56 protein-coding genes and 1 tRNA gene (1 of these 57 cut by a window edge) are annotated in these 55,024 nt (G+C 67.6%); 29 read left to right on the forward strand and 28 right to left on the reverse strand.

Annotated elements, in window-relative coordinates:
* Positions 1 to 136: 136 nt before the first annotated feature.
* Complete coding sequence (bfr, locus tag ATE62_RS14275; RefSeq protein WP_058807879.1) at positions 137 to 619, reverse strand: bacterioferritin; 483 nt, start codon at positions 617 to 619, stop codon at positions 137 to 139.
* 101 nt (positions 620 to 720) lie between these two features.
* Complete coding sequence (locus ATE62_RS14280; protein WP_058807878.1) at positions 721 to 894, reverse strand: (2Fe-2S)-binding protein; 174 nt, start codon at positions 892 to 894, stop codon at positions 721 to 723.
* Positions 895 to 1,090: 196 nt separating this feature from the next.
* Between ATE62_RS14280 and ATE62_RS14285 the strand changes: the two genes are divergently transcribed.
* From ATE62_RS14285 to purQ, 3 genes are all read left to right on the forward strand, one after another.
* Complete coding sequence (locus ATE62_RS14285; RefSeq protein ID WP_058807877.1) at positions 1,091 to 1,408, forward strand: hypothetical protein; 318 nt, start codon at positions 1,091 to 1,093, stop codon at positions 1,406 to 1,408.
* Positions 1,409 to 1,540: 132 nt separating this feature from the next.
* On the forward strand, positions 1,541 to 1,771 hold the full coding sequence (gene purS, locus ATE62_RS14290; RefSeq protein ID WP_058807876.1) for a phosphoribosylformylglycinamidine synthase subunit PurS: 231 nt from the start codon (positions 1,541 to 1,543) through the stop codon (positions 1,769 to 1,771).
* 14 nt (positions 1,772 to 1,785) lie between these two features.
* Entirely contained in the window at positions 1,786 to 2,451 is a 666-nt protein-coding gene (gene purQ / locus ATE62_RS14295) for a phosphoribosylformylglycinamidine synthase subunit PurQ (protein ID WP_058807875.1), read from the forward strand.
* Here the strand turns inward: purQ and ATE62_RS14300 are convergent.
* Together ATE62_RS14300 and ATE62_RS14305 are read right to left on the reverse strand one after the other, a co-directional pair.
* On the reverse strand, positions 2,413 to 2,787 hold the full coding sequence (locus ATE62_RS14300; protein WP_058807874.1) for a hypothetical protein: 375 nt from the start codon (positions 2,785 to 2,787) through the stop codon (positions 2,413 to 2,415). The two genes, purQ and ATE62_RS14300, sit on opposite strands and share 39 nt — an antisense overlap.
* A gap of 4 nt (positions 2,788 to 2,791) precedes the next feature.
* On the reverse strand, positions 2,792 to 3,532 hold the full coding sequence (locus ATE62_RS14305) for a queuosine precursor transporter (protein ID WP_058807873.1): 741 nt from the start codon (positions 3,530 to 3,532) through the stop codon (positions 2,792 to 2,794).
* Between the two features lie 71 nt (positions 3,533 to 3,603).
* Here ATE62_RS14305 and ATE62_RS14310 point away from each other — a divergent pair.
* Positions 3,604 to 3,680: transfer RNA gene (locus ATE62_RS14310), tRNA-Arg, on the forward strand.
* 219 nt (positions 3,681 to 3,899) lie between these two features.
* Positions 3,900 to 4,508: an OmpA family protein gene (locus tag ATE62_RS14315; RefSeq protein ID WP_058807872.1), complete on the forward strand. Its 609-nt coding sequence runs from the start codon at positions 3,900 to 3,902 to the stop codon at positions 4,506 to 4,508.
* 6 nt (positions 4,509 to 4,514) lie between these two features.
* Here ATE62_RS14315 and ATE62_RS14320 read toward each other — a convergent pair whose 3' ends face one another.
* The 8 genes from ATE62_RS14320 to ATE62_RS14355 form a co-directional block, all read right to left on the reverse strand.
* A complete protein-coding gene (locus tag ATE62_RS14320; RefSeq protein WP_058807871.1) occupies positions 4,515 to 5,957 on the reverse strand; it encodes a DUF4384 domain-containing protein in 1,443 nt (480 codons plus the stop codon).
* A 4-nt stretch (positions 5,958 to 5,961) separates the two neighbouring features.
* The gene (locus ATE62_RS14325; protein ID WP_058807870.1) at positions 5,962 to 6,420 is read right to left on the reverse strand and encodes a hypothetical protein; all 459 of its coding nucleotides are present in this window, start codon (positions 6,418 to 6,420) and stop codon (positions 5,962 to 5,964) included.
* 11 nt (positions 6,421 to 6,431) lie between these two features.
* Positions 6,432 to 6,914: a hypothetical protein gene (locus ATE62_RS14330; RefSeq protein ID WP_058807869.1), complete on the reverse strand. Its 483-nt coding sequence runs from the start codon at positions 6,912 to 6,914 to the stop codon at positions 6,432 to 6,434.
* A 127-nt stretch (positions 6,915 to 7,041) separates the two neighbouring features.
* The gene (locus tag ATE62_RS14335; protein WP_058807868.1) at positions 7,042 to 7,485 is read right to left on the reverse strand and encodes a DUF4384 domain-containing protein; all 444 of its coding nucleotides are present in this window, start codon (positions 7,483 to 7,485) and stop codon (positions 7,042 to 7,044) included.
* Entirely contained in the window at positions 7,482 to 8,603 is a 1,122-nt protein-coding gene (locus tag ATE62_RS14340) for a sel1 repeat family protein (RefSeq protein ID WP_058807867.1), read from the reverse strand. Before ATE62_RS14340 ends, ATE62_RS14335 begins: the two co-directional genes overlap by 4 nt.
* Positions 8,604 to 8,606: 3 nt before the next feature.
* A complete protein-coding gene (locus ATE62_RS14345) occupies positions 8,607 to 9,152 on the reverse strand; it encodes a hypothetical protein (protein WP_058807866.1) in 546 nt (181 codons plus the stop codon).
* On the reverse strand, positions 9,149 to 10,069 hold the full coding sequence (locus tag ATE62_RS14350) for a hypothetical protein (RefSeq protein WP_058807865.1): 921 nt from the start codon (positions 10,067 to 10,069) through the stop codon (positions 9,149 to 9,151). The genes ATE62_RS14345 and ATE62_RS14350 overlap by 4 nt, the downstream gene beginning before the upstream one ends.
* Positions 10,070 to 10,404: 335 nt before the next feature.
* Positions 10,405 to 10,752, reverse strand: coding sequence for a hypothetical protein (locus tag ATE62_RS14355; RefSeq protein ID WP_058807864.1), 348 nt, complete (start codon positions 10,750 to 10,752; stop codon positions 10,405 to 10,407).
* A 282-nt stretch (positions 10,753 to 11,034) separates the two neighbouring features.
* Between ATE62_RS14355 and ATE62_RS14360 the strand changes: the two genes are divergently transcribed.
* A complete protein-coding gene (locus ATE62_RS14360; protein ID WP_058807863.1) occupies positions 11,035 to 12,276 on the forward strand; it encodes a caspase family protein in 1,242 nt (413 codons plus the stop codon).
* 23 nt (positions 12,277 to 12,299) lie between these two features.
* On the forward strand, positions 12,300 to 13,379 hold the full coding sequence (locus ATE62_RS14365) for a hypothetical protein (RefSeq protein WP_156420521.1): 1,080 nt from the start codon (positions 12,300 to 12,302) through the stop codon (positions 13,377 to 13,379).
* A 154-nt stretch (positions 13,380 to 13,533) separates the two neighbouring features.
* Here ATE62_RS14365 and ATE62_RS14370 read toward each other — a convergent pair whose 3' ends face one another.
* Together ATE62_RS14370 and ATE62_RS14375 are read right to left on the reverse strand one after the other, a co-directional pair.
* On the reverse strand, positions 13,534 to 14,211 hold the full coding sequence (locus tag ATE62_RS14370; protein ID WP_058807861.1) for a DUF6445 family protein: 678 nt from the start codon (positions 14,209 to 14,211) through the stop codon (positions 13,534 to 13,536).
* Complete coding sequence (locus ATE62_RS14375; RefSeq protein ID WP_058807860.1) at positions 14,211 to 15,110, reverse strand: LysR family transcriptional regulator; 900 nt, start codon at positions 15,108 to 15,110, stop codon at positions 14,211 to 14,213. Before ATE62_RS14375 ends, ATE62_RS14370 begins: the two co-directional genes overlap by 1 nt.
* A 105-nt stretch (positions 15,111 to 15,215) precedes the next feature.
* On the opposite strand from ATE62_RS14375, the gene ATE62_RS14380 reads away from it, so the two are divergent.
* The 3 genes from ATE62_RS14380 to ahpF all read left to right on the forward strand — a co-directional run bounded on the left by ATE62_RS14380 (position 15,216) and on the right by ahpF (position 18,707).
* A complete protein-coding gene (locus tag ATE62_RS14380) occupies positions 15,216 to 16,385 on the forward strand; it encodes an MFS transporter (protein WP_058807859.1) in 1,170 nt (389 codons plus the stop codon).
* 94 nt (positions 16,386 to 16,479) lie between these two features.
* A complete protein-coding gene (gene ahpC, locus ATE62_RS14385) occupies positions 16,480 to 17,043 on the forward strand; it encodes an alkyl hydroperoxide reductase subunit C (protein WP_058807858.1) in 564 nt (187 codons plus the stop codon).
* A gap of 80 nt (positions 17,044 to 17,123) precedes the next feature.
* Entirely contained in the window at positions 17,124 to 18,707 is a 1,584-nt protein-coding gene (ahpF, locus tag ATE62_RS14390) for an alkyl hydroperoxide reductase subunit F (RefSeq protein ID WP_058807857.1), read from the forward strand.
* 141 nt (positions 18,708 to 18,848) lie between these two features.
* On the opposite strand, the gene ATE62_RS14395 is transcribed toward ahpF, so the two are convergent.
* A complete protein-coding gene (locus tag ATE62_RS14395; RefSeq protein ID WP_058807856.1) occupies positions 18,849 to 19,751 on the reverse strand; it encodes an AraC family transcriptional regulator in 903 nt (300 codons plus the stop codon).
* Positions 19,752 to 19,849: 98 nt separating this feature from the next.
* Between ATE62_RS14395 and ATE62_RS14400 the strand changes: the two genes are divergently transcribed.
* Positions 19,850 to 20,587, forward strand: a complete 738-nt coding sequence (locus ATE62_RS14400) for an SDR family oxidoreductase (RefSeq protein ID WP_058807855.1) — start codon at positions 19,850 to 19,852, stop codon at positions 20,585 to 20,587.
* Positions 20,588 to 20,591: 4 nt separating this feature from the next.
* Here ATE62_RS14400 and ATE62_RS14405 read toward each other — a convergent pair whose 3' ends face one another.
* Genes ATE62_RS14405 through ATE62_RS14415 form a run of 3 tightly spaced genes read right to left on the reverse strand, consistent with a single transcriptional unit; the run spans position 20,592 to position 23,721 of the window.
* A complete protein-coding gene (locus ATE62_RS14405; RefSeq protein WP_197411652.1) occupies positions 20,592 to 21,149 on the reverse strand; it encodes a DUF1579 domain-containing protein in 558 nt (185 codons plus the stop codon).
* Positions 21,150 to 21,206: 57 nt separating this feature from the next.
* The gene (gene glpD, locus ATE62_RS14410) at positions 21,207 to 22,757 is read right to left on the reverse strand and encodes a glycerol-3-phosphate dehydrogenase (RefSeq protein ID WP_058807854.1); all 1,551 of its coding nucleotides are present in this window, start codon (positions 22,755 to 22,757) and stop codon (positions 21,207 to 21,209) included.
* A gap of 52 nt (positions 22,758 to 22,809) precedes the next feature.
* Positions 22,810 to 23,721: an alpha/beta fold hydrolase gene (locus ATE62_RS14415; RefSeq protein ID WP_231736273.1), complete on the reverse strand. Its 912-nt coding sequence runs from the start codon at positions 23,719 to 23,721 to the stop codon at positions 22,810 to 22,812.
* A 236-nt stretch (positions 23,722 to 23,957) separates the two neighbouring features.
* Here ATE62_RS14415 and zwf point away from each other — a divergent pair, with 236 nt between their 5' ends.
* From zwf to ATE62_RS14465, 10 genes are all read left to right on the forward strand, one after another.
* On the forward strand, positions 23,958 to 25,361 hold the full coding sequence (zwf, locus tag ATE62_RS14420) for a glucose-6-phosphate dehydrogenase (protein ID WP_058807888.1): 1,404 nt from the start codon (positions 23,958 to 23,960) through the stop codon (positions 25,359 to 25,361).
* Positions 25,354 to 27,195 (forward strand): phosphogluconate dehydratase, encoded by a 1,842-nt coding sequence (gene edd, locus ATE62_RS14425; RefSeq protein ID WP_058807853.1) that lies wholly within the window; start codon positions 25,354 to 25,356, stop codon positions 27,193 to 27,195. Before zwf ends, edd begins: the two co-directional genes overlap by 8 nt.
* A 124-nt stretch (positions 27,196 to 27,319) precedes the next feature.
* A complete protein-coding gene (gene eda / locus ATE62_RS14430; protein WP_058807852.1) occupies positions 27,320 to 27,943 on the forward strand; it encodes a bifunctional 4-hydroxy-2-oxoglutarate aldolase/2-dehydro-3-deoxy-phosphogluconate aldolase in 624 nt (207 codons plus the stop codon).
* A gap of 67 nt (positions 27,944 to 28,010) precedes the next feature.
* Entirely contained in the window at positions 28,011 to 29,600 is a 1,590-nt protein-coding gene (locus ATE62_RS14435; protein ID WP_231736274.1) for an HAD-IB family hydrolase, read from the forward strand.
* Positions 29,601 to 29,777: 177 nt separating this feature from the next.
* Complete coding sequence (locus tag ATE62_RS14440) at positions 29,778 to 32,120, forward strand: glycerol-3-phosphate 1-O-acyltransferase (RefSeq protein WP_058807850.1); 2,343 nt, start codon at positions 29,778 to 29,780, stop codon at positions 32,118 to 32,120.
* A gap of 116 nt (positions 32,121 to 32,236) precedes the next feature.
* On the forward strand, positions 32,237 to 33,826 hold the full coding sequence (locus ATE62_RS14445) for a wax ester/triacylglycerol synthase family O-acyltransferase (RefSeq protein WP_058807849.1): 1,590 nt from the start codon (positions 32,237 to 32,239) through the stop codon (positions 33,824 to 33,826).
* A gap of 23 nt (positions 33,827 to 33,849) precedes the next feature.
* Positions 33,850 to 35,298 (forward strand): DUF3336 domain-containing protein, encoded by a 1,449-nt coding sequence (locus ATE62_RS14450; protein ID WP_058807887.1) that lies wholly within the window; start codon positions 33,850 to 33,852, stop codon positions 35,296 to 35,298.
* Position 35,299: 1 nt separating this feature from the next.
* Complete coding sequence (locus tag ATE62_RS14455) at positions 35,300 to 36,160, forward strand: alpha/beta hydrolase (RefSeq protein WP_058807848.1); 861 nt, start codon at positions 35,300 to 35,302, stop codon at positions 36,158 to 36,160.
* Positions 36,157 to 37,089, forward strand: a complete 933-nt coding sequence (locus tag ATE62_RS14460; RefSeq protein WP_058807847.1) for an alpha/beta fold hydrolase — start codon at positions 36,157 to 36,159, stop codon at positions 37,087 to 37,089. The genes ATE62_RS14455 and ATE62_RS14460 overlap by 4 nt, the downstream gene beginning before the upstream one ends.
* Positions 37,090 to 37,295: 206 nt before the next feature.
* On the forward strand, positions 37,296 to 38,297 hold the full coding sequence (locus tag ATE62_RS14465) for an NAD(P)H-dependent glycerol-3-phosphate dehydrogenase (protein WP_058807846.1): 1,002 nt from the start codon (positions 37,296 to 37,298) through the stop codon (positions 38,295 to 38,297).
* Between the two features lies 1 nt (position 38,298).
* Here ATE62_RS14465 and ATE62_RS23315 read toward each other — a convergent pair whose 3' ends face one another.
* Positions 38,299 to 38,979 carry a hypothetical protein gene (locus ATE62_RS23315; protein ID WP_156420520.1) on the reverse strand — a complete coding sequence of 227 codons (681 nt, stop codon included), beginning with the start codon at positions 38,977 to 38,979 and terminating at the stop codon, positions 38,299 to 38,301.
* A gap of 190 nt (positions 38,980 to 39,169) precedes the next feature.
* Between ATE62_RS23315 and ATE62_RS14470 the strand changes: the two genes are divergently transcribed.
* Positions 39,170 to 39,505: a hypothetical protein gene (locus ATE62_RS14470; protein ID WP_058807845.1), complete on the forward strand. Its 336-nt coding sequence runs from the start codon at positions 39,170 to 39,172 to the stop codon at positions 39,503 to 39,505.
* A gap of 100 nt (positions 39,506 to 39,605) precedes the next feature.
* Here ATE62_RS14470 and ATE62_RS14475 read toward each other — a convergent pair whose 3' ends face one another.
* The gene (locus ATE62_RS14475; RefSeq protein WP_058807844.1) at positions 39,606 to 40,319 is read right to left on the reverse strand and encodes an anti-sigma factor family protein; all 714 of its coding nucleotides are present in this window, start codon (positions 40,317 to 40,319) and stop codon (positions 39,606 to 39,608) included.
* Positions 40,316 to 40,804, reverse strand: coding sequence for an RNA polymerase sigma factor (locus ATE62_RS14480; protein ID WP_058807843.1), 489 nt, complete (start codon positions 40,802 to 40,804; stop codon positions 40,316 to 40,318). The genes ATE62_RS14475 and ATE62_RS14480 overlap by 4 nt, the downstream gene beginning before the upstream one ends.
* Before the next feature lie 106 nt (positions 40,805 to 40,910).
* Here ATE62_RS14480 and ATE62_RS14485 point away from each other — a divergent pair, with 106 nt between their 5' ends.
* Both ATE62_RS14485 and ATE62_RS14490 read left to right on the forward strand, forming a co-directional pair.
* Positions 40,911 to 42,170, forward strand: a complete 1,260-nt coding sequence (locus tag ATE62_RS14485; protein ID WP_058807842.1) for a S8 family serine peptidase — start codon at positions 40,911 to 40,913, stop codon at positions 42,168 to 42,170.
* Positions 42,171 to 42,264: 94 nt separating this feature from the next.
* A complete protein-coding gene (locus ATE62_RS14490) occupies positions 42,265 to 43,149 on the forward strand; it encodes a hypothetical protein (RefSeq protein WP_058807841.1) in 885 nt (294 codons plus the stop codon).
* 83 nt (positions 43,150 to 43,232) lie between these two features.
* Here the strand turns inward: ATE62_RS14490 and ATE62_RS14495 are convergent, their stop codons facing one another.
* The 6 genes from ATE62_RS14495 to ATE62_RS14520 form a co-directional block, all read right to left on the reverse strand.
* A complete protein-coding gene (locus tag ATE62_RS14495; protein WP_058807840.1) occupies positions 43,233 to 44,387 on the reverse strand; it encodes an acyl-CoA dehydrogenase family protein in 1,155 nt (384 codons plus the stop codon).
* Entirely contained in the window at positions 44,384 to 45,580 is a 1,197-nt protein-coding gene (locus ATE62_RS14500; RefSeq protein ID WP_058807839.1) for a CoA transferase, read from the reverse strand. The genes ATE62_RS14495 and ATE62_RS14500 overlap by 4 nt, the downstream gene beginning before the upstream one ends.
* Positions 45,581 to 45,685: 105 nt before the next feature.
* Positions 45,686 to 46,891 (reverse strand): acetyl-CoA acetyltransferase, encoded by a 1,206-nt coding sequence (locus tag ATE62_RS14505; protein WP_058807838.1) that lies wholly within the window; start codon positions 46,889 to 46,891, stop codon positions 45,686 to 45,688.
* A 13-nt stretch (positions 46,892 to 46,904) separates the two neighbouring features.
* On the reverse strand, positions 46,905 to 48,344 hold the full coding sequence (locus ATE62_RS14510) for a 3-oxoacyl-[acyl-carrier-protein] synthase III C-terminal domain-containing protein (RefSeq protein ID WP_058807837.1): 1,440 nt from the start codon (positions 48,342 to 48,344) through the stop codon (positions 46,905 to 46,907).
* The gene (locus ATE62_RS14515; RefSeq protein ID WP_058818542.1) at positions 48,341 to 49,177 is read right to left on the reverse strand and encodes a MaoC family dehydratase; all 837 of its coding nucleotides are present in this window, start codon (positions 49,175 to 49,177) and stop codon (positions 48,341 to 48,343) included. Before ATE62_RS14515 ends, ATE62_RS14510 begins: the two co-directional genes overlap by 4 nt.
* Positions 49,177 to 50,091, reverse strand: coding sequence for an SDR family NAD(P)-dependent oxidoreductase (locus ATE62_RS14520; RefSeq protein WP_443028865.1), 915 nt, complete (start codon positions 50,089 to 50,091; stop codon positions 49,177 to 49,179). The genes ATE62_RS14515 and ATE62_RS14520 overlap by 1 nt, the downstream gene beginning before the upstream one ends.
* Positions 50,092 to 50,198: 107 nt before the next feature.
* On the opposite strand from ATE62_RS14520, the gene ATE62_RS14525 reads away from it, so the two are divergent.
* The gene (locus tag ATE62_RS14525) at positions 50,199 to 50,918 is read left to right on the forward strand and encodes an IclR family transcriptional regulator (RefSeq protein WP_058807835.1); all 720 of its coding nucleotides are present in this window, start codon (positions 50,199 to 50,201) and stop codon (positions 50,916 to 50,918) included.
* On the opposite strand, the gene ATE62_RS14530 is transcribed toward ATE62_RS14525, so the two are convergent.
* Positions 50,915 to 51,541, reverse strand: coding sequence for a TlpA family protein disulfide reductase (locus tag ATE62_RS14530; protein WP_082662823.1), 627 nt, complete (start codon positions 51,539 to 51,541; stop codon positions 50,915 to 50,917). The genes ATE62_RS14525 and ATE62_RS14530 overlap by 4 nt on opposite strands.
* On the opposite strand from ATE62_RS14530, the gene argH reads away from it, so the two are divergent.
* The 4 genes in view from argH to ATE62_RS14550 are tightly spaced (at most 17 nt apart) and all read left to right on the forward strand, a layout consistent with a single transcriptional unit that may run on beyond the window.
* Entirely contained in the window at positions 51,540 to 52,910 is a 1,371-nt protein-coding gene (argH, locus tag ATE62_RS14535; RefSeq protein ID WP_058807834.1) for an argininosuccinate lyase, read from the forward strand. The genes ATE62_RS14530 and argH overlap by 2 nt on opposite strands.
* Positions 52,907 to 53,173 (forward strand): hypothetical protein, encoded by a 267-nt coding sequence (locus ATE62_RS14540; protein ID WP_058807833.1) that lies wholly within the window; start codon positions 52,907 to 52,909, stop codon positions 53,171 to 53,173. Before argH ends, ATE62_RS14540 begins: the two co-directional genes overlap by 4 nt.
* Positions 53,174 to 53,190: 17 nt before the next feature.
* The gene (gene lysA / locus ATE62_RS14545) at positions 53,191 to 54,456 is read left to right on the forward strand and encodes a diaminopimelate decarboxylase (protein ID WP_058807832.1); all 1,266 of its coding nucleotides are present in this window, start codon (positions 53,191 to 53,193) and stop codon (positions 54,454 to 54,456) included.
* Positions 54,457 to 54,458: 2 nt separating this feature from the next.
* Positions 54,459 to 55,024, forward strand: the 5' portion of a protein-coding gene (locus tag ATE62_RS14550) for a precorrin-2 dehydrogenase/sirohydrochlorin ferrochelatase family protein (RefSeq protein WP_058807831.1). The gene runs 205 nt beyond the window's last position; 566 of the gene's 771 nt are visible here — the first part of the coding sequence; the start codon lies at positions 54,459 to 54,461; its stop codon lies off the right edge, out of view.

A 55,024-nucleotide genomic window follows, 5' to 3' on the forward strand; every position in this document is an offset into this window, starting at 1 on the left:
ATTAAGTTGTCCCCCCCCACCCCAAAACCGCCGGCGCGCCCCAGCCTGCAATCAACGCAATCGCAAAAAAAGAGGCGCCCGAAGGCGCCTCCCGATATTCGTCCGTTTGGGCGGCCTTGCATGGCCCGCGCAATTCTCAGTCGTCGCTGACCGGCTTCGACTGGAGCTGGATATAATTCTGCAGCCCCATGCGCTCGATCATCTCGAACTGCTTCTCGAGCTCGTCGACATGATGTTCCTCGCTCTCGAGGATGTCGGCGAACAGGTCGCGGCTGACATAGTCGCGCACGCTTTCCGAATGCGCGATCGCATCCTTCAGCAGCGGGATCGCCTCTTCCTCGAGCGCGAGGTCGGCCTTCAGGATCTCCTCGACCGTTTCGCCGACGCGCAGGCGGCCGAGCATCTGGAAATTGGGCAGGCCGCCGAGGAAGAGAATGCGGTCGGCCAGCTTGTCGGCGTGCTTCATCTCGTCGATCGATTCCTCACGCTCGAAATGCGCGAGCTTCGCGACGCCCCAATTGTCGAGCATGCGATAGTGCAGCCAGTACTGGTTGATCGCGGTCAGCTCGTTCTTGAGCGCCTCGTTGAGGAAATCGATGACCTTTTCGTCGCCCTTCATGATGTCAGTCCTGTCATTTTGTCTCGGGAGTGGGATGGGCGCATCATACCGCCCCAGACCCCTTCAGGCCAAGGTCAAAAATGGCGGAAAACCGAGAAAAATCAGGCGGTCGCGGCGACGTCGCTGATGATATTGCGAGCGAATGGCAGGCACTGGCCGCACTTGGGTTTGCGACCCAGTTGCGCATAGGCCGCCTTCGCGCACCGCACTTCGCCATTCCGCGCGACGTCGCGCAGCTGGCTCTCCCTTATTGCGTTGCAGACACAGACGACCATGTGCGAATCCTTCTCAACAACGCCGATGTAGGGATAGTGCGACGGACTCGCAACAGGAAAGTTGCGACTGGTTCGCATTCCGAACAGGTGCTCGCGAGGGACCGGGTGCTTCCGGATGCCATGGTCGATCCGCGCCGATTCGCGCGCCGCGACGTCCGATCGAAACTCGGCTATGTCCCGAGCGAAGGAGCAACGGATGAGCACCGACCGCGACACCGTGCGCGCCGATGACCGGGCCGCGGTGGACTATGCCGCCGAAGCCGCCGCGATGCCCTTATGGGTAGCAGCGGAGATCGACATGTTCGTGGCGGCGCTCGGCGGCGCGGGCCGGGTGCGCGCGGGCGACGGCGAGCATGTGTCGGTCGACGGGGCGCTGCGTTACACCGAAACCTATTGGTGCGAGCCCGCGCTGCGCGCCGTGCTGGCCGATGCCGGCTGGATCGTCGAAGACATGCTTCGCTGCACCGGCCGCCCCGGGGATCCCTGGCTGAGCGTCCGCGCGCGTCGCGGGTGACGTCTCGGGCGACCCGCGCGCCCGACATGCAAATTGCGCATCGCGGTGGGAGCTTTCGCTTGCCCCTCGCGGCGTTCGCGGGCATAGGCGCGCGCATCATTTCCGCCCCCCAAGCAACCAAAGGCGCACCCCATGAAAGTCCAGGTCTATGTGACGCTCAAGCCCGGGGTGCTCGACCCGCAGGGCAAGGCGATCCATCATGCGTTGGAAGGCCTCGGCTTCGGCGGCGTCAGCGACGTGCGCGCGGGCCGCTTCATCGAGCTCGAGGTCGCCGACGACACGAGCGACGCCGATCTCGACGCGATGTGCGCCAAGCTGCTCGCGAACACGGTGATCGAAAACTACCGCATCCAGCGCGCCTGAAGGGAAACAGAGCCATGAAGACCGCCGTCATCGTCTTTCCCGGCTCCAACTGCGACCGCGACATGGCGGTCGCGCTCGAAACGGTCACCGGCCAGGCGCCCGCGATGGTGTGGCACCGCGAGAGCGAACTTCCCGCGGGCATCGACTTCATCGCGCTTCCCGGCGGCTTCTCCTATGGCGATTACCTCCGCTCGGGTGCGATGGCGGCGCGGTCGCCGATCCTGACCGCGGTGACCGAGGCGGCGGCGCGCGGCGTGCCCGTGCTCGGCGTCTGCAACGGCTTCCAGGTGCTGACCGAGGCGCAGCTGCTCCCAGGCGCGCTGATGCGCAACGCGGGGCTCAACTTCGTCTGCCGCACCGTGCCGCTGACGGTCGAGAACAGCCAGTCGCTGTTCACCGCGGGCTATCAGGCGGGCGAGGCGATCGACATTCCGGTCGCGCACCACGACGGCAATTATTTCGCCGACGCCGCGACGCTCGACCGGCTCGAGGGCGAGGGGCGCGTCGCCTTCCGCTACGCCGACAGCGTCAACGGCTCGGCGCGGGGCATCGCGGGCGTGCTCAACGATGCCGGCAATGTGCTCGGCATGATGCCGCACCCCGAACGCGCGATCGACCGCGCGCACGGCGGCACCGACGGGCTACGCCTGTTCGAGGCCGCGCTCGGCGTCCTCGCCTGACGGCAGCGGCTCGGCCGCCGTCCGCTGCGGCCACCAGCGCTCGACGATAACGAGCACGCTCGGCCACAGGCAGGTGTTCCAGATGTCGTGCCAGTGCGCGGTGTCGGGCGCGAGCCGCCCGCGCAGATATTCGCCCTCGATATCGAGCCATTCGCCGGCCAGCGCCGCGGCGACGACCGCGATCCATGCCAGCCAGGCCGGGCGCCGGAGCCCCAGCCGCATTAGCAGATAGACCGCCATGCCGGCGTAGATGTGCAGCGCATCCTTGCTGAGCCCGCTGCCGTCGATCAGCACCAGCTTGAGCTGCTGATAGAGGAGCGTCGCCTCGTCGGTCACGCGGTCACACCTTCGCCTTGAAGGGCGTGAAGTCGGTGCCCTCGTCGAAGACGTCGACGCCCTCGCGGCGTTTCAGCGCACCGACGACCACATAGGTGACCGGGGTCAGTGCAATTTCCCACGCGGTCTTGAAGAGCCATTGGAACAACACAACCTCGTACAACTGCTCCGGTGGCCATCCGGCAAGCCCGTAAAAGGCTAGCGGGTAGAAAATTAAGCTGTCGAGTCCTTGGCCAATGACCGTGGAGCCAATCGTCCGCATCCACAGGTGGCGCCCCGCCGTCCAGATCTTCATCCGTGCGAGGACATAGCTGTTGGCGAATTCGCCGACCCAGAACGCGAGCATCGACGCGATCACGATGCGCCAGCTGTTGCCGAAGACGAACTCGTAGCTTTCTTGCCCGGGCCAGCCCTTGGCGGGGGGCAGCGATACGACGACCCACGCCATGAACGCCATGAACGCGAGCGCCGCGAACCCCGTCCAGATCACGCGCCGCGCGCGCGCATAGCCATAGACCTCGGTCAGGACATCGCCGATGATGTAGCTGATCGGGAAGAAGAGCACGCCGGCGCCGAACGCCCATTCGGCGCCGTTCGGCAGCACGATATAGCTGGGTTTCGACGCGCCGATGATGTTGCTGAGGAGCAGGATCGCGACGAAGGCCGCCATCAGCAGGTCGTAATAGCGGAAATGCCGCACGGCGGCGGCACTGGTGCGGATTGGGGTCGCTGCGGGCTCGGTCATCGAACCGCTGCTTAACGCGCTTTGATCCTCACGCAAACCACGCTATTCGCGCGATCCACAGCCTCGTGCACGCGCCCGTAGCTCAGCTGGATAGAGCACCCGCCTTCTAAGCGGGTGGTCGCAGGTTCGAATCCTGCCGGGCGCGCCAGACTTTCGCGTTTTGCCATTTCGGCAGGTGCGAAAATTTCGAAACGCGATCATTGATGTCAAGCGGCGATCCGCGCTTCGCAAATTTGTCCGACGCGGGAGCTCGAGAGCAGAATCCGGCTGGCTGTTCATACGGCGTCCGCCAACTTCTTTTTTGTGGCGGTCGATGGGGGTATCCGAATAACATGGTCGTGCGAGCGGCGGACAATATGGGGGTGTCATGAAAAGGCGGGCTATTATTTGTGCTCTTTTACTTGCGCTGCCTTCGGCCGGGGCCGCGCAGGAATATAGCGCCGAAGAACTGGCCGAAAGGATTCGCGCGACGGTCGGGAGCGAGGCAGCCGCACCACGGCAGGCGCCGGGTGCCACCCGCACTTTTTCCTTCGAGAATGGCGTCGATAGCGGGCGCAAGCCCGAACATATCGCGCCGCCGCCCAAGGCCGTGCCCGCTCCGCCGCCGCGACCCGCGCCGAGCGCGGAAACCTGCACCGCCGCCGCCAATTTTCACGGAATCCTGTTCGAACTGGGATCGGCCCGAATCGCCGACGATCGCGAGACCTCGGCCACGCTGAGCGAATTGGCGCGCGCGCTGACCACCCCCGACCTGGCCCATCTGTCGCTGATCATACGCGGCCACACCGACACAAGCGGGGGTGACCGAGTCAATCTGCCGCTGTCGCAGCGGCGCGCCGAAGCCGTCGCCCGCCGCCTGATCGCCGCCGGGGTTGGTCCCGGCCGCGTCCGGGCCCGGGGCATGGGATCCAGCGTCCTGGCGGACCCCGGCGACCCGACGGGATTTCAGAACCGCCGCGTCGACATCTGTTTCTGATCGGCCTTATTCGACAATATAGGTCAGCGTATCGACCGATAAGTCGGGGGCTGCCTTGGTCGCGGCCTCGATCAGCGCATCCGGCCCGTCGAAGCGTTCGAGCGGGGTGAAGGCCGCGTCGGGTACGGCATGTGCGATGCGCGGCAGGAAATCGTCGCTGGCGGCAAGGCAGGTCACCCATTCGGTCACACCGCGCGTTTGGCCACGGATCACATAGGGATCCTGGTCGCCCGGCATGCGCAGCACTTCCCCCGGTGCGAGACGGTACGCCGGCCGCCCGGGATTGGGAAAGAGCCGGGTGACCTTGCCGTCGGCGTCGGCATAATAGCAGGCGACATAAGCGGGTTCGGCGACCGTAACCTGGAAGGCCAGCTTGTCGGTCGCGGCCACGCGCGGCAGGTCGCCCGTGTTGTAGCGGAACGGACCGGGAGCGCCCGCGACATGCACCGCGGGCCGGCCCGTCGCGGGCCGGTTCATCGGCGCCGGGGTGGCCTCTATCTGATGGAGCTTTTCGAACAGTTCGAAGCGAATTTCGCCCGAAGGGGGTAGCCCCTGGCTGCGTTCGAACGCCGCGATCGCTTGCCGCAACTGCACCGGGGTGGGATTGGCCGGGGCCAGGCCGCGACGCACCATCGCCGCGACGATCGCCTCGCGCTGCGCCGGGGGCTTCATCTTCCGATATTCGTCCCAGAGCGCGGCGCGCGTGTCGGCCGAACCGACCGCCGCGAGGCACTGGGCATAGGGCACCTGGATGAAGGAACCGACCGCCTGGATCATCGCGAGGTCGATCAGCGCCTTGACCCCCGCATGCAAACCATCGGTCTCGCTGCTGCTCATCGACAGCGAGCCGCCGAGAAAGCTGAGCGCGCCGCTCACCAGCCGCGCCTTGCTCTTCGATTCGAGCGTCAGGGTCGCGGAACTGAACGTGCCGTCGATGAGCTTCTGGTTGGCATCGAGCAGATAGAAGGACACCGTCAGGTTCGAGATACCGGTCCGGTTCGTCGCATTGGCGCCGATGACCGATGCGATCGACAGGCCGCCGCCGCCGTCCTTCGTGCTGACCTGCTGGTCGAGCCCGGTCAGCGATCCCGCGGTTCGCAGAAACCCCCCCTTCCTGTTTTCCGGCAAGTTGTCGGGATCGAAGGCGATCGTAAAAAAATGGCTGCGCTGCGACATCTTGGTCGCCGCGCCGATGATCATGTCGCGCGTAAAGCCGCCCTTGCCGTCGGGATCGTCGATTCCCGCCGGAATCAGGTAGAAGCCCGAACCCGCGCTGCTGCTGCGCGACAAGAGTTCGTCCATGCACGAGAGCGCGGGATCGAACGCGCTCTGGGCATTGACCGGAACATTGGACGGCCGGCCCGGACTCGGACGCTTTTGCGCCGCGGCCGACGGAATGAGCATCGCCGCGGCGACAAGCGTTCCGAGCGTGCGGTGTACGATCGTCATCGGGTCAGCGCACCATGTCGAGCAGATGCGGGGGAAGCTTGCTCGTCTTTCCTATCGCGGGGCATTGCTCGCCATTGCTGGTGCCGACGAAATAGATCGTGTCGGCGAGGACGATCTGGCCCTCCTGGCCCAGTGCGAGCGTATCGGGTCGCGGCTGGGACCGCGGGTCATTATCCTCGTCGCCGCGCGGCAGCGTGCGCGGGTCGCAGCGGACGAATTGCGGGACGAACGACACGTCGGGCCCCGCCATCGTGTGGAGCATCTGCGTCGTGTTCGCGATTTCGATCGGCGCGCCCGAGGCCTCGGTGCCGAGGTCGACCTCCTTCGCGCGCGGGGGCTGCACGTCGGGAACGCGAACCCGCACGGGATTGCGCGGCGCCGCCAGCGCCGCCGCCTGCGCCTGGGCCACATGGGGCGTGACCAGCCCGATCGCGAGGATGAAGCCGATGACCGAATGCCGCATGATGCTTCTCCTCAACAGCCGCGCCGCGTCGAACCGAGAACGATGTTCGACGATGCCCAGGGAATGAAATCGACCGCCACGACGGTGCCGACCGACACCAGCGAGCGTGCGCTGCCCTGGCGTCCCGGCCCCGCCGTCGCGGCGCTGATCCGGGCGCTGCTGCCGGGCAGCAGCGAAATGGCGGCCGCGGTTCCGATGCGGCTGTGAAGCCGCACATCGCCATGCACGTCGCCGCACACCGTCGCCTCGCTGATCGAGGCGCGCGACCCCGCGCCGGCCGCGAGCGCAACGCGGACATTGCCGCTGGCGCTTTCGGTCGCCGACCCGTCGACCGTCGCGCCCTCGCGCACATTGGCCGATTCGATGCGCGCCTGCGATCCCGGCCCGGCGGCGATCGCGACGCTTTGCGACACGTTCGACGAAAGCCTGACATCGCCGCTGACCCGCGCCGCCTGGGCATGGGCGGCCGCGGCGAGGGCGGTCGTCGCGAGCAAGCTCCCCGCAAGCCAAAAAGCCCGATTTTTCATCGATCGTCTCCTGCACAGGCGACCGGTGCGGTGCCCTCTACCGTTCTTCGGGTGGGCATTTCACGCCCTGTGCGGATTTTCCCCCGGGTCATCGTCATATTTTTTCGACCGTGAAGCGGATCGTACGCTGTTCGCGGACGGCCTGGCCGGCAAGGCGCGAGCCCGCGTCGAGCAGCGAGCGGTCGCCGCCCGCATCGCCCGTCGCGACCACGAGAAATTCGTAGCGGCCGGCCGGCGGCGTGATGCGAAAGCCCGCGCCGCCGCGCGGCAACCGGACGCGCTCGCCCGCGCGCAGCCGAAGCGGCTCGCCCGTTTCGGTTGCCGGGATGACCGGACTGGTGTCGCCCGCGGGATCGCGCAGCCACACGCGGACGGCCGCCGCGCGCGCGACCGATATGTCGAGGTGGACCCGGTCTTTGAGGGCATAGACGCCCGCGGGTCGGTCGAGCGCCACCGACAGGCCGATCGCGTCGGGTGCCGCGGCGCTGCCCGATGCAGCGAGCAGCGCACAAACAGGCAAGGCCGACCAGCGCATCATTCTTCATCCCCCCGCATATCCGCCGCGCGCCGCAGCAGGTCGTCGGCCCGGCGCGGGTCGGCGGCGACGCCGATCCCCTCGCGATGGATTTGAGCCATGTCCTCCACCGCCGCCACCGATCCCTTTTCGCCTGCCCGCTCCAAAAAACCCAGTGCGATTTTCATCGAGGCGGGATCGCCGGGTCCCGACAGCCACAGGTCGCGGCCGTGCGCCGCCAGCCCGTCGGGATCGCCGGCGAGCGCCGCGCGGCGCCAATAGGCGGAGGCGAGGCGCGCGCCCCCGTTGAGTGCATGCGCCTGGCCGGTCAGAAACAGGATTCGCCCCGAATCGGGCCGCGCGCGCGCCGCGGCCCCGCAGCGCTCGACCGCCGCCGCGATTCCCGCGGGTTCGTCCGCCGCGCCGGGTGCGTCGAGCGCCCGAAGGGCGGCTTCGCAATCGCGCAGCGGCGCGGCGCGCAGCATCGACCAGCCATAGCCGGCCGCGACGACGAGCAGCAACGCCCCGGCGGCGGCGAGCGCCATTCTGCGCGCCGACCATTTTTGTGGCGCCCGATCGGCGGCGGCCGTCCACAAATCGGCAAGATCGTCGATCCGCTCGGCCGGGCGCAGCACGATGCGTCCCGCCTGCGCCGCCGCGGTCAGGGCCGCGCGCGTCGCCTCGTCCGCCGCGTCCAGGTTGCGCTTCGCAAAGGCGAAGACCGGCGGGGTTGCGGGCGGCGCCTGTTCGAGCGCGCGAAGGATGTGCCGGACCTTGGCCTCGAATGCGTCGATCGGCTCGATCGTGCCGCGCCCGCCCGGCGCGATGCTGCCGGTGGCGATGACCGGGGCCGCGGGCGGCGCATGGCGCGCGCCTTTGTCGGCGAGTGCGAGTGCGAGCCCGAAGGAGCGGCCCGAAAAATCGCGGCGCAGAAAACGGATCATCACGCCGTCGAGGCGGCGGGCATCGGGCTCCCCTGCGCGCGCGTCGGCCAGCATGTCGAGCGCGTCGGGATGCTGGTGGCCGACCGCGAAGCGCTCCTGCCCGTCGAGCGTCGGCATCGGCTCGGCGCGCACGGCGGTCAGGATCGCCTCACCCAGGATCACGACGGGAAACCGGATTTCGACGACGCCGCCCGCCATGACCTAGACGAACCCCAGCGTGAGGCTGTGTGTCCTGAGCCGCGTCATCGGCGATTCGTCGCGGTCCCAGAAGGCGTCGACGCCGCCGTCGCGGTCGGGAAGCCCCGACAACCAGGTGACGCCGCCCGAATCCGCAATGCGGACGCCCGTCCCGGCGGGGATCAGCGCCAGCGCGTCGGGCGACAGCGCGACGCTGACCAGCCAGTCGCCCGATCCCGGCGCGCGCACGATGCGGACCGTCACCCCGGCTTCGCCGAGCACCAGTTCGTCGGGATCGCCGTCGTCGGCCGCCATGCGTACGAAGCTGCGATCGAAGCGGCGATCGGCCCAACGCATTTCCAGTTCGGCGAGCACCGCGCGCCGCGCGCCCAGATAGGCGCGCCGCGCCGAGGGCGAGGCCCAGACGCGCGCCGCATCGTCGTCGCGCCATGGGGCGCCGCGCGCATAGTCCGCAAGCCGCGGCTCCAGCTCGGCGATTTCGGCCTCTTCGAGCGTCTCATGCTGGCGGTTCAATATCTCGGCGAGCGCCTGCGCTTCGGAAATCTTCATCGCGCCGCCTCCAGCATCCGCGCACGCAGCTTGCCGAGCACGCAATCGCTGAGCAGCGCCTCGGCCTTTTCGCGGATATGGTGGAATTTGCGGCGGCTCATCCCGATCTTCAGGCAAAAGGCCGAGACGGTGGTGTCGCCGCGATGCAGCGACACGGCATAGATTTCGCCATGCGGTTCGGGCAGTTCGCCGCGGCATTCGTTGAGATAGGCGAGCCCGCGCTGGAAATCGGGCAGCATCTCGACATCGGCTGCGCCGACATCGAACACATCTTCGGGTTCGTAATAATCGTCGCAGAATTGCACGAAATAGGCCCTCACCGTGTCGGGCTCGCGCGGCAGATTCTTGTCGGCCGGGAAATGATCGCGGACATGGTCGGCGACGGCTTCGCAAACCGCTTTCGAATAGCGTTCGCGGGGATCGTCGCGATGATCGTCCCAGCCGTGCTCGTTACGCAGCAGAGCGAGGATCGGCTGCAGGCGCCGCCAGGTCTTGGCGCGATTCTCGACGTCGGACGAGGCGCGCAGCCGCATGCGATAGAGGCCGCTGCGCAGGCAGCCCCAGACGACCGCCGGGCCGTCGGGGCCCGTCAGCCGTTCGCCGGCTCTGACCAGTTCGTCGCGCATCGGTTCGGCATCTCCAAAAAGGCTGATCGCGGCGGCATACATCGTGCTGCGCGGGGGCGCGGCGCCGGCGCGGCGCCCTTCGTTGGCGGCAAGCGCCGCGCGGGTCCTGTCGAGCGCGCGCGCGGCCCGGTCGACGAAGCGCGTCCAAAGCGCCTCGTCCGGCTTCCCGTCGCGCCCGATCGAATCGACGACCTCGTCGACGAGTGGCGTCACTATGCCGAGGATCGATCGGCTCGAAATGGTCCAGTTGGACTCGAGCCAATAGCGATCGTCCGGTCCGAGCTGCCCCATGCTATTCCCCCGATTGCGTCGAATAGCTATCGAGGCACCCTTTCGATCTCAACGAAAAATTTCTCATATTATCCGGCGTGTGCAGGTTCCGCTATTTACAGCGCGGAGCGCCCACACTGGTGTCGACCGTCAAAACCTGTTTCCTGTGGGCTGAATTGGTCGCCGGCATACCGATATCGGTGCTTCCGGTGGGAGGCGGTCCATTGGCGGCCCCGACATCCGTCGCGCCATCTTCATACGGCGTCTTTAGGATGTCTTTTGCGAATGTTGAGCCGGATGGGCCACCGAAACAAAGACAGCCCCCGGCCGCGAGGCCGGAGGCTGTCCCGAACCGGTCAATATTTGGGAGCGCCGATCGAGGCCTGCGTCGCCGAGGCGATGGCACCCTTGCCGGTGGCGACCGCGACCTGAACGTTGCTCTTGGCGTCAATGTCGACATTGCCGCCGATGCGGGTATCCTCGAAGATCGTCGCCTGATCGGCGCGCGCCCGAGCCCCGTCGCCGGTGGCGACCGCGACCTGAACATTGCTCTTGGCCTTGATGTTGACGTTGCCGGCGATGTCGGTCGACGCCTGGCGCGACTGACCCGAGGCGGCGGCCGCCTGAGCGTGGGCGGGAGCCGCGAAGGCGACCGAAGCGGCGACGAGGGCGAGGGCGGCGGTTGCGTTGCGAATGATGGTCATGATGTCTCTCCGGTGGGAGGCGGGATGCCTCTGTCCTGTCATCGGGTGGGCGGCGCAGGGGGTGTGCGCAAAGTGCGAAAATTTTTTCGCGCGCACCGCCCGGCGGGTATCCGGAGCGCGGCTGGATACGGCGCCCGTGCGCCGTGCGAGCTCCGCTATGCCATTCGAAACGGTGTATAATCGGAACGATCGCGATTGCGGAGAAGCGCCGCGCGCCATATAGGATTCGCGGGGTCACGAAAACTTGTCGACGGGTATCCGGTTCAAGGGGGATTCCGGCAGATGCTCAGCCGCCTGCGCGTCATTATTTTGTTTTTTCTTGCGGTGCCCGCCGCGATTCTCGCCCTGTCCGCGACGCCCGCGGCCGCGCAGCCGAAGAATGTCGCCCTGATCATCGCCAATTCGCGCTACGAGCAGGCGACCGCGCTCAGCAATCCGCCCGCCGATGCCAATCTGATCAAAAATGCCCTCACCGCGGTCGGCTTCAGCAACGTCGCGGTGGTGCAGGATGCGACGCGCGCGCAGATGGAAGGCGCGCTGCGCAACTTCAGCCTGCTCGCCGACCAGGCCGATGTCGCGCTGATCTACTACGCCGGTCACGGCATGGAACTGAACAACACCAACTATCTGATCCCGGTCGATGCCCGGCTCGCGCGCGACCGCGATGCCGAGATGGAAGCGGTCAAGCTCGACACGCTGATGCAGATGGTCGAGAATACGCGGCGGCTGCGCATCGTGATTCTCGACGCGTGCCGCAACAATCCCTTCGATGCCAAGATGGTCCGATCGCTGGGCGGCACCCGCGCCGTGTCGCGCGGACTGGCGGCGGTCGAGCCGGTCGGCGAAAGCCTGGTCGTCTATGCCGCAAAGGCGGGAAAGACCGCGGCCGACGGCACGTCGGGCAACAGCCCCTTCGCCCGCGCGCTGGCGCGCCGCCTGATCGAGCCGGGGCTCGAGATCAGCTTCGTCTTCCGCAAGGTGCGCGACGATGTGCTGCAGGAAACCTCGGGCGAGCAGGAGCCTTTCCAATATGGCTCGCTGTCGGGTCAGGAATTTTATTTCGTCCCGCCGAAACCGGGCTCGGCGCCCGCGGCGCGGGTCGTGGATATGGAGACCGAAGCCTGGGACCTGTGCAAGACCGGCGCGACGCGCGGACCCTGCGACTCCTATATCAGCCGCTATGCCGGCGGGCGGTTCGAGGAACTGGCGCGCGCGCGCCTGTCCGATTTCGGCGCCCCCGCAGCCGCGCCGGGCCTTTTTGCCCAGGCCGAGGCCGTCGCCGAGCTGGGCATCCATGTTCGTGGCGCGGGAGGCGACGGGATTGCGGTCGACGCCGTCGATCCGCGCGGGATCGCATCGGGGCAATTGTTCCCGGGCGACATCATCATGAGCATCAACAGCGCGAGCCCGGATCGTTCCGTGGCGCCCGCCTCGCAGCTTTCGGGCGCGATGGGCGCGCAGGGTCGCATCAAGCTTTTGGTCAAGCGGGGGCCGTCGACGTCGATCGTCATCTTGCGCAAATAGGGGGAGAAGTTCGAGTGGCGGTGATGCGAGGAGTCGCGATGGGGCTGGGGCTGGTCGCGGCATGCGGTGCGGCGGTGCCCGCGCTTGCCCAGAAGACGGCGACCTATGAAGCGCGCTTCGAGCCCAAGTTCGGAGGCATTTCCGACCAGGAATCGATCGCCGTGCTGAATTTCAACGGCAAGGACGGCGATATCTTCGCCTCGACGCTGGCGGGCGTGCTGCAGTCGGCGCAGCTCGACGGCCGCAGCCTCTTCGTCGTCAAGACGCTCGACAGCATGAACTACCGGTCGGGGACCGACATTTCGCGCGCCGAAGTGGCGCAGGCGATCCGCCAGGGCGAAAAACTGGGGGTGAAGATCGTGTTCACCGGCACGGTCAGCGCGGCATCGATCACCACCACCAACTTCAACCGCGAGGAGACCGTCTGCGCCGAAAGCAGCGGTTTCCTGAAATGCAAACGGCAGACGACGCGCAAGATCCCCTGCTCCAAGGTGGTCGGCCAATATACGGTGACCCCGCGCGCGATGCGGGTCAGCAACGGCCAGGTCGTCTATTCGCAGACCGCATCGGCGCAGGGCGAATATACGATTTGCGAAGGCCAGCTACAGAGCAACGCCAGCCTGGGCGACGTGTTCGGCGGCCTTTTCGGCGGCAAGAAGAAGGATGGCGAGATGAAGCCCGAAATCTCGTCGCCCGACGGATTGCTGGGCGCGCTGCGCGCCGAGGCGGCGGAGAAGATCCGCCTCGATATCGCCCCTTACAACCGGTCGGTGACGGTGACCTTCATGGACAAGGTCGGGAAATTCTCGAAGGCCGAGAACGAACAATTCGCCGGCGCGCTCGCCTTTGCCGGCGCCGGCCGGCTCGATCGAACCTGCGCCCTGTTCGAGACGCTCTACGCCCAGCCGCACAACCAGAACAATATCTCGGTGCTCTACAATATGGGGGCGTGCCAGGAAGTGTTGCTGCCCGAAGAGCCGGGCGCGGCGCTCGCCTATTACGCCAAGGCGGACCAGCTGCTGACCAAGCCCAACAAGCTGATCTCCGACGCCTTTTTGAGGACCAAGGCCGCGGTCGGCCGCGATCGCTCGCTCGCACCCTGATCTGGCGCCATATGGTGCGCCCATGGCGTCCGGCTCACTTCGTCTTTTTGAGGGCCGAGCTGACCAGCGGGAGAGGGGCGGGCGTGCGCAAGGTGCCGAGCGGGGATCGGCACCCTTTCTTTCGGCATTCGGACCGTGCTGAATCGCCTCCGGCCTAGGCCCCGACCGACAAGAATGCCGTTACCGTCAGCCGCCCGTCGCGCGGGTTCGCGGGCAATGCCGCACCGGGCGAAATGGCGCCGCTGTGGAGGTTGCTGCTGCGATAGAGCAGGGCGCGGTTGAAGCGCGCCTCGGCCACATGAATGCACTCGAACTGCACGGTATCGCCCGCGACATAGCCCGGCGCGGGCGGCCCGGCGTAGCGCAGCTCGGTGTCGAGCTGGCGGAAATAGAGGTCGCGGCGCGCCTCGTCGACGGTCTCGAACCCCGTCGACCGGTGACGGAAGAAGGCGGTGCCGTCATGGTCTGCCGACAGATAATGGACCAGCGCGATGCGGTCGGGGGTGAAGGCGTCGACATGCGGCAGCCGCTGCGGCATCGATAGCGCCTCCGCGGGGGTGCAGACGATCGAAAAGCTCGCGTCGATCACCTCGACCGGTCCGCTGCGCCCGAAAGCCTGCGCCACGGCCGCGGCGATCGCCGGCAGCCGCGCCGCGAAATAGCCCTCGGGCAGCGCGGCGCGGACGCCCGGATAATGGTGGAGCGCGGCCTCGAACGCCGCCGCCGCGGCGAAATCGCGCAGCGCGCCGGGGTCGGGCGCAAAATCGTCGAGCATGCAAAGCGGCTGCGCCTCGTCGCCGATCGCCGCGATGCGGGGAGGCGCCGTCGCCATCAGTGCGTCAGCCGTTCGGCGAGGAAGTCGACGAAGACGCGCACGCGCGCCGGCGTGTTCGCTCCGCCCGCAAAGACCGCATGCACCGCCTCGACATCGCCGGGATTATAGTCCTCGAGGATCGGCACCAGCGCGCCGCGCGCCATTTCCTCGGCGACGCTGAAGGTGCCGACGCGCGCGATGCCGACGCCCATGGCGGCGAGCTGCCCCAGCGTCTCGCCATTATTCGCCTCGATATTGCCCTGCACCGCCAGCGCATAGTCGCGCGCGCCGTCGCGGAACGGCCACACCGGTTCGGCGCGGCGAAAGTTGAAGTTCAGGCAATTATGCGCGTGCAGATCCTCGGGCACGCGCGGCGTGCCATGGCGTTCGAGATAGGCGGGGGCGGCGACGATGATGCGGCGGTTCTCGCCCAGCTTGCGCGCGGTGAGCGGACTGTCGGCGAGCGGGCCGAAGCGGATCGCGACATCGGCCTGTCCGCCCGCGACATCGACGATCCGGTCGGCAAGGCTGATGTCGACCAGGATATGCGGATAGAGCGCGACGAAGTCGCCGATCAGCGGCACGACGGCCAGCCGTCCGTGCGCTTGAGAGGCGCTGACGCGCAGGCGTCCGCGCGGCGCGCCTTGGTCGGCGATCGCCTGTTCGGCATCGCGGAGGTCGGACAGGATGCGCCGCGCCGCGCGCAGATAGGCTTCGCCCTCGGCGGTCAGCGTTAGCGCGCGCGTCGACCGCAGCAGCAGCCGCACCCCGAGCCGCGCCTCGATCGCCGACACCGCGCGGCTGATCGCCGAGGGCGAAAGGCCGAGCAGGCGCGCGGCAGCCGAAAAGCTGCCCTGTTCGATGGCGGTGGCAAAGATTTCCATCTCGCCGGTGCGGTTGGCGCGGCTTCGGTCCATCTTTGCGTTAGACGCACAAATCTTTGGCGCGATCAAGCTCTAAACAGCGAGCGCCAGCGGCTCCATTTGTGCGCCTTGCGTCAAACAAGGGCAGGACACAGGGTCATGAAGGTCAATTTTCCGCTTCTCGCGCTCGCCACCGGGGCGTTCGGCATCGGCATCACCGAATTTGCGCCAATGGGACTGCTCCCCGACATGGCCGCGGGGCTCGGCGTGTCGATCCCCGCCGCGGGGCTGCTCGTCTCGGCCTATGCGCTCGGCGTGCTGCTCGGCGCGCCGCTGATGACGCTCACCACCGCGCGGATGAACCGGCGCACTTTGCTCATCCTGCTGATGGGCATCTTCACGCTGGGCAATTTCCTGTCGGCGATCGCCCCCGATTATACGACGCTGATGGTCGCGCGCGTCATCACTTCGCTCAACCATGGCGCCTTTTTCTTTTTCGGGGTCGGGTCGGTCGTCGCGGCGAGCATCGTGCCGCCCGAAAAGCGCGCGAGTGCGGTCGCGGCGATGTTCATGGGGCTGACTCTCGCCAATGTCGTCGGGGTGCCGCTAGCGCCGTGGATCGGCGAAAGTTTCGGCTGGCGCACCGCCTTCGGCGCGATCGCCATCTGGGGGCTCGTCACCATGGCGGCGCTGCGCTTCGCGCTCCCCGACCTCAGCGACATGGCGGGCGGCGACATGCTCGCCGAACTCGGCGTGCTGCGCCGCGGCACCGTGCTGGTCGCGCTCGCGCTGACCGCGATCGGCTCGGCGGCGATGTTCACCGTCTTCACCTATATCGCGCCGATCCTGCGCGACGCGACAGGGGCGGGCACGCTCTATGTGACCGCGATGCTCGTCATCTACGGGCTCGGCCTGACGCTCGGCAACTGGCTCGGCGGGGTCTTCGCCGACCGCTCGATCGACCGCACGCTGATCGTCTCGCTCACAGCGCTCGCTGCGACGCTCCTGGTCTTCGCGCTCACCATGGCCTCGCCGCTCGCCGCGCCGCTCACCATCTTCGTCTGGGGCGTCGCGACCTTCGCGATCGTGCCGCCGCTCCAGATGCGCGTGATGGAGGCGGCGTCCGACGCCCCCAACCTCGCCTCGGCGGTCAATATCGGTGCCTTCAACTTCGGCAATGCGATCGGCGCGGCGGCGGGCGGTGCGGTGATCGGGCTCGGCTTCGACTATCCCGTCGTGTCGGTGACGGGAGCGGCGATGGCCCTCGCCGGACTCTCCATCGTGCTGGCAACGCGAAATAAAGCGCCGGCGGCGACGCTTTGCGCCTGATCGGAATTTTCGATCAAAGCGCCGGAGTTTTTCACTTTCCGCACTGCAACATATATGGCTAGGGGGAGCCTCCAACAACAAAGGAAGGCTCTCCATGTCCGTGCTCAACACCACCCTCAAGCCCTTCAACGCGACCGCCTACAAGGACGGCAAGTTCGTCGACATCAGCGACGCCGACGTGAAGGGCAAATGGGCGGTCTTCTTCTTCTACCCGGCCGACTTCACCTTCGTCTGCCCCACCGAGCTCGAAGACCTCGCCGACATCTATCCGACGCTCCAGAAGATGGATGTCGAGGTCTATGCCGTGTCGACCGACACGCATTTCTGCCACAAGGCCTGGCACGACACCTCGCCCGCGATCGGCAAGATCAACTATTATATGGTCGGCGACCAGAACCACGCGATCTCGAACAATTTCGAAGTCCTGCGCCCGGGCGTCGGCCTCGCCGACCGCGGCACCTTCGTGCTCGACCCCAATGGCGAGATCCAGCTGCTCGAAATCACCCCCGAGGGTGTGGGCCGCAACGCCGCCGAATTGCTCCGCAAGATCAAGGCGCTGCAATATTGGGTCAGCCACCCCGGCGAAGTCTGCCCCGCGAAGTGGGAAGAGGGCGCCGAGACGCTCGCCCCCTCGCTCGACCTCGTCGGCAAGATCTAAGCTGACCGCACAAGGCCGGAGGGGCGGCGGCACGATCGCCGCCCCACGGTTTCTCTCCCCCTCTCGCAGGAGCTCTCCCCATGCTCGACGCCAATCTGAAGCAGCAGCTTCAAGGCCTCCTCACGAATCTTCGTGAACCGATCCAACTCGTCTCGTCGCTCGGCGACGATGCCAAATCGGCCGAGCTGGCGACCCTGCTGGGCGACATCGCCGCGCTCTCCGACATGGTCAGCGTGACGCAGGCCGACGACGACGCGCGCCGCCCCAGCTTCCTCATCCGCCGCGCCAGCGACGCGCAGGTCGCCGTGCGTTTCGCCGGCATCCCGATGGGGCATGAATTCACCTCGCTCGTCCTCGCTTTGCTGCAGGTCGGCGGCCATCCGCCCAGGGTCGCGCCCGAGGTGCTGGAGCAAGTGGCGGCGCTCGACGGCGACTTCCACTTCGAAACCTATTTCTCGCTGTCGTGCCAGAATTGCCCCGACATCGTGCAGGCGCTCAACCTGATGTCGGTCGTCAACCCGCGCATCACCCACACCGCGATCGACGGCGGGTTGTTCCAGGCCGAGGTCGAGGCGCGCAAGATCATGGCGGTGCCGACGATCTTTTTGAATGGCGAGAATTTCGGCCAGGGCCGCATGGAGCTCGAACAGATCCTCGCCAAGCTCGACAGCGGCGCCGAGGCGAAGGCCGCCGAAAAGATCGCGGCGAAGGACGCGTTCGACGTGCTCGTCGTCGGCGGCGGCCCTGCGGGCGCCGCGGCCGCCATTTACGCGGCGCGCAAGGGTATCCGCACCGGCATCGCCGCCGAACGTTTCGGCGGGCAGGTGCTCGACACGATGGGAATCGAGAATTTCATCTCGGTCCAGCACACCGAAGGGCCGAAGCTCGTCGCGCAGCTCGAGCAGCATGTGAAGGATTATGACGTCGACATCATGAACCTGCAGCGCGCCGAGAAACTGATCCCCGCGAAGGTCGAGGGCGGCTTGCATGAAGTCGTGCTTGCGAGCGGCGCGTCGCTCAAGGCACGCACTATCATCCTCTCGACCGGCGCGCGCTGGCGCCAGCTCGGCGTGCCGGGCGAGGACAAGTATCGCAACAAGGGCGTGGCCTATTGCCCGCACTGCGACGGCCCGCTCTACAAGGGCAAGCGCGTCGCGGTGATCGGCGGCGGCAACAGCGGCGTCGAGGCGGCGATCGACCTCGCGGGCCTCGTCGCGCATGTCACGCTGATCGAATATGACAGCGAACTGCGCGCCGACGCCGTGCTCCAGCGGAAATTGGCGAGCCTGCCCAACGTCAAGATCATCACCTCGGCGCTGACCACCGAAGTCCTCGGCGACGGCGAGAAGGTGACGGGCCTGTCGTACAAGGATCGGGGCAAGGACGCGCCGCACCAGATCGAACTCGAAGGCGTGTTCGTGCAGATCGGTCTCGTTCCCAACACCGAGTGGCTGAAAGACAGCGTCACGCTGTCGGGCCACGGCGAGATCGAGGTCGATCATCGCGGCGAGACGAGCCAGAAGGGCATCTTCGCCGCCGGCGACTGCACCACCGTGCCCTACAAGCAGATCGTCATCGCGATGGGCGAGGGGTCGAAGGCGGCGCTGTCGGCGTTCGACTATATGATCCGCCTGCCCGCCGAGGTGGAAGCCGAGGCGGCGTAGCTAAAGATCCTCCCCATCGCGAAGCGTTGGGGAGGGGGGCCGCCGCCGCAGGCGGTGGTGGAGGGGTTTGGACGGTGGTGATATTACCCCTCCGTCAGCGCTTCGCGCTGCAACCTCCCCATGGCTTCGCCAAGGGGAGGATCAACTGCCCGCCATCCCCGCAAACCGTTTAGGCGGCATCCCCACCTGCCGCGCGAACGCCGTGCTGAACGCGCTGGCCGACCCGTAACCCACGGTGAGCGCGATCTCCTCGATCCGCCCCGCGCCGCGGCGGAGCAGGTCCTTCGCGAGGTTCATCCGCCAGCCGAGCAGATATTCCATCGGCGGCACCCCGACGGTGCGTGCGAAGCGCTCGAAAAAGGCCGAGCGCGACAGCGCCGCCTCCTTCGCCAGCTCGGCGGTGGTCCACGCCCGCGCGGGTTCGGCGTGCATCTGGCGGATCGCCGCCGCGAGCCTCGGATCGGCGAGGCCGCGCAGCAGCCCCGGCGGCGCTGCGTCGCCGCCGACCGCGCGCAGCGCCTCGACGAGCAAGATCTCGACGAGCCGCGCGAGCAGCAGGTCGCGCCCCGGCCGCCCGGCGCCGGTCTCCTCGCGCAGCATCGCGACCAGCGCGCCCAGCCGTTCGGCGCCGCGCAGGTGGATCATCGCGGGCAATTGCTCGACGAGCAGGCCGGCGTCGGGCGAGGCGAAGGCGAAATAGCCGCCCATCATCCGCACGTCGGGTGGGCCGTCTTGTGTCCCGTGCCGCACCTCGCCGGTAGTCCCCGCCGTCGCATGCGGGTCGAGCAGCGCCGGCTCGGCAGCTTCGAAGCCCGACATGGTGAAGCCCGGCGTCGCGGGCAGCAGCACGAAATCGCCCGCCGCCAGCGTCACGACCTCCTCCCCGTCGACCGCCAGCCGGCACGATCCCTCGAGCACCGTGCAGAAACCCGGATGCCCGAAATCCGAATAGCGCACCGCCCACGCCCCCGCGCCGCTGATCCCCTTCGAAAAGATGGTGCTCGGGCGCAGCAGCGCGATGAGATCGGAAAGGGGGTCGAGCATGTCAGGACGATCGCAAAAGAAATATGGATGATGGATTATAGATAGTCCCAATGCGGCGGTCTAGAGGTTTGTCCTCCCAACGACAAGGAACCACCCTCATGAAGACGATCCTGATCACCGGCTGCTCCTCGGGCTATGGCCTCGAAACCGCCCGCCATTTCCACGCCCGCGGCTGGAAAGTGGTCGCCACCATGCGCAATCCCGCCGCGGCACCCTTGGCAGCTTCCGAAAATCTCCGCCTGCTCCCCCTCGACGTCACCGACGACGCGAGCATTGCCGCCGCGATCGACGCCGCGGGTCCGATCGACGTGCTCGTCAACAACGCTGGCATCGGCCTGTTCGGTTCGCTCGAACATTCGCCGATGGCCAAGATCCGCTCGGTCTATGCGACCAACACGCTCGGCACGATCGCGATGACGCAGGCGGTGATCCCCGGGATGCGCGAACGCGGCGCAGGGGTGATCGTCAATGTCACCTCGTCGGCGACGCTCGCGCCTTTCCCCTTCGCCGCGGCCTATACGGGCAGCAAGAGCGCGATCCAGGGCTTCACCACCAGCCTCGCGCACGAACTCGCGCCGCTCGGCATCGCGGTCAAGCTCGTCGAGCCGGGTTACGGCCCCACCACCGCCTTCGCCGCGAACACCGAAATCCGGCTCGAGGATGTCCTGCCCGAACCCTATTGGACCTACGCCGAGCCGATCCTCGCCGGCATGGCCCAGCCCGCGCTGTTCACCACCGAGGCCGATGTCGCCGAAGCCGTGTGGGCGGCGGTGCACGACGAGACCGGCGCGCCGCACTTCCCCGCCGGCGCGGACGCGCACGCGCTGGTCGCCTGAGGGCTCAGGCGCGGGTGAAGTGCATCACCCAATTGACCTCCCACGTCGCACCGCCGTCGGTCGAGAAGGCCTGTTCCCACTTGGCCGACTGCGGCGCGATGTCCGACCAGCGGAAGCGCACGATCACCGGCGCCCCCTTCCAATGATCCTCGGCGACGAAGGTGCCGACGCCGTCCTCGAAGCGCCCGCGCACCGGCACGTCGAGCCGGTCGGTCGCGCGCGAATCGAGCCACCAGATCGCCCAGGTCTGCGTCGCCGGATCGAAGGCGCGCAGCGCGACCCCGCGATAGGTCTCGCCCGGCGTGTAAAAGACATTGTCCTCGACATTGGCCGCGCCGCCGAGGATCGGCCAATTTTCGCTGCTGCCGTCGAACTCCATCCAGTCGCTGCTGCCGACCAGCCGCTCGCGCAGCTTGCGGTGGCGGACGTTCCAGCGTCCGACGAGGAAATCCCAGTCACCGCCGCCCTGCGCTGGCCCTGCCGCCGATCCCGCCATCGCCGCACCCCCGCCGACGAGCGCGATTTCGAGCAGCCCGCGGCGCGTCATATCCATGTCGATCATCCTGCATCTCCCTTTGATTGGGAGTGCCGGCTACGCGCACCTACCTGACAATCTTTGTCAGTTATTGATGCGCCCGTCGAAATATTCGGGATCGGCGAGCCGGGCTTCGGCAACGAGGCGCTCGACATGTTCGGCGAGGGCAGCGGTCTCCCCCGGTGTGAAATGCAGCCCCAGCTTGCTCCGCCGCCACAGGACATCGTCGGTCGACCGAGCCCATTCGCGCGTCACCATCCAGCGCAGTTCGGCGACACTCAGCCCGTGCGCGATCTCGCCGCCGAGGTCGTCCCAGCCCTGCGCTTCGCCGAGCCAGATGCGCGCGTCGGTGCCATAGGCCTTGACGATACGATCGACGCTGGGTGCGGGCAGGAAGGGGTGCGCGAGCTTGATCTCAGCCTTGAGTGCCGCAGCGCCATCGGTCGGGAAATCGCCGCCGGGCAGGGGCTTGCTGCCGGTCCAGGGCTTGCCCGTCAGCGCGTCGATCTCGCCCGCCAGCACATCGACCGCGGCTTCGGCGACGTGGCGATAGCTGGTGATCTTGCCGCCATAGATGGTGAGCAAGGGCGCCCCCTCGTCGCGGTCGAGGTCGATGCGGTACCCGCGCGTCGCCGCCTCGGGCCGCCCCGATCCGTCCTCGATCAGCGGTCGCACCCCCGAATAGGTCCACACGACGTCGGCGGGGACGACCGGCTCGCGGAAATAGAGGCTCGCGCCTTCGCAGAGATATGCGATCTCTTCGTCGCTCGCCTTCACCTCGCCCAGCGATCCTTCATGGTCGAGGTCGGTGGTGCCGATCAGCGTGAAGTCGCGCTCATAGGGGATAGCGAAGAAGATGCGCCCGTCGGGCAACTGGAAGAAATAGGCATAGTCGTGATCGAATTTCCTGCGCACGACGATGTGCGAGCCGCGCACCAGCCGCATCCTGTGGTCGGGCTCGGCATCGGCGCGGCGCAGCAGATCGAGCACCGCCGGCCCCGCGGCGTTGACGACGCTGCGCCCCGTGAAGCGATAACGATGGCCATTGTCGCAGCTCGCCTCGACCACCCACAGCCCGTCCTCGCAGCGAAGTTGCTCGGCGCGCGTGCCCGTGCGCACCTTCGCGCCATGCTCGGCGGCGTCGCGCGCGTTGAGCATCACCAGCCGCGCATCGTCGACCCAGCCGTCCGAATATTCGAAGCCGCGGACATATTGCGGCTGCAGCGGCGCGCCCGCGGCGTGCCGCCGCAAATCGATCGAGCGCGTCGCGGGCAGCTTCTTGCGCCCGCCGATATGGTCGTAGAGGAACAGCCCCAGCCGCAGCAGCCAGCGCGGTCGCAGCCCCGGCCGGTGCGGCAGCACGAAGCGCAGCGGGTGGATGATGTGCGGCGCGATGCCCCACAGTATTTCGCGCTCCTTCAGCGCCTCGCGCACCAGCGCGAATTCATAATGTTCGAGGTAGCGCAGCCCGCCGTGGATCAGCTTGGTCGAGGCCGAGGACGTGCCCTGCGCGAGGTCGCCCGCCTCCATCAGCAACACCCGCGCGCCGCGCCCCGCGGCATCGCGCGCGACTCCGGCGCCGTTCACGCCGCCGCCGATCACGATGATATCATAGGGAGGCGGCGCGTCGCTCATCGCGCCGTTTCCTAAGCGAGCGCGGGCGGCATTTCCAGCCGCTACTCGCCGCTCAGCTACCGGCGGCGAAGTCCAGCAGCGTGCGGCCCAGCCGCGCGACATGCGTCAGCGGCAGGCCGTGCGGCGCGCCCTCGAAAATCTCGAGCCGGGCCTGCGGGATCAGCGCGGCGGTGGCCTGTGCGGTCAGCGGCAGCGGCGCGGAAGCATCCTTGTCGCCGTGCACGAGCAGCGTCGGCACGCCGATCCGGCGGACATCGGCGCGAAAGTCGGTCTCGGCATTGGCGCGCGCCATCGCCAACGCGGCGAGCAGCGAGGTCTGCAGCATCAACCCCTTGCCCCATTCGATCATCGCGGCCGATGTCTCGGGGACGAAAAAGGGCTTGGCATTGGCGGCGATCCAGCCGGGGAAGTCGGTCGCCAGCGGCGCACGCAGCGCGGCGAGCATCGCGGGATCGATGCCGTGCGGGTTGTCGGCCGCCTTCATCAGATACGGCGTGATCGTGCCGACGAGCACGACCTTCGCGACGCCGCGCCCGCCGTGTCGCGCGAAATAGCGCGCGACCTCGGTCCCGCCCATCGAATGCGCGACGAGCGTCACATCCTCGAGCCCCAGAGCCGCGATGACGCGCGCGAGATCGTCGGCGAGCGTGTCGTGATCGTAGCCACGCCCCGGGTCGGACGAGCGCCCATGCCCGCGCCGGTCATAGGCGACCGCGCGCATGCCGGCCTCCGCGACCGCGGCCATCTGATAACCCCAGAAGTCCGACGGCAGCGTCCAGCCCGCGAGGAACAGCACCGGCTTGCCGCGGCCCCAGTCGCGCACGAACAGCCTTGTGCCGTCGGCGGCGGTCACATGGTCGGCCTTGTCCTTGGGCGCGGCGGCAGCAGCGCCACCCGAGCTGCCCATCGTCAGCCCGAGCGCCCCGGCGCCGGCGACCAGTTTGAAGGCTTCGCGTCTGTGCATGGGATCCTCCTCGGCTTCGTCTCGCCAGGCGGACTACGCGCTTGGCTGCATCATTGCGATTACCCGGCAGGTAATGATCTTGCCTCGCTCATGGACCGCCCCCGCGTTTACGTATGCGCGTTGCAATCGGACCGCCCGTCCGCCATTTCCGGTCGTGGATATCCAAGGGGACGATCGTGAGCGTCAAAGTCGAGACATTGATCCTGTTCGGGGCGACGGGCGACCTCGCCCAGCGCATGCTCTTTCCCTCGCTCTATAACCTCCACCTCGACGGGCTGCTCGCGCCCGAACTGACGATCGTCGCCTCGGGCCGCTCGAAGATGGACCGCGGTGCCGCGCACACGCTGGTCCGCGCGGCGCTGACCGACCATCTGCCCGCCGAGCGGCTCGACGATGCCGCCGTCGCGGCGTTCCTGGGCCGCATCGACTATTGCTCCGTCGATGCCGGCGCGGGGACGGGTTACGACGACCTCGCCGCGATGCTCGGCGACCGGCTCGGCCGCCCGATCGGAGCCTATCTGTCGACCCCGCCCTCGATGTTCGGGCCGATCGCGCAGGGACTGAAGGCCGCGGGCATCGCCTGCACCGAATGCCGCATCGCGATGGAAAAGCCGATCGGCCACGACCTCGCCTCGTCGCACGCGGTCAATGCCGAGGTCGGCGACGCCTTTGCCGAAGACCATGTGTTCCGCATCGACCATTATCTCGGCAAGGAAACCGTCCAGAACCTGCTCGCGCTGCGCTTTGCCAACATGCTGTTCGAGCCCCTGTGGAACGCGCAGGCGATCGACCATGTCCAGATCACCGTTGCCGAGACCGTCGGCCTCGAAGGCCGCGTCTCCTATTATGACGGCGTCGGCGCGCTTAAGGACATGGTGCAGAACCATATGCTCCAGCTGCTCGCGATCATCGCGATGGAGCCGCCCGCCAGCGTCACCTCGACCGCGGTGCGCGACGAAAAGGTCAAATTGCTGCGCAGCCTCCGCCGCATGAAGGCCGAGGATGTGAAGACGCACAGCGTCAAGGGCCAGTATACCAGCGGCGCCGTCGGCGGTGCGGCGGTGACGGGCTATGCCGACGAGCTCGGCCGGCCGTCGAACACCGAGACCTTCGTCGCGATCAAGGCCTTTATCGACAATTGGCGCTGGAAGGGCGTGCCCTTTTACCTCCGCACCGGCAAGCGCATGCCCGAGCGCAAGTCCGAGGTGCTGATCCAGTTCAAGCCGGTGCCGCACAATATCTTCGCGCGCGTCGGTGCCGCGAAGCTCGACGCCAACAGCATGATCATCAACCTGCAGCCCGAGGAGAATATCCGGGTCAAGGTGATGGCGAAGCAGCCCGGGCTCGACCGCGACGGGGTGAAGCTGAAGGAAGTGACGATGGACGTCTCGCTCTCGCACAGCTTCGCGGGCGAGCGGCGGCGCATCGCTTACGAGCGCTTGCTGCTCGACTTCATCGAAGGCGACCAGACCCTGTTCGTGCGCCGCGACGAGGTCGAGGCGCAATGGCAGTGGATCGATTCGATCCGCGACGCCTGGGCCGCGGTCGACCTGACGCCGCAAAGCTACACCGCGGGCAGCTGGGGCCCGAGCGCATCGATCGCGCTGATCGAACGCGACGGGGCGAGCTGGCATGATTGACCTTCACCCCGCGATTGCAAGGGTCACCGAACGGATCGTCGAGCGCAGCAAGAAGGGCCGTGCCGCCTATCTCGACCTGATGGACCGCCAGCGCGAGGCCGGCACCAACCGCGGCAGTCTGTCGTGCGGCAATCTCGCGCACGGGTTTGCGGCGGCGGGCGACGACAAGAGCGTCATTCGTACCGGCGCGGCGATGAACATCGGGATCGTCACCAGCTACAACGACATGCTCTCGGCGCATCAGCCTTACGGACGCTACCCCGAGCAGATCAAGCTCTTCGCGCGCGAGGTCGGCGTCACCGCGCAGGTCGCGGGCGGCGTCCCGGCGATGTGCGATGGCGTGACGCAGGGCCAGGCGGGCATGGACCTGTCGCTCTTCAGCCGCGACAATATCGCGCAGGGCACGGTGATCGCGCTGAGCCATGCGATGTTCGAGGGCGCGCTGCTGCTCGGCATCTGCGACAAGATCGTCCCCGGCCTCCTGATCGGCGCGCTGCGCTTCGGCCACCTGCCGCAAATCCTGATCCCCGCCGGCCCGATGCCCTCGGGCCTCGCGAACAAGGAAAAGCAGCGCGTCCGCCAGCTCTATGCCGAGGGCAAGGCGAGCCGCGACGAACTGCTCGAGGCCGAGGCGGCAAGCTATCATGGCGCGGGCACCTGCACCTTCTACGGCACCGCCAACTCGAACCAGATGATGATGGAGCTGATGGGGCTGCATATCCCCGGCAGCGCCTTCACCAACCCCGGCACCAAGCTGCGCCAGGAACTGACCCGCGCCGCGACGCACCGCATCGCCGAAATCGGGTGGGACGGCGACGACTATCGCCCGCTCGCGCGCTGCATCGACGAAAAGGCGATCGTCAACGCCGCGATCGGCCTGCTCGCGACGGGCGGCTCGACCAACCATGCGATCCACCTGCCCGCGATCGCGCGCGCGGCGGGGATCGTCATCGATTGGCAGGATTTCGACGAACTCAGCCACGCGGTGCCGCTGCTCGCGCGCGTCTATCCGAACGGCGCGGGCGACGTGAACAATTTCCATGCCGCGGGCGGGATCGGCTTCGTCGTGCGCGAGCTGCTGGACGCGGGATTGCTCCACGGCGATGTGCTCACGGTCGGTGGGACGATGGCCGATTATGCGGCCGAGCCCGTGCTCGCCGACGATAAGCTCGTCTGGCAAGCCGCTCCCGAGGAAAGCCGCGACGACACGATGCTGCGCCCCGTCACCGCGCCTTTCTCGCCCGACGGCGGGATGCGCCTGCTCGCGGGCAACCTCGGCCGCGCGATCATCAAGACGAGCGCGGTCGCCGAGGATCGCTGGACGATCGAGGCGCCGTGCCGGATCTTCGACGACCAGAACCAGGTGCTCACCGCGTTCAAGGCGGGCGAACTCGACCGCGACGTCGTCGTCGTCGTGCGCTTCCAGGGCCCGCGCGCCAACGGCATGCCCGAACTCCACAAGCTGACGCCTGCCTTGGGCGTGCTGCAGGACAAGGGCTTTCGCGTCGCCTTGCTCACCGACGGCCGCATGTCGGGCGCCAGCGGCAAGGTCCCCGCGGTGATCCACCTCTCGCCCGAGGCGCTGCCCGGCCCCGACGGCGTCAGCGGCCCGCTCGCCTATCTGCAGGATGGCGACGTCGTCCGCGTCTGCGCGCGCAACGGCGAGGCGACCGCGCTCGTCGACGAAGCCATATGGGCGTCGCGCACGCCCGCCGTCGCACCGCCCCCCGCGCTGGGCGTCGGCCGCGAATTGTTCGCGCTGTTCCGCCACCACGCCGACGAAGCCGAAAAGGGCGGGTCGGCTGTGCTCGCGGCGATGGAGGCGGTGCTTTAATTTTTTCCGTTCGTGCTGAGCTTGTCGAAGCACCGTTCTTTTTCTTGCAACGCCCGAAAGAAAGAGCGGCCCTTCGACAAGCTCAGGGCGAACGGAGTTTTGAGATTTCGAACGGAGTGAAAGAATGACCGACAAGTCCATCGACCAGATCATGGCGCTCGCGCCCGTCATCCCGGTGATCGTGATCGACCGCGTCGAGGATGCGGTGCCGATGGCCGAAGCGCTCGTCGCCGGCGGCCTGCCGGTGCTCGAAGTCACGCTGCGCACCCCCGCCGCGCTCGATGCGCTGACCGCGATGAAAAGCGTCAAGGGCGCCGTCGTCGGCGCGGGCACCGTGCTCAACCCCGCGATGCTGAGCGCCGCGATCCACGCCGGCGCCGAATTCATCGTCTCGCCCGGCCTCACCGACAATCTCGGCCAGGCGGCGGTCGCGAGCGGCATTCCCTTCCTGCCCGGCACCGCCAACGCCGGCGACATCATGCGCGGCATGGACCTGGGGCTCGACCGCTTCAAATTCTTCCCCGCGATGACCAGCGGCGGCATCCCGGCCTTGAAGGCGCTCGCGGGGCCCTTCGGCCAGGCGCGCTTCTGCCCCACCGGCGGCATCACGCTGGCGACCGCGCCCGAATGGCTCGCGCTCGAAGCCGTGCTGTGCGTCGGCGGCAGCTGGGTCGTCCCGTCGGGCCCGCTCGACCCGGCCCGGATCGAGACATTGGCGCGCGAGGCGGCCGCCCTTTCGCGCCATTGATTAACCCCATTTTACCTGCCATCGTGCAGGGATAAGCGGCAATATAGCCGTCGGTGGGGAGATCGCTGTGCCACGACCGCAGCCGCATCTGGAAGAAGTTCTCGCGTCCGAACCCGGATCGCATATCGCCGCGCTCTTCGATTTCGACGGCACGATCATCTCGGGCTATTCGGCGACCGCGATGCTGCGCGAGAAATTCCAGCGCCGCGAAATGTCGGTGGAGGAAATCGCCGAGACCGCGCAGGTCGTCGCGCAGCACAGCCTCGGCCAGCTCGGCTTCTCGGGCCTGATGTCCGCCGCCGCCAAGTTCATGAAGGGCGTCGAGGAAGAGAGCTTCACCCAGTTCGGCGAGGAACTCTACAAGAAGCATATCGCGCGCAAAATCTATCCCGAGACGCGCGCGATCATCGAGGCGCACCAGGCGAAGGGCCACCGCGTCGCGATCATCTCGTCGGCGACGATCTACCAGATCGAACCCACCGCGCGCGACCTCGGCATCAGCGACATCAAATGCTCGGCATACGAGATCGAGGATGGCGTCTTCACCGGCGACATCATCCGGCCCCTGTGCTTCGGCGAGGGCAAGGTGATCGCCGCCGAGGAACTCGCTGCCGAATATGGCCTCGATCTCGACCAGAGCTTTTTCTACTCGGACAGCGACGACGATATCGAACTGCTCGAACGCGTCGGCAAGCCGCGCCCGCTCAACCCGAACATGAAGCTCAAAGGCATTGCCGACGAACGCAACTGGCCGGTGCAGCGCTTCGCGAGCCGCGGCACGCCGTCGTGGGTCGACTATACGCGCACCATCTATGCCACCGGCTCGCTCGTCGGCGCCTTCGCCGCGGGCCTGCCGATCTGGGCCCTGACCCGCTCGCAGCGCGAGGCGGCGAATTTCTCGATCGGACTGTTCGGCGATTTCGCGACCGCGATCACCGGGGTCGAGCTCGAGGTCGAGGACGAGAAGCATCTCTGGTCCTCGCGCCCCTGCGTCTTCATCTTCAACCACCAGAGCAAGGCCGATGTGATGATCCTCGCCAAGCTCATCCGCCGCGACATGGGCGGGGTGGGCAAGAAGGAGATCAAGGACATCCCCATCCTCGGCAAGCTGATGGAATGGGGCGGCACCGTCTTCGTCGACCGCGCCGACGGCAAGAGCGCGATCAAGGCGATGGAGCCTTTGGTCGACGCGATCAGGCAAGAGGGCAAGTCGATCTGCATCTCGCCCGAGGGCACGCGCAGCCTGACTCCCAAGCTCGAGCCGTTCAAGAAGGGCGCGTTCCATTTGGCGATGCAGGCCGGCGTGCCGATCGTCCCGATCGTGATCCACAATGCGACCGACGTCGCGCCCAAGAACGAGTTCGTGATGCGCCCCGCCACGGTGCGCGTCACCGTGCTGCCGCCGGTCGACACGTCGGGGTGGACGCCGCGGACGATCAACAATCATGTCCGCGACGTAAGGAACATGTTCCTGCGCACATTGGGCCAGCCCGAGGAGACGGTGGCGGAATCGGTCGCGACCGAGCCTGTGCCCGAGGCGAAGCCCGAAAAGGCGCCGAAGAAGGCGACCGCCAAAAAGCCCCCGGCCAAGAAGACCCCGGCCAAGAAGAAGCCGCCCGCGAAGAAACCCGCGGCCCGCAAGGGAAAGACCGGATAGGTGATGATCCCTTCCTCCGTTCGCCCTGAGCTTGTCGAAGGGCCGTCCTTTCTTTCGGCCGACGGAAACGAGAAGAGCGGTCCTTCGACAAGCTCAGGACAAACGGGATTGGTTGGACGAGATTGGTGTTCGAGCCGATGCGACGTTCGACTTGCCTTGAAACGGCAAGGCTAGAGCGTGGCCGACGGAACGCCCCGCACCACCATCGTGGCGGAGGACGCGGCCGAGCGGCTTTACATCATCGACGCGCGCCACGGCGTCGAGCGGCAGCTGCTCCTCGACTGGATCCACGCGACCGCGGGCGACGATGCACCGCAGTGGGCGAGCCTCGCCATCGAGGATGACGATCATGCGCTGCCCGTCGACATGCTGCGCGCGCGGCTCGGCGGGGCGCCGTCGCGGCAGGTCGTGCCGCTGCGCGTCGCCTGGCGCATCCCGGGCTTCGAGCGCGACCGCGCGCTCAAATTCCGCCACCTGATCTTCGGCGATCCGCGCCATCCCGGTCCGCTCCGCTCGCGGCTGATCCTGCTCCGCGACCGGCGCCGCGCGCAGATATTGGTCGGCGAGGCCGCCTCGCTCGACAGCTTGCGCGAGCGCTATTGCGCGCAAACCGGCGGCGGCGACGGCGAGGGGAGCGACAGCCCCGAATTCGCGGGTTTCGTCGCGCGGCAGGCGGCGCTCGCGCTCGACGTCGCGGAGCGAGGCGTGCGCGGCACGCGCTACAAGGTGCCGCGCTTCGTCGCCGACTCCTTACGCACCAATCCCAAGTTCCGCGCCGCGCTCGCCGACCTCGCCGAAACGCTCGGCCGCCCGGTCGCCGACCTCTACCGCGAGGCGCGGCCGCTGATGAAGGAGGTCATCGCGCGGCCCTCCGCCTTGTTCCTCGACCTCCGCGCGCGCGTCGACCGCATGATGTTCGGCGGTTACGCGCCCGAGATGGAGATCGACGCCGCCGAACTCGCGCGGCTGCGATCGATCCTGCGCGAGCATCCGACCGCGATCCTCTTCACCCACAAGACCTATATCGACGGCGCGACCCCCAGCCGGCTCGCCTATGAAAACGACCTGCCGATGCTCCACCTCTTCGGCGGCGCGAACCTCGACATCGCGGTGATGGGCGAATTCTATCGCCGTTCGGGCATGATCTTCGTGCGCCGCAGCTTCCAGGACCAGCCGGTCTACAAGCTGGTGCTGCGGCACTATATCGCCTGGCTGCTCGCCAAGCGCTTCCCCCTGAGCTGGGCGTTCGAGGGCACGCGCTCGCGGCTCGGCAAGCTGATGCCGCCCAAATACGGCCTGATGAAATATGTGCTCGACGCCGCGCATGCGACAGGCACCAAGGGCGTGCATTTCGTGCCCTTCGTCACCAGCTTCGACCTGATCCTCGACGTCGAGGAATATGCCGCGGAGCAGACCGGGCGCGTCAAGAAGGCCGAAAGCCTTGGCTGGTTCGTCGGCTATATGCGCAACCTCAAGAAGCCCTCGGGGCGCATCCGGCTCGACATCGGCAAGCCGGTGGTGATCGAGGATGCCCCGGGCCCCGACGACAAGCGCGCGCTCGAGAAGATCGCCTTCTCGGTCGCGGTCGAGGCCAATCGGGTGACCCCGCTGACCGTCTCGTCGGTGATGTGCCTGATCCTGCTCGGCACCGCGCCGCGCGGTGCCACCGCCGCCGAACTGCTGATGACGATCGGCGCGCTCAAGGACTGGGCGCGCGCGCGCGGCATCAGGCTCAGCAAGGAGCTCGAAAGCGGCGACGATGCCGCGCTGTCCGCCACCGTCGATACATTGGTCGAGAGCGGCCTGCTCACCCGCTACGAGGCGGGCAGCGAGAATGTCTATTCGATCGAGCCCGCACATCATCCGATGGCGAGCTATTATCGCAACATCGTCGTCCATCATTTCCTCGACCGCGCGATGATCGAGATCGCGCTGTTCCAGCTCCGCGATGCCGACAGCGGCGATGCGACGGCGGCCTTCTGGGCGCATGTCGATCGCCTCCGCGACCTGTTCAAATTCGAATTCTTCTATCCGCCGCGCGACGAACATCATGCCGCGATCAAGGCCGAACTCGCGCGCATCGACCCGGCCTGGGAAAAGCGGCTCGCGAGCGGCGACCGCGGGGTCGCGCAGCTCATCCGCCGCTGCCAGCCGCTCGTCGGCCATGCGGTGTTGCTCTCCTTTGCCGAGGCCTATTCGGTCGTCGCCGACATATTGTCCCGCGCGCGGCCGGGCGAGGCGGTCGACGAAAAGGCGCTCGAAGCCGCCGCGCTGGTCGAGGGCAGGCAGGCCTATCTCTTGCGCCGGATCAGCAGCGAGGCGGCGATCGGGAAGCTGCTCTTCGCCAACGGCCTGTCTTTGATGCGCCATATGGGGCTCGCCGAGCCCGCGAGCCCCGACATCCTCGCCGCGCGCCGCGCGCTGCTGATGGAACTGCGCGGCCTCGCCAACGTCATGGAATCGATGCGCCTGTCGACATTGGCGCTCGCGGACCGATTGCCGGGAACCAATGATGCCTGACAAGCCCATCCACCTCTTCCGTCATCCCGGCGAAGGCCGGGATCTCGCCGGTGCGTCGGGGTGCGAGGGTGAGATCCCGGCCTTCGCCGGGATGACGATCAAAGTGGGAGGATAGGATGCTCAAACAGCTCAGCGCGCAGGACGCCCAGTTCCTCTACACCCAGACCGCGAACAATCTGACGCACATCATGGGCGTGTACATCTACGACCCCTCGACCGCGCCGGGCGGCTTCGTGCGCTTCAAGGACATCATCCGCCACGTCGAAAGCCGCGTCGACACCTCGCCCCTGTTCAAGCGCCGCCTGCACCGCCTGCCCTTCGACATGGACCATCCCTATTGGGTCGAGGACGAGCATTTCGACATCGAGGCGCATATGAGCCACGCGCGCCTGCCCGAGCCCGGCGACTGGCGGCAATTCTGCATCGCGGTCGCGCGCTATTTCTCGAAGCCGATGGATATGAACCGCCCGCTGTGGGACATTTATATCATCGAGGGGCTCGACCGCATTCCCGGCATTCCGAAGGGCAGCTTCGCGATGCTCCACCGCGTCCATCATGCCGCGGTCGACGGCGCCTCGGGCGCGCACGCCTTTATCGCGATGAGCGACATCGACGCGCAGGGCACGCCCGCGATTGCCGAGCCGCCACCGTCCGAAGACCTCGGCCGCGCGCCGTCGAGCGCCGAGACGCTGACCCGCGCCTGGTCGGCGTCGATGCAGTCGCCGGTCAAGTTCGTCAACGCGCTGCTCAAGGTCTCGCCCGCGATCGTCGCCTCGGCGCGCAAGTCGATGGCCGAGGGCGGGATGACCGCCGGGGTCCCCGAAACGCGCTTCAACGCGCCCGTCGGGCCGCACAAGATGTTCGACGCGACCACGGTGGCGCTGTCCGACGTCGCTGCGATCCGCAAGAAGGTGGCGGGGGCGACGGTCAACGACGTCGTGCTCGCCACCGTCGGCGGGGCGCTGCGCAAATATCTCGCGAAGCATAAGGAACTGCCGAAGGAGAGCCTCGTCGCGGTCGCGCCGATCAACCTCCGCGGCAAGGAAAAGGGCGCGGGCAAGGCGAGTACGCCGGGCAACCAGGTATCGGCGATGAGCGTGCCGGTGCGCACCGACATCGCCGATCCGCTCGACCGCCTCGCGGCGATCCGCGACTATACGGTCGAGGCGAAGGAAGCCAAGGCAGGCGTCAGCGCGCGGATCATGACCGACCTGTCGCAGCATATCCCCGGCGCGACGATGGCCGCGGTCGCGCGCATCCTGACCAGCGAGCGTTTCGCGGTGCGCGGCACCAACCTCTTCATCTCGAACGTGCCGGGTGCGCAGGTGCCGCTCTATCTCGCGGGCGCGCAGCTCGTGCAGCAGCACGGCATGGCGCCGCTCGCGAACAATATGGGGCTGTTCGTCGCGACCCCCAGCTACAACGGCCGCATCGCCTTCTCGATCATCGGCGAGCGCGCGATCATGCCCGACATCGCCTTTTTCCGCACCTGCATCGACGAAAGTTTCGCCGACCTGATGGCCGCCGAACCCAAGCCCGAAAAGCCTGCACCGAAGCCCAAAGCCGCTACGGCAAAGCCGAAAACTGCCGCCAAACCCAAGCCTGCGGCGAAGGCGCCGGCCAAAAGCGGGACGAAATCACCCGCCAAGCCCGCGCGGAAACCGGTTGCCAAAGGCAACGCAACCCGCAAGACTCAGAAAAAATAAACCATGTCTTGCAGGACGACCGCATGCTCTTCACCCCGACGCTCAGCGCCGACCGCGATCTCGTGACCGCGTCCGATTACGCCGCCTGGTCGAAGGCCGCGCGCGAGCATGACCGGAAATCGGGGATGCAGGCGTGGCGCGACGCCGACGAGAGCAAGCATTTCGACTATAAGGCGATCCGCGGCCGGCTCGAAAAGCTGCGCAGCCTGTCGAAGGCGGGCGACGTCAAGGGGCTGCTCTTCGTGCTCAACGAAGGCATCCACGGCAATATCGACGGCATGGGGCACGAGCGGCTCTATGCGAAAGCGCGCTTCGGCACCAAGAAGCTGATCGAGGATTATGTCGCCGAGGTGGTGTCGGCGCTGGGCTCGATCGCGACATCGCGCAGCATCGGGCGCGAGGAGAAGCGCGACTTCTTCCGCCGCGCCCAGCATTGCTACGGCCGCTCGGCGCTTCTGCTCTCGGGCTCGGGCAGCTTCCTCTTCTTCCACATCGGCGTCGTGAAGGCGCTCTGGGAAGAGGGCGTCTTGCCCGCGATCATGTCGGGCGCCAGCGGCGGGTCGATCGTGGCCGCGGTTGTGTGCACGCGCAAGAATGCCGACATCGGCGCCTTCCTCGCCAGCGACCGGCTCGCCAACCCGGCGCGCAGCCCCGACACGCGGCGCCTCGCGCCCGACGAGGTCCGCGACCGGCTCGCCGACCTGATCCCCGACCTGACCTTCCAGGAGGCCTATGAGGTCAGCGGCCGCCATCTGAACGTCTCGGTCGCGCCCGCGGAAAAGCACCAGAACGGCCGTCTCCTCAATGCGATCACCGCGCCCAATGTGCTGATCCGCGAAGCCGTGCTCGCATCCTGCGCGGTGCCCGGGGTCTTCCCGCCCGTCATGCTGATGGCGCGCGACGACAGCGGCGCGCGCGTACCCTACCAGCCCGACCGGCGCTGGGTCGACGGCTCGGTCACCCACGATATCCCGACGAAGCGGCTCGAGCGCCTGTACGGCGTCAATCATCATATCGTCAGCCAGGCGAACCCGATCGCGCTGCCCTTCGCCAGCGATACGCGCAAGCAGATGGCGCCGATCGAGGCCATTCAACACGCGTCGATGGCGACCTTCAAGGCGTGGCTCAACGCGAACATGGTGATCTTCCAGAAGCCGCTCGAGCTGATCCCGCCGCTCAACAGCGTCGCCAATCTCGCGCGCTCGGTGATCAACCAGGAATATACCGGCGACATCAACATCATCCGCCCGCCCAAATTCTGGTCGCCGACCAAGATATTGTCGGACCTGGCGCAGGACGATATCGACGAGCTGATCGACACCGGCCAGCGCACCGCCTGGCCCAAGGTCGAGATGGTCCGCACCCAGACCGCGATCAGCCGCGCGCTCGAAGGCATTTTGGCGAAGCTCGACAAGGCCGGCGACGACGGTCCGGGGCACCGCAGCGCCGCGCTCAAAAAGGCGGTGCGCTGAGGTGGCCGACGGCGCGGTGATCCTGCCCGCCGGATCGGCCGGCGCGGGCGCGAAGCTGCATATCACCCACTGGCTGCCCGCGGGGCGTCCCAAGGCGGTCGTCCTGCTCGCGCACGGATATGCCGAACATGCCGGGCGCTACGAGCATGTCGCCAAGCGGCTGACCTATGCCGGCTATGCCGTCTACGCGATCGACCATTGGGGCCATGGCAGGTCCGACGGCACCCCGGGTTTCGTGCCGCGCTTTACCGCCTTCACCGACGGTTTGGCCGAACTGCTCACCCTCGTCGAAGTCAATCATGGCGACACCCCGCGGCTGCTGCTCGGCCACAGCATGGGCGGGCTGATTTCGACCCTGTTCCTGATCGAACGCCAGTCGGCCTTCGTCGGTGCGGCGCTGTCGGGCCCCGCGATCGTCCCCGGCGCGCCGCCGTCGCGCTTCACCATCTGGATCAGCCGCTTCCTCTCGCGCTTTTTCCCGCGCCTCGGCGTGCTCGCGCTCGACGCGAACGGGGTGAGCCGCGATCCCGCGGTGGTCGCCGCCTATCTCGCCGACCCGCTCGTCTACACCGGCAAGATCGGCGCGCGGCTGGGCAAGGAGTTCATGGACGCGATGGCGGCGGCGCAGGCCGGGGCACCCGGGATCACCCTGCCGATCCTGCTCCAGCACGGCGAAAAGGACAGCCTCGCGTCGGTCGCGGGGTCGCAATATCTGTTCGACCATGTGTCGTCGGCCGACAAGATTCTCAAAATCTACCCCGGCCTGTTCCACGAAATCTACAACGAGCCTGAGCGCGATGCGGTGCTCGATGACCTGGTCGGCTGGTTCGACGCGCATGTGGCGCAAGGAAAATCCGCATGAGAATCCTCCTCGTCCTGATCTTCGCGCCGCTGATCACGCTGGCCCTGCTCTATTTCCTCTTCCCCGGCCGCCTCGTCGCCTTCGGGCGCTGGGCGCTCCGCAAGCGCGGCCGCACCGTGCAGAAACATGTGACCGTCGACGGCCGCGACTGGCCCTATCTCGAGGGCGGCGATCCGTCGAAACCCTTGCTGCTGCTCGTCCATGGCTTTGCGGGCGACAAGGACAATTGGTCGATGATCGCGCCCTATCTCACGCGCGATTACCACATCATCGCGCCCGACCTGCCCGGTTTCGGTCAGAACGAGCGCAACCCCGAGCTTGCCTATGATATCGCGGCGCAGACCGCGCGGCTCAAGCAGTTCGCCGATGCGCTGGGGCTCCAGCGCCCCCACGTCGCGGGCAATTCGATGGGCGGCTGGATCGCGCTGCGCTACGCGCTCGACTATCCCGACGCGCTCGCCAGCCTGACCCTGCTCAACAACGCCGGGATCAATGGCGCGGACGAGAGCGACCTCCAGAAACAGGCCGCGAACGAGGATTATAACCCGCTGGTGCTGGCCAGCCTCGAGGATGCCGACCGGCTGGTCGCGATGGTGGTGCACAAGCCGCCCTATCTGCCCAAGCGACTCAAGCCCGTCTTCTACGCCGACGCGCTCAAATATCGCGACCAGCTCGATACGATCTTCTGGGTCATCGCGACCGAGGGCCGCGACCATCCGCTCAACGACCGGCTGGGCGAGGTCGAGGCGCCGACCCTGATCATCTGGGGCCGCCACGACCGGCTGCTCGACGTCAGCTGCGTGCCGGTGCTCGAAGCGGGCATCGCGGGGAGCCAAAGCCATATCTTCGAACATGTCGGCCACGTCCCGATGATCGAAGATCCCAAGGCCACGGCCGCGGTGATGAAGGGCTTTCTGGACCAGCATTAGATCCTCCCCATCGCGAAGCGTTGGGGAGGGGGACCGCGCCCGCAGGGCGTGGTGGAGGGGTCTGGCCTTGCACCGACGCCTGACGGCATCGACCCCTCCGTCAGCGCTTCGCGCTGCCACCTCCCCATCGCTTCGCGTGGGGAGGATCGTCATCTTGCCAAGCCGCCGTTCTCTCGCCACTCTCCCCCAAAACACGGGAGAGGTTCATGCGTCTAAAGGTCGGCCTGCTCGGCGGGGGCAGCTGGGGTACGACGGTCGCAGCGGTGGTGTCGCGCAATGCGCCGATCACCCTGTGGGCGCGCGATGCCGAAACGGTCGAGAGCATCAACGCGAACCGCGAGAACAGGAAATATCTCCCCGGCATCACCTTGCCGTCGGTGCTGCGCGCCACCAACGACATGGCCGAGGTCGTCGCGGGCGCCGACGTCCTCGTCATGGGCGTGCCTTCGCACAGCTTCCGCGGCGTGCTCGAGGAAGCGAAGGCGCATCTCCGCCCCTGGGTACCCGTCATCAGCCTGACCAAGGGCCTCGAACTTTCCTCGGGCAAGCGCATGACCGAGCTGATCGAGGAGGTGCTGCCCGGCCACCCCGTCGGCGTGCTCACCGGCCCGAACCTCGCGCGCGAGATCATGAGCGGACAGGCGGCGGCGAGCGTCTTGTCGATGGAGGACGAGATCGTCGTCCGCGCGCTCCAGCCGGTGTTCCACTCGGGGCTGTTCCGCGTCTACACCAACACCGACCTGCTCGGCTGCGAGCTCGGCGGGGTGCTCAAGAATATCATCGCGATCGCGGTCGGCATGGGCGACGGGCTCGGCGCGGGCGACAACACCCGCTCGGCGCTGATGACGCGCGGGCTCGCCGAGATCACGCGGCTCGGCGTCGCGATGGGCGGCCGTGCGGAGACCTTCGCGGGGCTCACCGGCATGGGCGACCTGATCGCGACCTGCACCAGTCCCTTGAGCCGCAACCGCCACGTCGGGGTCGAACTCGGCAAGGGGCGCAGGATCGACGACATCATCGCGGGGATGAACATGGTCGCCGAGGGGGTGAAGAGCGCGCCGACGGTGATCGCGCTCGCCGAAAAGCACGGGCTCGCGATGCCGATCGCGCGGGACGTCTACGACGTGACGCAGGGCAAACGCGACGCGCAGGAGGTGTTTCGCGGCCTGCTCCGCTCGTCGGTCGGGGACGAAGCGCACCCCGGTTGATCTAAAATGCCAATGGTACCACTGTCATTCCTAATTCGGCAGCATCGGTGCCGCTATTTCTGCCTACCAGTCGGATCATAGTTCCTTCGGGTATATCATGCTTAAAATAAGAGTTTGAATTAGATGCATAGTCATCTGGTATTGCGCAAAAATCTGCCCCGGTATTTACAGAACTTATGACCGGTATATCGTCATCTGCTATGTAAAGATCAATATACACATCGCCATTGCTCGATGTACGATTTATACCGCGAATTCCGGATTTTTGTCCGTCTTTGGTTCTCGGAATGGCGATAATTTCATCTTTTGGGGATCCAACAATAATAGGATCGTATTGATTTCTCGATCTAAGCTGCATGGATTTTAGTTCGCTCGTAACTTTCGCTAGAATCGTAACAATCCCAAACTCTGGTTTCAAGTCAACGGCAACCATAAGCTGCCCGCCCTCCCTTTCTCCCTTAATTTTCCCGATCGGCGAGTATGTTTCGTCGGCCTGCTTTTTCCAGGCTATGGTTCCCGTTCGGCCGAAGTTTACGGCTGCCCTTACCGGAGATACTACCCGACAACGAATAGAAAGATATATTCCCTCTTGTTGTGCAATAATTTCAAAGTCTTGTGTATCTATCACGATGAGGTCAGACGAAATTTCTATTTCATTAAATTCAGTGACGTCTTGAAGCATGACTTCCTCCCGACTCCAGAGTGTCTCATGAAAACGTGACAGGTACTGGAAAAATTTCAAGGTACCATCTACCGACGTTTCACCGCCATGGACCGTGCAAAAATTTGGTCGAACCGGGAAGAAATCGGCGCGCTGGCTCGTTCTTCCCTGCGACCCGCATCATCCGGGCGTGTTTATCAGGAGATGGACGATGAAAAAGTGGACCACCCTGGCAGTCTGCCTGGCTCTCCCCGCCAGCGCCCTTGCCGCCGTTCCTTATGGCTCGATGCCCCCGGGCTTCGACCCGCCGCCGGTGCGTTCGAAGCCGATCGCGGGCGCCTACAACCAATATTGGTATAATTACAAAGCCGATATCCTGGAGGCCGAGAAGGAGCTGGTCAGCGACCTTCGCCACGCCACCGACCGCGAGGATCGCTGGGACGCGTGGGACGAATGGACCGTCGAGGTCTCCGACGCCGACAAGGATTATGTGAAGGAAATGCGCAAGAAGGGCTATCGCACCGGCCGCGTGACGGTCGGCGGCTGAGCCGCGCCACGAGCTCCCCGGGAGGAGACTTCCGGGTCGCAAGGGAAGGGCGGGTGTCACATGGGGCGCCCGCCCTTTCTCTTGTCCGCGTTCCGGAGGTTCAGCGCCAGCCTTCGGCGCGGGCCTTGCGCTCGGCGGCCTCGTCGAAGGGATCGCCCGCCATCATCGCCGCCGCCGCGGCCGCGAGGTCGCCCGAACCGGCTTGGCGGTAATCGGCTTGGCGGTTTCCCGGCATCGTGCGTTCGAGCGTCCAGCCGTCGTCGCTGCGGCATCCGATTCCGGCCAGCGCCGCGCCTTCGAAGCTGCGGCAGGTACGCCCCGCCCGGTCGCGGAAGCTGAGGCCGATGCGGACCGGCGCGTCGGCGCCCTGGTTCGATGCGAGCTGCGTATCGAGCGCGGCCGCGAGCGCGCCCGACGCAACCAGCGCGCCGCCCTCGGTCGCGACATCGGCGGGCGCGCCCCATGGCTGGGTGCCCAGCGCCAGTCCCAGCACCAGCGACGCCGCGATCGCGCCCCAGTGCATCGGCGCAAAGCGCGTGCGTTTCGCTTCGCGGCGCGCGGCGAGGCTGGTGTCGGCCGCGGGGGCAGGAGCTTCCGCCTCGGAACGCGCGAGCAGCTTCAGCAAGTCGTCGGGGATCGTCTCGTCGGCGACGGGGCCATAGTGGCGCTGCAACCGATCGGTGAGCGCGCGGTGGCGCGCGATCTCATCCGCCAGCGCGGCGTCGGTCGCCGCCTCGCGTTCGATCCGGCGCGCGGTCAGGTCGTCGAGTTCGCCATCGACGAAGGCGGCGATGATGGCCTTGTCATAGGTCATGCGGCTTCTCCGAGCAGGTGCATCAGCGTGTCGCGCCCGCGCGCGAGGCGCGAGGTGACGGTGCCGATCGGCACGTCCAATATCTCCGCCGCCTCGCGATAGGCATAGCCTTCGACGAGCACGAGGATGACGACCTCGCGCTGCTCGTCCGGCAGGCGCGCCATCGCGCCGTCGATGTCGCCGCGCAGCGTGCCGGCCTCGACGCTGTCGGCGGTGTCGCCCGCGACCTGCACGGCCGCCTCGTCGATCGGGGCATGGACCCCGCGGCGCCCGCTCGCGCGGCGCTCGTCGATCCACAGGTTGCGGGTGATGCGGTACATCCAGCTGTCCAGTCTCGTTCCTTGCTGCCATTGGCCCTGCGACTTCAGCGCGCGTTCGATCGCGGCCTGGCACAGGTCGTCGGCATCGGCGGCACTCCCCGCCAGCCCGCGCGCGAAACGGCGCAGGCGCGGCAGGATGTCGATCAATTGGTCCTCGAAGCGCATGTCCGCCTTTTTGCCGTGCGGGGAAGAAACGACCGCCTTCTATCGTTTCTTCCCTATCCTGCTAAAAAAATTCCGGAGCGAGGGTCTCCGGCTGCGACAAGGATGAATGATGCGATTGCTGGCCGGCCTGTTTCTGCTTCCGATGATGCTGGTCGCCGGCGCCGGACAGGCGCAGATCGCGGTGCCGCTGCCCGATGCCGGGCGGATCATCCCGCCGCTGCCAAGGCTCGACATCGACCCGCTGGCGACGACGCGCGAGACGCTGGAGCGGCTGCGGCTCGACCGGATCACCGGGCTGCTGCGCGACCATGGCGACCGGGTCGAGGTCGACCGCAATGGCGAGCCCGCGGTGCGCGGGGTGCTCGTCGCGACCGGGGTCGACGCCGCAATGACCGCGCGCGCCGCGGACGCGGGCTTCGCGGTGATCGACCGCGAGCGGATCGAGGGGCTGGGCCTCGAGGTGGTGCGCTTCGCGGTGCCCAAGGGGCGCAGCCTCGCGCGCGCGCAGAAACAGCTCGGCAAATTGCTCCCGGAAGCCGAGATCGACGCCGACCATCTCTATTTCCCCAGCGGCGTGCCGGGTTCGGGTCGCGTCCTGCCCGGCGCGGCGCTCGCGAGCACGGCGGGTGGCGGCAGGACGTCGCTCGGCCTGATCGATGGCGGCGTCGCGGCGCATCCCTCGGTCGCCGGGCGCGTCGAGCAGCGCGGCTTTGCCAAGGGCGCGCCCGCCGCGAGCCGCCACGGCACCGCGGTCGCCTCGCTGCTGGTCGGCAGCGGCACGGTGCGCGGCGCGGCGCCGGGGCAGCGGCTGCGCGCGGCCGACGTCTATGGCAGCGACCCCGCGGGCGGCAATGCCAGCGCGATCGCGCGCGGGCTCGGCTGGCTGGTCGAGGGCAAGGTCGCGGTGACGACGATCAGCCTCGTCGGCCCCGACAATGCGCTGCTGCGCACGGCGGTGTCGCGCGCGCAGCAGCGCGGCATGCTGATCGTCGCGGCGGTCGGCAACGACGGTCCCGCGGCGCCGCCCGCTTTTCCGGCCGCCTATCCCGGTGTGCTCGGCGTAACCGGGGTCGATGCGAAGGGCCGCGCGCTGCCCGAGGCGGGGCGCAAGACCCCGGTCGACTTCGCCGCGCCCGGCGCCGACGTGCTCGCCGCGACGAGCGAGGACTCCACCGACCGGCTGCGCGGCACCTCCTTCGCCGCGCCGCTCGTCGCGGGGCGGCTCGTGCGCCTCTATCCCGCGCCGGTCGTCGGCCGCGTCGAGGAATCGGTGACCGCGCTGATCGGCGAGGCGCGCGACCTCGGCAAGAAGGGCCGCGACAATGTCTATGGCCATGGGCTGATCTGCGGCGATTGCGGCCGCTGAATCGCGCCTCCCGAACTTTTCGGGAAGAAAATCGGACGCGCCGTCGTTCTCCTGCCAGGCCCGGCTTGCGGGCCGCAAGTTCAGGAGAAGACCTATGGCCAACCGCATCCTCATTTCGACCCTCGCGCTCGCCGCTTCGGCGATGGCGCTGTCCGCGCCTGCCTCGGCGCAGCTGCTCGGCGGTGGCGGCGGTGGGCTGACCGGCGGCCTCGGCGGCACTCTGGGCGGTACGCTCGGCGGGCCGCGCGGCCCGGTCGGCGGCACGCTCGGTTCGGCGGGCGACCTCACCGGTTCGGGCCGCGGCGAGGCCAAGGTCGATCGCCGCTCGGGCCGCGTCCAGAGCAATGGACAGGGCGAAGTCCACGGCAAGGGCTCGGCGAACGGCAATGGCCAGTTGCTCGGCAATGCCGTCGGCGGCAGCGGCACGGGCGAAGGCGGCGCGTCGGGCCAGGGCGCGCTCGACGCGCAGGCGGTCGGCACCGACTTCGTCGGCCAGACCGGCCGCGGCGCCATCGACACGGCGCGCGGCACCGCCTCGACCGTCACCGGCACCGCGCGCGGCGCGGCCGGCGGCGTCCGCGACCAGGCCGGCGGCGCGCTGTCGGGCGTGTCGGGAACGGCGAGCGGCACCGGCTCGGCGGCGGGCAGCTTCCAGGGCGGCCTCGGCCAGCTCGCCGCCGCGGGCAGCGGCGCGGCGAGCGGCGGCGGCATGTTCGCGGTCGAACCCGGCATGACGGTGACCGACGCGCGCGGCAAGGCGATCGGTTATGTCCAGAGCGTGCGCCAGACCGGGCGCGGTGTCGTCGAGGCGGTGACCGTCGAGGTCGGCGACCGCTTCGCGACGCTCCCCGCCGCGAACTTCGCCGGCTCGGGCGACGTGCTCGTCACCGGCATGACCAAGGGCCAGCTCAAGGACGAGGCCAAGGCGCAGGAAGCGAGCCCGGCGCCGGCGTCGGCGCGCGAGCGCAACGAGCCCTGATTTTCTGAAAGGAAGGGAGCGGCCGGCATGACCCCCAAGTCCCCGGCCGTACACTGGGCGGGCCCTTCGCGGCCCGCCTTTTTTCAATAGCTGCGCGGCATGCCCAGCACATGTTCGGCCACGTAAGACAGGATCATGTTCGTGCTGATCGGCGCGACCTGATAGAGCCGCGTTTCGCGGAACTTCCTCTCGATGTCGTACTCGGCGGCGAAGCCGAAACCGCCATGCGTCTGGATGCACGCCTCGCCCGCCGCCCAGCTCGCCTCGGCGGCGAGCATCTTGGCCATATTGGCTTCGGCCCCCGCATTTTCGCCCGCCTCATATTTGGCGATGCCGTCGTGGACGAGCAGTTCGGCGGCGCGCATCTGGGCATAGGCGCGCGCGATCGGGAATTGCACGCCCTGGTTCTGCCCGATCGGGCGCCCGAACAGCACGCGCTCTTTCGCGTAGCTTGATGCCTTCTCGATGAACCACTTCGCATCGCCGATGCACTCGGCACCGATCAGCAGCCGTTCGGCGTTCATGCCCGAGAGGATGTAGCGAAAACCCTTGCCCTCCTCGCCGATCAAATTCGCGGCGGGAATGCGCATAGCGTCGAAGAAGATTTCGGTCGTCGCATGGTTCATCATCGTGTCGATCGGGCGGATCGACAGCGTGCCCGCGGCGAGCGCTTCCTTCATGTCGACGAGGAAGACCGACAGGCCTTCGGTGCGGCTCGCCGCTTCCTCGCGCGGGGTGGTGCGCGCGAGCAGGATCATCAGGTCGCTATGCTCGGCGCGGCTGGTCCACAGCTTCTGGCCGTTGACGACATATTCGTCGCCATCCTTCTTCGCGACGGTCTTGAGGCTCAGCGTGTCGGTTCCGCTCGTCGGTTCGGTGACGCCGAACGCCTGCAGCCGAAGCTCGCCGGTCGCAACGCGCGGCAGGTAGCGGGCCTTCTGCTCCTCCGACCCGTGGCGCAGCACCGTGCCCATCACATACATTTGCGCGTGAACCGCCCCGCCGTTGCAACCCTGCCGCTGGATTTCCTCGAGGATCGCGGCGGCGGCCGACAGCGGCAGGCCCGCGCCGCCATATTCCTCGGGGATCAGCGCGGCGAGATAACCCGCCTCTCCGAGCGCCGCGACGAACTCGCTCGGATATTCGCGCGCGCGGTCCTTCGCCTGCCAATAGGGGCCGGGAAACTGCGCGCAGAGCTTGGCGACCTCTTCGCGGATGGCGGTATAATCCTGGGTCATGCCTGGTGGACCAGTCCCTCGTCGATGAGCGCGGCGATCGCGCCGCTGGAAAGCCCCAGCCGCCCGGCGAGCACCGCCTCGCTATGTTCGCCATTGCGCGGGGCGGGGGCGGGTGGCCGGCGGTCGGCCTGCGGGATCGTCGCAAAGGCCCCCGCGGCGGGATAGGCGAAGCCGCTGGGGTTCGCTGCCGCGCCGAAGATCGGGTTGTCCGCGACCAGCGCCGGGTCGTTCGCGGCGTCGAGCATCGTGCGATAGGGCGAATGGACGATCCCGCCCGCGTCGAACACCACAGCGAGGTCGGCATGATCGCGCGCCGCGATCGCCTGTTCGAACAGCGGGTATAGCACGTCGCGGTGATCGAAGCGCAGCCCGTCGTCCTTGGCGAAGGACACGCCGCGTTCCGCCTCGATCGCCGCGACCGCCGGGCCGAGGTCCAGCGCGGCGATCAGGTTCGCCCATTGCCGCGGCGTTACCACCACGATCATCGTCCGCTCGCCGTCGCGCGTCACGAAGTCGCGCCCGAACAGGCCGTAAACCGCATTGCCGAGCCGCGGGCGGTTCGCCTCGCCGTACAGGACCTCGGCGATGCCGCCGAGGTTGGCGACCGTACCGATCGCGATGTCGGACAGCGGCAGCCGCACCTCGCCGCCTTCGCCGGTCGCGGTGCGGCGCTGGATCGCCGCCATCAGCGCGAAGGCGGCATAGGCGCCGGTCAGCAGGTCCCAGGCGGGCAGCACATGGTTGACCGGCTCGGGCCCCGCGCCGGTGAGCATCGGATAACCGACCGCATTGTTCACCGTATAGTCGAGCGCGGGCGAGCCGTCGGCCCAGCCCATCACGCGCACGGTGACGAGGTCGGGGCGTCCCTCCGCGAGCGTCTCGTGCGACAGGAAACCGCCGACGGGGAAGTTGGTGACGAACTGGCCGGTCGCGCGCACCAGCGCCTGCAGCAGCTCGCGTCCCTCGGGCCGCCCAAGGTCGAGCGCGACCGACTTTTTCGCGCGGTTGAGATTTTCCCAATAGAGCGAGTCGTTGTTCTCGGTGACCGGCCAGCGCCGGAAATCGGGTCCGCCGCCGATCTGGTCGACGCGGATCACCTCCGCCCCCATCTGCGCGAGATAGAGCCCCGCGGTCGGCGACGCGACGAAGGACGACGCCTCGATGACCGAGAGATTGGGGAGGAGGTTATACATTACGCCGTCGCTCCCGCGAAGGCGGGGGCCGCAGTCGGCCTTACTCTTCGCCGCTGCGCAAACCCACAGCGGACCCCGCCTTCGCGGGGGCGACGGATACTCAACTCACGCATCCGCGCGCCCGATGATCGCGATCGACGACACATTCTGGTTCGGCATGCCGCCGAGATTGTGGCTCAGCGCGAACACCGGATTATCCTGCCGCTGGCGCTCGCCCGCGCGGCCGAGGATCTGGAGATAATTTTCGTAAATCATGCGCAGCCCCGACGCGCCGATCGGGTGGCCGAAGCATTTGAGCCCGCCATCGATCTGGCACGGGATCGCGCCGTCGCAGTCGTAAAATCCATCGAGCACGTCGCGCCAGCCCTGGCCTTCCTTCGAGATATGGAGATCCTCCATCGTCACCAGCTCGGTGACCGAGAAACAGTCGTGGACCTCGATCAGGCTCAATTGCGACCGCGGATCGGTGATCCCCGCCTCGTCATAGGCGCGCGTCGCGGCAACGCGCGTGGTGTGGAAATAGCTGCCGTTCCACCCCTGCGCCTGCATCTCCCAGCCGTTCGAGGTCGCGAGCTGGAGCGCCTTCACCGTCACGATATCGGTCTTGCCCAATGCGCGCGCGATCTCGGGCGTGGTGACGATCGCGCAGGCGGCGCCGTCGCTGACCCCGCAGCAGTCGAACAGGCCGAGCGGTTCGGCGATCATCGGCGCGCCCAGCACCTGATCCATCGTCACCGCCTTTTGCAGATGCGCCTTGGGGTTTTTCGCGCCATTGGCGTGGCTCTTGACCGAGACATGCGCCATCGCGCGCTTGAGGTCGTCCTTGCTGACGCCATGGACGCCGCGATAGGCGCTCGCGAGCTGCGCGAAATTGCCCGGCGCCGACCCGGTGATCCCGACCATGTCGTGCGTCGTGCCGCGCGTGCGCACGGGCAGCCCGCCATAGCCGGTGTCCTTCAGCTTCTCGGCGCCCATTGCGAGCGCGATGTCGCACGCGCCCGACGCCACGGCATAGACCGCGCCGCGAAAGCTTTCGGTGCCGCTGGCGCAATAATTTTCGACCTTGGTGACGCCGATGTCGGGCAGGCGCAGCGCGACCGCGAGCGGGATGCCGCTCGGCCCGATATTCTGCGCGTCGAACGCGGCACCGAGCCAGGCGGCGTCGATCTGGCTCGCCTCGATCCCGGCGTCGGCCATCGCCTCTTCATAGGCCTCGAGCATCAGCTGGTCCTCGTCCTTGTCCCAGCGTTCGCCGAACTTGGCGCAGCCCATGCCCAGAATGGCGACCTTGTCGCGGATACCCTTGGCCATTTGTCGTCTCCTCTCAGAAAGCCGGCGCGGCTTTCCAGAAATAGCGGCGGAACCCGCGGTTCTCGTCATACGCCTTGATGCGGAACATCATCCGCAGATCGGCGCCGACGTCGAGCGCATCGCCCGCGAAATCGGTGAACTCGGTCATCATGCGCCCGCCGCCGACAAAGTCGATATTGCCATAATAGCTGGGCGGATCGGGCGAGTAGGTGAGCGCGTCGGCGGTCCAGGTCATCACCTTTGCGGGGACCTCGGCGAGCGGATAATCTTCCTGCGTCCCCACCGCATGGTCGTTGCCGCCCACGCTGACCTCGCTCTTCGGGAACTGCACCGTGCCGGTCTTGGTGCAACGCCCGCCGACGAGGCCGAGCACCGCCTTGCGACCCCGCCACAGCGCGGTCAGCGCGGTCTTGCTGTCATGCTCGGCGCGCGCGCCGCGGTCGAGCTGGAGCAGCCCGCGGTGGAAGAGATATTTGGCGTAATTGGTCGACTCGATCCGCCGCGCCAGCCAGCCCGACACGCCGAGCCGCGGCTTCACCGACCCGATCGCGCCGGTGACTTCGAACAGGATGAGGTCGCAGCCCTGACCGAAGCTCGCGAGCAGGATGCGCTCGCCCGGCTTCGCCTTTTCGAGCGTGCCGGCGAGCATCACCAGCGCATGCGCCGCGCCCGCATGGCCGAGGTTCGCGCCGAGCGTGTCGGCGACCGCGCCTTCGCCGATACCGGCCTTCTTCGCGAGCATTTCGGGAACGCCCTTGACCGCGACGGGGACGAGGAAATGGTCGATCGCCGCGCCCTCGACCCCGGCCTTTTTCAGCAGCGCCGCGATCGCGGGGTTCATGATCCGCGCGAAGCCCTCGTCGCGCACCCAGCGCGCTTCCCAGTCATAGTCATGCGCTTCGCCGGCTTCGCGGAAATGGTCGACGAAATCCATCGTGACGCTGTGGCTCGCCACGAGCGTCGCGATCGGCGTGCCGGTGCCGACGAGCACGGCGGCGGCAGCATCGCCGCTCGTCATCTCGCGTTCGGACGCGGGCTTGGGCGTCGTGATTTCCGCCGCCGTCACCAGCGTGGTTTCGTTGCCGCCCAGCGCCGCAAGCAACGCCGAGGTCGCGGCGCGCTGCGAACCCGCCACATCGAGCGCGCCAACCGCGTCGGGCAGATTCAGCGCCTCCTTGACGATGCCGGCATTCTGGCGGTCGGCGAAAGGCAGCGTGGTCGACGCGATGGCGACGCGCTGCACGCTCGCGCGGTCGATGCCGTCGAGCGCATCGCGTGCGGCTTCGAGCGCCATGGTGACGCTGTCCTCGTCCCAGTTGGCGACGGCTTTCTCGCCCTTGGCGAGCCCGCGCAGGCCGCCCGCGAACCAGCTGTTCGTCGCATGGATGGCGCTGCGCTGCAGCCGGGTAATCGGCACATAGGCGCCGAAGGACAGGATTCCGAACTCGCTCATGCCGTCTCCGCATAGCCGTTGGTGAAAACAATCTTGTCGCGCTCGACCACGCGGGCGCGGAAGGCGAGCTTGCCACCCTCTTCGTCCCAGATCGAGGTCTCGATCGTTTCGCCGGGGGTGACCGGCGACGAAAAGCGGCCGTCGAGCCGCTTCAGCCGCGCGGGCTCATTGCCGCAGCGCGCGGCGAGCAATGCCCGCCCGATCACGCCATAGGTCGCGAGCCCGTGCAGGATCGGCGCCTCGAAGCCGCCCGCCCTGGCCACATCGGGGTCGATGTGCAGCGGGTTGAGGTCGCCAGACAGGCGATAGATCAATGCCTGGTTTGCGGCGGTGGTGAGCGTCACCACCGCGTCGGGCGCGCGGTCGGGAATGGCGTGCGGCACCGGCACGCCCTCGGCCGATCCGCCGAAGCCGCCGTCGCCGCGCAGGAAGGTCATCGAGCGCGAGGTCGCGAGATGCGTGCCGGCGCCGTCATGAATCTCGCGCGTCACCATCGCGAGCGCGCCCTTGTCGGCGCCCTTGTCGTAGAGCGCCTCGACCACCGTCGATCCGACGATTTCGCCTTCAACGGGCAGCGGCGCGTGGAGGATCGTCGACTGCTCGCCGTGCAATATCTTCTGCCAATTCGCGCCGAGCGCGGGGTCGCGCCAGATGAAGCCCGGATAGCCGAGCGTCACCGCCATCGTCGGCAGCGCCTTCAGCCGTTCCTCGAACAGGAAATCGAGCTCGGTCGCCCCGATGCCGAGCGCGTAGAGGATCGTGTCGCGCGGCGTGAGCACCTGCCGCGTGACGATCGGCGGCATCGAAAGGAGGTAGTCGGGGTCGATCGCCATCAGATGGGATCGTAGCCGAAGACGTCCCCCGAACGCTCCGCCGGATTGGCGAAACTGCCGCGGAACGCCGGGAGCATCTCGTCGGCGATCGCCTGCGCGGTCCAGCCCTCATTCTTCTGCATCGAGCGGATCGGGCGCGGTTTCGAGAAAAGGAATATCTCGTTCTTGCGCACGCCGAAGACCTGGTTCGACACTTCCTGCGACGCGTCGCTGGCGAGGAAAGCGACGAGCGGCGCGATCTTGTCGGCGGTCATCGTCTTCATCCGCTCGATGCGCAGCGCCTCGGCCTCGTTGGTCGCGGGGATCGTCGCGATCAGCCGGCTCCACGCGAAGGGGGCGATGCAGTTCGAGCGCACCCCGGCGCGCGCCATGTCGAGCGCGATCGACTGCGACAGGCCGACGATGCCGAGCTTCGCCGCCGAATAATTAGCCTGACCGAAATTGCCGATCAGCCCGCTGGTCGAGGTGAAGTGGATGAAGCTGCCCGACTGCTGGTCGCGGAAATAGGGGGTCGCCGCCTTCGACACGTTGAAGCAGCCGTTCAAGTGAACGTCGATCACCGCGCTCCAATCCTCATGGCTCATCTTGTGCCAGATGCGGTCGCGCAGGATGCCGGCATTGTTCACCACCGCGTCGATGCGGCCGAAGTGCTGCACCGCATCCTCGATGATGCTCGCCGCGCCCTTGGGGTCGGAGACGCTGGCGCCGTTCGCCAGCGCCTTGCCGCCGGCCGCCTTGATGTCGTTTACCGTTTCCTGCGCGGGGGAGAGGTCGGCGCCTTCGCCCTCGGCGCTGCCGCCCAGATCGTTGACCACGACCGCCGCGCCTTCCTTCGCGCAGAGCAATGCGATCTCGCGCCCGACGCCGCGTCCCGCGCCCGTCACCGCGACCACCTTGCCGTCCAGCATGCCCATGCGACTCTCCCTTCGACGATTGCGATCCGGCTAGTTGAGCTTTCCGCGATATTCAATATAAAGAATATCGTTTTCATATTTGTGAAAAGAGAGCCATGGCTGGTGAAGTGAGATCGGTATCGCAGGCCTTCGCGCTACTCCGCCTGCTCGCCGAGCGCGACCCGATGAGCTTGTCCGACATCGGCCGCGCGCTCGGGCTCGGCGCATCCTCCTGCTTCAACCTGCTCGGCACGCTCGTCGCCGAGGGCGCGGTGGTGCGCGAGGCGCCGGGCAAGCGCTATCGCCTCGCCGACGGCTGGGCGCGCTCGGGGCTGCTACGCGACGGCGACGCACGGCGGATGATCGACCGGCTGCGCCCGCTGATGACGCGCTTCGCGCAGGAGCATGGCGTCACCGCCGGGCTGTGGCAGGTCGCGTCGAAGGACCGGCTGCAACTCGTCGCGCATGCCGAGAGCAATGCCGTGCTGCGTATCCACCTCGCGCAGGGGCAGCGCCAGCCGCTCGGCGGCGGCGCGGTCGGGCGGGCGTTCGCCGCGGCGCAGGCGGCCGACGAGGCGGAGATCGCACGGCGCTTTGCCGGCGTGCGCTGGGAGAAGCCGGTCAGTTTCGCCGATTATGCGACGCAGGTCGGGCTCGCCGCGCAGGCGGGCTATGCGCTCGACGAGGGGCATACGCATATCGGCATCTGGACGCTCGCCGCGGTGGTGCCGGGCCGCGGCGCCGAATATTGCGCCTCGGCGAGCTTCTTCGCCGGATCGCGCGGCGCGACCGAGGTCGCGGCGCTCGGCCGCGCGCTGGTCGAACTGGCGGCGGCGGCCGGGGGCTAGAAGCCCGCTTCGCCCAGCAGCGCCTTCGCCTCTTCGCCCTGCCAGTCGATCGCGCCGATCACGCGCCACACCTCGCGCCCCTCGGCGTCATAGAGGATGCTCGTCGGCAGCGCGCTGTTATAGACGTCGAGCAGATGGTTGTCGGGGTCGATATAGGGCTGAAGCGCCGCAAGCTTCGCCTTGGCGAACCACGGGTCGACCACCGCCGCGCCCTGCAAATCCTGCGCGACCGCGACCACGGTCAGCTTGTCCTTCTGCGCCGCGGCGAGCCTGTCGAGCGTCGGCATCTCGGCGACGCACGGCGCGCACCAGGTCGCCCACAGATTGACGAGCAAAGGCTTGCCGCGGAACGCCGCGAGCGTCACCGGCGCGTCGTCGGGCCCGGTGAAGCTCACCGCGGGCGCGGGCTTGCCCGCTTCGGTGCGGATCACCTGGTGCTTGAAGGTCTCGACCCCGCCCTTGGCTTCGGAAGCCGAAATATTTGCTTGGCCCGCCCCGGGTTGCTCCCCGCCGGCCTTTTCCCTATCGCAGCCCGCGATCGATCCGGCCAGCAGCAGCGCCGGAATCAACGAATAGAGGCTTGGGACGCGGCGGATGGCGGATTCTCCGAACAGCAACAGCATGTGGGGCGGCCGCTTCGGTGCCGGTCCCGCGGCGATCATGCAAGAGATAAACGCGTCGATCCCGGTCGATAAGCGCCTGTGGGAAGAAGATATCGCCGCCAGCCGCGCGCATGCCGCGATGATCGGCGCCGCGGGGATCATCTCCGCCGACGACGCGGCGAAGATCGACGCCGGCCTCGCGCAGATCGCGGGCGAGTTCGCCGCGAACGGCGTGCCGGTCGACCTCGCGCTCGAAGACATCCACATGACCGTCGAATCGCGGCTCAAGGAAATCATCGGCGAGCCCGCGGGTCGGCTCCACACCGCGCGCTCGCGCAACGACCAGGTCGCGACCGATTTCCGGCTGTGGGTGCGCACCGCCTGCAGCCGCATCGACGCGGGGCTGAAGGCGATCCAGACGGCGCTGCTCGCGCGCGCCGAGGAACATGCGGGCAGCATCATGCCCGGCTTCACGCACCTCCAGGTCGCGCAGCCGGTGACGCTCGGCCACCATCTGCTCGCCTATGTCGAGATGTTCGGCCGCGACCGCTCGCGCTTCGCCGACGCTGCGAAGCGCCTCAACGAATCGCCGCTCGGCGCGGCGGCGCTCGCGGGCACCAGCTTCCCGCTCGACCGCAATGCCACCGCCGCCGCGCTCGGTTTCGACCGCCCGATGGCGAACAGCATCGACGCCGTGTCCGACCGCGACTTCGCGCTCGAATTTTGCGCCAGCGCTTCCATCGCCGCGATCCACCTGTCGCGCCTCGCCGAGGAAGTCGTGATCTGGGCGAGCCAGCCCTTCGGCTTCGTCAGCCTGCCCGACGCCTGGTCGACCGGCAGCTCGATCATGCCGCAAAAGCGCAACCCCGACGCCGCCGAACTGGTGCGCGGCCGTGCGGGCCTGCTGCTCGGCGCCTTCCAGCGCCTGTCGGTGATCGTGAAGGGCCTGCCGCTCACTTATTCGAAGGACCTGCAGGACGACAAGGAAACGGTCTTCGGCGCCTTCGACGCGCTCGCGCTGTCGCTCGCCGCGATGACCGGCATGATCGAGACGCTGGCGTTCCGCACCGACCGCATGCGCGCGCTCGCCGCGTCGGGCTTCTCGACCGCGACCGACCTCGCCGACTGGCTGGTGCGCGAGGCGGGGGTGCCGTTCCGCGACGCGCATCATATCGTCGGCGCCTGTGTGAAACGATCCGAGCAGCTCGGCGTTGAGCTGTCGGCGCTGCCGCCCGCGGAAGCCGCTGCGATCCACGCCGCGGTCACTCCCGCGGCGCTCGCGGCGCTGACCGTCGAGGCGTCGGTCGCCAGCCGAACAAGCTATGGCGGCACCGCGCCCGAACGGGTAAGGCAGGCCATTGCCGCGGCGCGCGCCGCGCTGGAGGAATGATGAACGCGACGCGCCACCTTGTCCTGACCGTCCTCGGCGGCGCGCTGCTCACCGGCGCGCTCGGCGCGTGCGGCAAGAAGGAAGATCTGAAGCCGATCGCCGGCGACCCGCCCGCGCCCTTGCCCGTCGGGGCCAAGCGCGCGCCGACCACGGAGGAGCTTACGACGCCTGACGCGCAGGCCAAGCCGGCGCGCAGCGACGAACTTCTCAAACGATCCGAGCAACGCGAACCCGACGATTTCGACTTGCCGCCTCCGGGCTGAGCTCAGGACTTTTTCAGATGAATCATTTCGACCTACGTGACGGCGTCATGCACGCCGAAGATGTTCCGCTGCCGCGGATCGCCGAGGACATCGGCACCCCCGTCTATGTCTATTCGCGCGCGACGCTCGAGCGCCATGCGCAGGCGTTCCGCGACGGGCTGAAGGACGTGCCGAAGAAGCACCTCGCCTTCGCGATCAAGAGCAACCCCAATCTCGGCGTGCTGCGCGTGCTCGCGCGGCAGGGTTACGGCGCCGACGTCGTCTCGGGCGGCGAACTCGAGCGCGCGCTCGCGGCGGGCATGGCGGCCGAGGACATCGTCTTTTCGGGGGTGGGCAAGACCCGCGCCGAACTCGCGCTTGGCCTCGACCGCGGCATCGGCCAGTTCAACATCGAACATGAGCCGGAGGGCGTCGCGCTCGCCGAAATCGCGCTGCGCAAGGAAATGACGGCGCCCGCGGTGCTGCGCGTCAACCCCGACGTCGACGCGGGCACCCACGCCAAGATCTCGACCGGCAAGGCCGAGAACAAGTTCGGCGTCGGCATCGACGCCGCGCCCGAAATCTTCGCCCGCCTCGCCGCGCTGCCGGGGCTCAACATGCGCGGCATCGCCGTCCACATCGGCAGCCAGCTGACCAGCCTCGCTCCCTTCGAGGCGGCGTTCAAGCGCGTCGGCGAGCTTGTCGCCGACCTGCGCAGCGCAGGGCATAGCATCACCCATGTCGACCTGGGCGGCGGCCTCGGCGTGCCCTATCGGGCCGGCGACAATATCATTCCGCCGTCGCCCGCCGATTATGGCGCGATGGTCGCGCGCGTGACCAGGGACTGGGACGTCACTTTGATGTTCGAGCCCGGCCGCGTCATCGCGGGCAATTCGGGGGTATTGCTGACCGAGACCTTGTGGGTGAAGCCCGGCGCGACGCACCCCTTCGTGATCGTCGACGCGGCGATGAACGATCTTGCCCGGCCCGCGCTCTACGACGCCTGGCACGATTTCCTCGCGGTCGAGCCGTCGGGCGAGACGATGACCGCGTCGATCGTCGGGCCGGTCTGCGAGACCGGCGACACCTTTGCGCGCGACCGGCTGATCGACAAGGTCGAGGCGGGCGACCTCGCGGTCTTCTGCAGCGCGGGCGCCTATGGCGCGACGATGGCGTCGACCTACAACAGCCGCAGCCTGGTGCCCGAGGTGCTCGTCGACGGCGACCGCTACGCCGTGGTCGCCGACCGCATCGCCGCGGGCACGATCATGGCCGCCGAACGCGTTCCCGACTGGATCGACTGACGATGGAGCAGCTTCCCATCTTCCTGAACCTGCGCGGCCGCACGGTCGTGCTGGTCGGGGAGGGGGAAGCCGCCGAGGCCAAGGCGCGGCTGATCGAACGCGCAGGCGGCCGCATCGTCCCCGCATGGGTGGAAGGCGCGAGCCTCGCCTTCGTCGCGCTCGATGAGGGCGCCGAGGCCGCCGCGGCTGCCCTCCGCGCGCGCGGCCTGCTCGTCAACGTCGTCGACCGCCCCGACCTCTGCGATTTCACCACCCCCGCGATCGTCGACCGCGCCCCGGTGACCATCGCGATCGGCACAGGCGGCGCCTCGGCCGGGCTCGCCAAGGCGGTGCGCCAGCGCATCGAGGCGCTGCTCCCTGCGCGGCTCGGCGCGCTGGCGTCGGCGCTCTACGCTGCGCGCGATGCGATGAAAGCGCGCTGGCCCGCCGCAGCCGATCGCCGCCGCGCCATCGATGCGGCGCTGGCCTCCGGAGGTGCGCTCGATCCGCTCGATGACGGCGCGCCCGATCGCGTGCGCGCCTGGCTCGCCGCCGATGGTGCTACGCCGGCCTCACGCCTCGAAACGAT

The sequence above is a fragment of the Sphingopyxis sp. HIX genome, from assembly GCF_001468285.1.
GTDB lineage: Bacteria > Pseudomonadota > Alphaproteobacteria > Sphingomonadales > Sphingomonadaceae > Sphingopyxis.

Excerpts from the sequence above, each read along its gene's own strand:
- ATE62_RS14515 (WP_058818542.1), bottom strand. The coding sequence starts at position 49,177 with ATGGCGATCGACCCCGACTACCTCCTTTCGATGCCGCCGATCGTCACG.
- ahpF (WP_058807857.1), top strand. The coding sequence starts at position 17,124 with ATGCTCGACGCCAATCTGAAGCAGCAGCTTCAAGGCCTCCTCACGAAT.
- ATE62_RS14335 (WP_058807868.1), bottom strand. The coding sequence starts at position 7,485 with ATGATGCGCTGGTCGGCCTTGCCTGTTTGTGCGCTGCTCGCTGCATCG.
- ATE62_RS14495 (WP_058807840.1), bottom strand. The coding sequence starts at position 44,387 with ATGACCCAGGATTATACCGCCATCCGCGAAGAGGTCGCCAAGCTCTGC.
- purS (WP_058807876.1), top strand. The coding sequence starts at position 1,541 with ATGAAAGTCCAGGTCTATGTGACGCTCAAGCCCGGGGTGCTCGACCCG.
- ATE62_RS14405 (WP_197411652.1), bottom strand. The coding sequence starts at position 21,149 with ATGATCGACATGGATATGACGCGCCGCGGGCTGCTCGAAATCGCGCTC.
- ATE62_RS14315 (WP_058807872.1), top strand. The coding sequence starts at position 3,900 with ATGAAAAGGCGGGCTATTATTTGTGCTCTTTTACTTGCGCTGCCTTCG.
- ATE62_RS14475 (WP_058807844.1), bottom strand. The coding sequence starts at position 40,319 with ATGACCTATGACAAGGCCATCATCGCCGCCTTCGTCGATGGCGAACTC.
- ATE62_RS14460 (WP_058807847.1), top strand. The coding sequence starts at position 36,157 with ATGAGAATCCTCCTCGTCCTGATCTTCGCGCCGCTGATCACGCTGGCC.
- ATE62_RS14485 (WP_058807842.1), top strand. The coding sequence starts at position 40,911 with ATGATGCGATTGCTGGCCGGCCTGTTTCTGCTTCCGATGATGCTGGTC.
- ATE62_RS14445 (WP_058807849.1), top strand. The coding sequence starts at position 32,237 with ATGCTCAAACAGCTCAGCGCGCAGGACGCCCAGTTCCTCTACACCCAG.
- bfr (WP_058807879.1), bottom strand. The coding sequence starts at position 619 with ATGAAGGGCGACGAAAAGGTCATCGATTTCCTCAACGAGGCGCTCAAG.
- ATE62_RS14465 (WP_058807846.1), top strand. The coding sequence starts at position 37,296 with ATGCGTCTAAAGGTCGGCCTGCTCGGCGGGGGCAGCTGGGGTACGACG.
- ATE62_RS14510 (WP_058807837.1), bottom strand. The coding sequence starts at position 48,344 with ATGAGCGAGTTCGGAATCCTGTCCTTCGGCGCCTATGTGCCGATTACC.
- glpD (WP_058807854.1), bottom strand. The coding sequence starts at position 22,757 with ATGAGCGACGCGCCGCCTCCCTATGATATCATCGTGATCGGCGGCGGC.
- ATE62_RS14345 (WP_058807866.1), bottom strand. The coding sequence starts at position 9,152 with ATGAAGATTTCCGAAGCGCAGGCGCTCGCCGAGATATTGAACCGCCAG.
- ATE62_RS14360 (WP_058807863.1), top strand. The coding sequence starts at position 11,035 with ATGCTCAGCCGCCTGCGCGTCATTATTTTGTTTTTTCTTGCGGTGCCC.
- purQ (WP_058807875.1), top strand. The coding sequence starts at position 1,786 with ATGAAGACCGCCGTCATCGTCTTTCCCGGCTCCAACTGCGACCGCGAC.
- ATE62_RS14500 (WP_058807839.1), bottom strand. The coding sequence starts at position 45,580 with ATGTATAACCTCCTCCCCAATCTCTCGGTCATCGAGGCGTCGTCCTTC.
- ATE62_RS14380 (WP_058807859.1), top strand. The coding sequence starts at position 15,216 with ATGAAGGTCAATTTTCCGCTTCTCGCGCTCGCCACCGGGGCGTTCGGC.
- edd (WP_058807853.1), top strand. The coding sequence starts at position 25,354 with ATGATTGACCTTCACCCCGCGATTGCAAGGGTCACCGAACGGATCGTC.
- ATE62_RS14320 (WP_058807871.1), bottom strand. The coding sequence starts at position 5,957 with ATGACGATCGTACACCGCACGCTCGGAACGCTTGTCGCCGCGGCGATG.
- ATE62_RS14480 (WP_058807843.1), bottom strand. The coding sequence starts at position 40,804 with ATGCGCTTCGAGGACCAATTGATCGACATCCTGCCGCGCCTGCGCCGT.
- ATE62_RS14370 (WP_058807861.1), bottom strand. The coding sequence starts at position 14,211 with ATGGCGACGGCGCCTCCCCGCATCGCGGCGATCGGCGACGAGGCGCAG.
- ATE62_RS23315 (WP_156420520.1), bottom strand. The coding sequence starts at position 38,979 with ATGCTTCAAGACGTCACTGAATTTAATGAAATAGAAATTTCGTCTGAC.
- ATE62_RS14375 (WP_058807860.1), bottom strand. The coding sequence starts at position 15,110 with ATGGACCGAAGCCGCGCCAACCGCACCGGCGAGATGGAAATCTTTGCC.
- zwf (WP_058807888.1), top strand. The coding sequence starts at position 23,958 with ATGCTCTTTCCCTCGCTCTATAACCTCCACCTCGACGGGCTGCTCGCG.
- ATE62_RS14540 (WP_058807833.1), top strand. The coding sequence starts at position 52,907 with ATGATGAACGCGACGCGCCACCTTGTCCTGACCGTCCTCGGCGGCGCG.
- ATE62_RS14395 (WP_058807856.1), bottom strand. The coding sequence starts at position 19,751 with ATGCTCGACCCCCTTTCCGATCTCATCGCGCTGCTGCGCCCGAGCACC.
- eda (WP_058807852.1), top strand. The coding sequence starts at position 27,320 with ATGACCGACAAGTCCATCGACCAGATCATGGCGCTCGCGCCCGTCATC.
- ATE62_RS14520 (WP_443028865.1), bottom strand. The coding sequence starts at position 50,091 with ATGGGCATGCTGGACGGCAAGGTGGTCGCGGTGACGGGCGCGGGACGC.
- lysA (WP_058807832.1), top strand. The coding sequence starts at position 53,191 with ATGAATCATTTCGACCTACGTGACGGCGTCATGCACGCCGAAGATGTT.
- ATE62_RS14350 (WP_058807865.1), bottom strand. The coding sequence starts at position 10,069 with ATGGGGCAGCTCGGACCGGACGATCGCTATTGGCTCGAGTCCAACTGG.
- ATE62_RS14505 (WP_058807838.1), bottom strand. The coding sequence starts at position 46,891 with ATGGCCAAGGGTATCCGCGACAAGGTCGCCATTCTGGGCATGGGCTGC.
- ATE62_RS14305 (WP_058807873.1), bottom strand. The coding sequence starts at position 3,532 with ATGACCGAGCCCGCAGCGACCCCAATCCGCACCAGTGCCGCCGCCGTG.
- ATE62_RS14325 (WP_058807870.1), bottom strand. The coding sequence starts at position 6,420 with ATGCGGCATTCGGTCATCGGCTTCATCCTCGCGATCGGGCTGGTCACG.
- ahpC (WP_058807858.1), top strand. The coding sequence starts at position 16,480 with ATGTCCGTGCTCAACACCACCCTCAAGCCCTTCAACGCGACCGCCTAC.
- ATE62_RS14490 (WP_058807841.1), top strand. The coding sequence starts at position 42,265 with ATGGCCAACCGCATCCTCATTTCGACCCTCGCGCTCGCCGCTTCGGCG.
- ATE62_RS14365 (WP_156420521.1), top strand. The coding sequence starts at position 12,300 with ATGCGAGGAGTCGCGATGGGGCTGGGGCTGGTCGCGGCATGCGGTGCG.
- argH (WP_058807834.1), top strand. The coding sequence starts at position 51,540 with ATGTGGGGCGGCCGCTTCGGTGCCGGTCCCGCGGCGATCATGCAAGAG.
- ATE62_RS14285 (WP_058807877.1), top strand. The coding sequence starts at position 1,091 with ATGAGCACCGACCGCGACACCGTGCGCGCCGATGACCGGGCCGCGGTG.
- ATE62_RS14340 (WP_058807867.1), bottom strand. The coding sequence starts at position 8,603 with ATGGCGGGCGGCGTCGTCGAAATCCGGTTTCCCGTCGTGATCCTGGGT.
- ATE62_RS14415 (WP_231736273.1), bottom strand. The coding sequence starts at position 23,721 with ATGCACAGACGCGAAGCCTTCAAACTGGTCGCCGGCGCCGGGGCGCTC.
- ATE62_RS14470 (WP_058807845.1), top strand. The coding sequence starts at position 39,170 with ATGAAAAAGTGGACCACCCTGGCAGTCTGCCTGGCTCTCCCCGCCAGC.
- ATE62_RS14355 (WP_058807864.1), bottom strand. The coding sequence starts at position 10,752 with ATGACCATCATTCGCAACGCAACCGCCGCCCTCGCCCTCGTCGCCGCT.
- ATE62_RS14450 (WP_058807887.1), top strand. The coding sequence starts at position 33,850 with ATGCTCTTCACCCCGACGCTCAGCGCCGACCGCGATCTCGTGACCGCG.
- ATE62_RS14400 (WP_058807855.1), top strand. The coding sequence starts at position 19,850 with ATGAAGACGATCCTGATCACCGGCTGCTCCTCGGGCTATGGCCTCGAA.
- ATE62_RS14280 (WP_058807878.1), bottom strand. The coding sequence starts at position 894 with ATGGTCGTCTGTGTCTGCAACGCAATAAGGGAGAGCCAGCTGCGCGAC.
- ATE62_RS14530 (WP_082662823.1), bottom strand. The coding sequence starts at position 51,541 with ATGCTGTTGCTGTTCGGAGAATCCGCCATCCGCCGCGTCCCAAGCCTC.